Origin of the sequence: Paenibacillus macquariensis, from assembly GCF_900156375.1 — a bacterium.
GTDB lineage: Bacteria > Bacillota > Bacilli > Paenibacillales > Paenibacillaceae > Paenibacillus_AQ > Paenibacillus_AQ macquariensis.
In genome coordinates this window covers 57,672-115,342 of sequence record NZ_FTNK01000001.1, presented here as the reverse complement: position 1 = coordinate 115,342, position 57,671 = coordinate 57,672, and the positions used below count along the sequence as shown (strand labels likewise).

Annotated in this window: 23 protein-coding genes and 1 pseudogene (2 of these 24 cut by a window edge); 22 read left to right on the top strand and 2 right to left on the bottom strand. The window is 43.5% G+C overall.

Annotation, left to right across the window (positions count from 1 at the left end; translation table 11 throughout):
* The 14 genes and pseudogenes from BW961_RS00345 to BW961_RS00285 all read left to right on the top strand — a co-directional run.
* Positions 1–1,719, top strand: the end of a protein-coding gene (locus BW961_RS00345; protein ID WP_169810341.1) for a glycosyl hydrolase family 95 catalytic domain-containing protein. The gene continues 2,253 nt to the left of window position 1, outside the view; 1,719 of the gene's 3,972 nt are visible here — the last part of the coding sequence; the start codon falls outside the window, past its left edge; its stop codon occupies positions 1,717–1,719.
* 60 nt (positions 1,720–1,779) lie between these two features.
* Positions 1,780–6,948: an endo-alpha-N-acetylgalactosaminidase family protein gene (locus tag BW961_RS00340; RefSeq protein ID WP_068590312.1), complete on the top strand. Its 5,169-nt coding sequence runs from the start codon at positions 1,780–1,782 to the stop codon at positions 6,946–6,948.
* A 98-nt stretch (positions 6,949–7,046) separates the two neighbouring features.
* Positions 7,047–11,006 carry a family 20 glycosylhydrolase gene (locus BW961_RS00335; protein ID WP_068590314.1) on the top strand — a complete coding sequence of 1,320 codons (3,960 nt, stop codon included), beginning with the start codon at positions 7,047–7,049 and terminating at the stop codon, positions 11,004–11,006.
* 101 nt (positions 11,007–11,107) lie between these two features.
* Positions 11,108–11,299, top strand: coding sequence for a hypothetical protein (locus BW961_RS00330; protein ID WP_068590316.1), 192 nt, complete (start codon positions 11,108–11,110; stop codon positions 11,297–11,299).
* Positions 11,287–11,544 (top strand): annotated as a pseudogene (locus BW961_RS31010) (cohesin domain-containing protein); the annotation flags it as partial. The gene BW961_RS00330 and the pseudogene BW961_RS31010, both read left to right, overlap by 13 nt.
* A 78-nt stretch (positions 11,545–11,622) precedes the next feature.
* The gene (locus BW961_RS31005; protein ID WP_244555845.1) at positions 11,623–11,811 is read left to right on the top strand and encodes a dockerin type I domain-containing protein; all 189 of its coding nucleotides are present in this window, start codon (positions 11,623–11,625) and stop codon (positions 11,809–11,811) included.
* 100 nt (positions 11,812–11,911) lie between these two features.
* The gene (locus BW961_RS00320) at positions 11,912–16,795 is read left to right on the top strand and encodes a discoidin domain-containing protein (protein ID WP_076576632.1); all 4,884 of its coding nucleotides are present in this window, start codon (positions 11,912–11,914) and stop codon (positions 16,793–16,795) included.
* 84 nt (positions 16,796–16,879) lie between these two features.
* Positions 16,880–18,286: a sialidase domain-containing protein gene (locus tag BW961_RS00315; protein ID WP_068590322.1), complete on the top strand. Its 1,407-nt coding sequence runs from the start codon at positions 16,880–16,882 to the stop codon at positions 18,284–18,286.
* Positions 18,271–20,082, top strand: a complete 1,812-nt coding sequence (locus BW961_RS00310; protein ID WP_068590324.1) for a GDSL-type esterase/lipase family protein — start codon at positions 18,271–18,273, stop codon at positions 20,080–20,082. Before BW961_RS00315 ends, BW961_RS00310 begins: the two co-directional genes overlap by 16 nt.
* Before the next feature lie 57 nt (positions 20,083–20,139).
* A complete protein-coding gene (locus tag BW961_RS00305; protein WP_068590327.1) occupies positions 20,140–22,845 on the top strand; it encodes a cohesin domain-containing protein in 2,706 nt (901 codons plus the stop codon).
* Positions 22,846–22,861: 16 nt separating this feature from the next.
* On the top strand, positions 22,862–25,885 hold the full coding sequence (locus BW961_RS00300) for a sialidase domain-containing protein (RefSeq protein WP_068590329.1): 3,024 nt from the start codon (positions 22,862–22,864) through the stop codon (positions 25,883–25,885).
* Between the two features lie 154 nt (positions 25,886–26,039).
* Positions 26,040–31,052, top strand: a complete 5,013-nt coding sequence (locus tag BW961_RS00295) for a discoidin domain-containing protein (protein ID WP_068590331.1) — start codon at positions 26,040–26,042, stop codon at positions 31,050–31,052.
* An 87-nt stretch (positions 31,053–31,139) separates the two neighbouring features.
* Entirely contained in the window at positions 31,140–36,725 is a 5,586-nt protein-coding gene (locus BW961_RS00290) for an Ig-like domain-containing protein (protein ID WP_068590333.1), read from the top strand.
* Between the two features lie 110 nt (positions 36,726–36,835).
* Positions 36,836–40,942, top strand: a complete 4,107-nt coding sequence (locus BW961_RS00285; protein WP_068590335.1) for a beta-N-acetylglucosaminidase domain-containing protein — start codon at positions 36,836–36,838, stop codon at positions 40,940–40,942.
* 614 nt (positions 40,943–41,556) lie between these two features.
* On the opposite strand, the gene BW961_RS00280 is transcribed toward BW961_RS00285, so the two are convergent.
* Positions 41,557–43,299, bottom strand: a complete 1,743-nt coding sequence (locus BW961_RS00280) for an ABC transporter ATP-binding protein (protein WP_068590337.1) — start codon at positions 43,297–43,299, stop codon at positions 41,557–41,559.
* A 36-nt stretch (positions 43,300–43,335) separates the two neighbouring features.
* On the bottom strand, positions 43,336–45,108 hold the full coding sequence (locus BW961_RS00275; RefSeq protein ID WP_068590597.1) for an ABC transporter ATP-binding protein: 1,773 nt from the start codon (positions 45,106–45,108) through the stop codon (positions 43,336–43,338).
* Positions 45,109–45,430: 322 nt separating this feature from the next.
* Between BW961_RS00275 and BW961_RS00270 the strand changes: the two genes are divergently transcribed.
* The 8 genes from BW961_RS00270 to BW961_RS00235 all read left to right on the top strand — a co-directional run.
* Positions 45,431–47,695 carry a glycosyl hydrolase family 95 catalytic domain-containing protein gene (locus BW961_RS00270; RefSeq protein WP_068590339.1) on the top strand — a complete coding sequence of 755 codons (2,265 nt, stop codon included), beginning with the start codon at positions 45,431–45,433 and terminating at the stop codon, positions 47,693–47,695.
* Positions 47,696–47,715: 20 nt separating this feature from the next.
* Complete coding sequence (locus tag BW961_RS00265) at positions 47,716–50,046, top strand: helix-turn-helix domain-containing protein (RefSeq protein ID WP_068590341.1); 2,331 nt, start codon at positions 47,716–47,718, stop codon at positions 50,044–50,046.
* 157 nt (positions 50,047–50,203) lie between these two features.
* Complete coding sequence (locus BW961_RS00260) at positions 50,204–51,862, top strand: extracellular solute-binding protein (RefSeq protein WP_068590343.1); 1,659 nt, start codon at positions 50,204–50,206, stop codon at positions 51,860–51,862.
* A 78-nt stretch (positions 51,863–51,940) separates the two neighbouring features.
* Positions 51,941–52,912, top strand: a complete 972-nt coding sequence (locus tag BW961_RS00255) for an ABC transporter permease (protein WP_082867634.1) — start codon at positions 51,941–51,943, stop codon at positions 52,910–52,912.
* 12 nt (positions 52,913–52,924) lie between these two features.
* Positions 52,925–53,815 (top strand): carbohydrate ABC transporter permease, encoded by an 891-nt coding sequence (locus tag BW961_RS00250; protein ID WP_068590344.1) that lies wholly within the window; start codon positions 52,925–52,927, stop codon positions 53,813–53,815.
* A gap of 107 nt (positions 53,816–53,922) precedes the next feature.
* Positions 53,923–54,969, top strand: a complete 1,047-nt coding sequence (locus BW961_RS00245) for a glycoside hydrolase family 88 protein (protein WP_082867647.1) — start codon at positions 53,923–53,925, stop codon at positions 54,967–54,969.
* Between the two features lie 40 nt (positions 54,970–55,009).
* Positions 55,010–57,385, top strand: coding sequence for a chondroitinase-B domain-containing protein (locus BW961_RS00240; protein WP_082867635.1), 2,376 nt, complete (start codon positions 55,010–55,012; stop codon positions 57,383–57,385).
* A gap of 20 nt (positions 57,386–57,405) precedes the next feature.
* Positions 57,406–57,671 carry the beginning of a glycoside hydrolase family protein gene (locus BW961_RS00235; protein WP_068590351.1) on the top strand. 748 nt of this gene lie beyond the right edge of the window, so only the first 266 of its 1,014 coding nucleotides appear in the window; the start codon lies at positions 57,406–57,408; the stop codon falls past the right edge of the window.

Here is a 57,671-nt window from a genome sequence, read left to right as displayed (position 1 = left end):
CGAAGCCAACTCTCGCCTCCCAAAGTAGGAAGTTGGGGCCAACTTCAGGAATGGAAAGAGGATATTGACGATCCGAACAATACCCATCGCCATGTTTCTCAATTAGTAGGGCTGTACCCAGGTAAACAAATTAATACGACTACAGAAGATTTATTCGAAGCGGCGAAAGTTACCTTAGAGCATCGCGGCGATGATGGAACAGGCTGGAGTAAGGCTAACAAAATCAATCTATGGGCGCGTTTGTTAGATGGGGATCATGCTCATACGATTTTGGCAGGTCAACTGAAAGGCAGTACACTCAGCAATCTATTCGATACGCACCCTCCATTCCAAATCGATGGGAACTTTGGTGCAACGTCAGGAATGGCGGAGATGCTGCTACAAAGTCATATGGATAATATTAATATGCTTCCTGCACTTCCTACTGCATGGAAGGATGGCAAGGTAGAAGGATTGAAGGCAAGAGGCGCTTTCGAAGTCGATATGGAGTGGCAATCAATGAATCTGAAAGAAGCGAAGATTACATCTCTTAAGGGTAATCTAGCAGTGGTCGAAAACCATGTATTTAGTCAAACGAAATCCATTAAAGTCGTAAATGCAGATAATCAAAATCTGGTCAAATTTACACGGAATGGTAATGTAATTACTTTTCCAACCGTAGCGGGTAAAGCTTATACAATTAGTGTGGAAAAGGTGAAAGCCCCTGCGATTCCGATCAAGGTAGATGACCGTGATCCAGCTGTTATTTATAGCGGTGCATGGTCGAATTATAACGATGCCGGTGATTATAAGGGCACAGAGAAGTACAGCAATTCAGCGGGCGCTGCTGCAGAATTTAGTTTTACAGGCACCTCCATCAAGCTGATCAGCATGAAGCAAAAAAACATGGGCTTTATCGACGTTTACTTAGATGGGGTACTCGTTCAAGCAGATATTGACAGCTATGCTCCAAGCACGATAAAGCAGCAGGTGTTGTATAGCAAAGAGGGGCTCATCAGCGGACCACACACGATTAAAGTGGTCGTTAAAGGCACGAAGAATCCAGCGGCGATCGATACAATCGGAGCAATTGATGCCTTTGAATATGTGGATGATCCATCGATTGATCCTCCTGTGGAAGAATCGCCTGCAGCGACTCTAAGCGTTCCGGATTCTGCTCTTGCAGGTACTGAATTCACCGTGCAATACAAATTGAGTGGTTTGACTAAGGGGATCTATGCGCAGGATATTCAGCTTAACTACGACTCTGCAGTGCTGGAATACAAATCTGCTGATTCACTTAGAGAAGGTGTAAAGATTATCGAGACTTCTCTAGATGAGATAGGGAAGCTTCGGTTTATCGTGGCGAGCCAGGGTTCAGACATGGAGATCATCGGTGATGCTGATGTGCTTGAACTCACCTTTGCAGCGAAAGACCTAAAGCAGGAGGCTGAGGGTACGATTGCGATATCCAGTGTAAGTCTCGGTGATAGCGAAGGAATTGAACAGCAGTTGAAGCCTTCTTCTGAAAGTATTCAAGTTACACCACCGACAGGAACTAACGGTGATATTAATGGTGATGGAAAAGTTAGTGTCGGGGATTTAGCGATGATCGCAGTGCACTATGGTAAGACGTTATCAAGTCCGGATTGGCAACAAGCTAAGAAATCGGATGTTGACGGTAATGGGGTCATAGATCTGATGGATCTGGTTGCAGTTGCTAAAAAAATTATAGAGTAGAACCATTATATATCCAATTGTTGAACTAATATTCTAATTGAAAGTAAGGTGCATACAAGCATGAAGAAAAGCTTTAAGTCGCTTAGCATTCTATTAACGATGATACTAGGATTGCAATTGTGCATACCACCGGCAGATATATTCGCTGCTGAGCAAGGTGGTGTTTACTTCAAGGATTACAATGATGGCATCGTTAGTGGTTGGACTACAGGCAAAGGAACAGCAGCTACTTTCACTGCGGATAACGGCGCCGTCAAGGCAGTTACTACAGGTGCTGTTATTCTTTTCGATCAAGAATCTCCACAATTTGCGAATGGTGACTATGAAGTAAAGTTGAAGTTTAATGAAGCACCAACACGGTTTGGACTCGTATATCGTTATGTCGATAGCAATAATTACAATGTTATCCAATATGACCTGAATAGCTGGGGCTGGGACTCATTGAAGAATGGAGCTGAGACATACGGTAATATTGCTTCGACAGGCAGTCCAACATTTGTAGCGGGTCAACAGTACACTTTCAAGCTTCATTATGAGAAAGATACCGTACAGCTGTCGATTGACGGTAACAGTATCCTTACAGCAAGTTTACCAAGCGTGCCGACTAATGCTGGTAAGATAGGACTTCGCAGTTGGTTCGCTAATAAAAATTTCACGATCGATGATCTTAAAGTAACGGAAGTAAAAACGACTACAGTTACGCCTAAGCCAATTACAATCACGGATACACTGGTTTCGGATCAATTGATCGTTGAAATTGACAAGGAATTCCCACGCGTGAAGAAATATAGCTGGAACAGCACGGGTGCAGAAATAAACGGTCAGTTAAACGGCATTAATGAATTGAAAATCAATGGCAAATCATATTACCCATCTGCAACTACTTTTGTGAAAACCGCAGCAACCGCATCTAAAGGAGCAACTGCGGCTTATACACTGCAGCTTCCAGAGATTAATGTAAATCTAGGTGTAGAGTTGCAATTAAAGGCAAACATCCTTCATTTCAACATCGTAAGTATTCAAGAAAATGGAACAGAGAAAGTGAAAACGATTGAGTTCCCGAATCATGACCTAGTATCGGTTCTTGCCAATGAGCCTAAGGCCCAAGAGACTGCCGCTATGGTAACGGGTGCTTGGAACACCATTAGCGAGGAATATACCGATATCAAAGCAGCTGCAACAGCAGATCTTAGTGGTGGTAGAACGTATGCATTTCTTAATAATGATAAATTAGCAGCGACTATGATCACTAACGTTGTGAATGCGAGCGATAAGGTACGTGTGAAAGTATCCACAGATACGTCAATTAATGCGAAGAAGGCTACGCTCTCAAGCGGAAGTTGGACGTATCGTGGTAGCACTGTGCTAGATCCTGAACCATTGCCGTCGGCGGAAGTTATTATAACGCCAGATGCTAATAATGACAGCGTCGTAGATTGGCAAGATGGTGCAATCATGTATCGCCAAAACGCTGAGGCACCTTATGGAAGCGAAATGATTCGCGACAATATATCGTATATCAGCATGAATATTGGATCAACGACATCATCACCTTTCCTTCGTGCGTTTGATAATGCGAAGAAAATATCGAATCTAACCGATGGTTTCGGACAGATTGTATTGTACAAAGGGTATCAAGCCGAAGGTCATGATGATTCACATCCGGATTACGGTGGTCATATCGGGATTCGTCAGGGAGGAATTGAAGATTTCAACTACGTTCTAAGTGAAGGTAAAAAGTATAACATTCGCGGTGGTGTTCATATTAATGCCACGGAATATATGCTGGACGCTTATGAAACCAAAATGGAAAACATGAATCAACCGTTGTCCAAAGGATGGGGTTGGCTCGATCAAGCCTTCTATGTAAATCAGACAAAAGATGTAGAATCAGGAGAGCTCAAACGTCGTCTTGATATGCTGAAGGCTGATACGGGAGATAATTTATCTTTTGTATACGTAGATGTTTACAGTGGTGCTGACTACAATGCGAAGAAACTTGCAGATTATGTTAATGGAAATGGGTGGATGTTAGGTACGGAATTTGCAGGTCCATTACATGAGCAAGCAGCTTGGGTGCATTGGGGAACAGATCCAGGCTATCCTAACCAAGGTAACAGTAGTCAAATCATACGATTCCTTCGTAACGATGTGGTTGACGGATTCCTAAGTACACCGCTGTTGAAAGGAAATAAACAAGTCGGAGTTGGCTATTGGCAAAGTAGTTCACTTTTCTCAAGTTACAAAGAAACGACAGCGGCATTCTTTAATCAGAACTTGCCAACGAAATATATGCAGCATTTCCCTATTATTAAAATGACAAATGATCGCGTCGATTTCGAGAATAACGTGGTCGTACAACGTGGTAAAGACGGTAAAATTCATCTGAGCAAAGATAATAAAGAAATTGCGATCATGACAGACAGCAGTGAAATCAGCAATAGTACTGTCTTTATTCCATGGATTCCTGAGACAGAAGATAAAATTTATCATTGGAATCCTACCGGTGGTTCAACAACTTGGTCACTTCCAAATTCTTGGTCCGCTGTACAAACAGCGCAGCTTTATAAGTTAACGGATCTTGGGCGCGTGTATGTAGGTAGCGTCCCAATATCTAACGGTCAAGTAACGATTACAGCGGAAAAAGGCATCGGTTATGCCCTCTACAAAACAACAGCACCAGATGCAGAGGCAATGGTATGGGGCGATGGTAGCCCAGTTAAAGATAACGGCTTTGATAGCAAAAGCTTTGATGTGTGGAAGAAATCGTCGACTGAGAATTCTACCAACCATATTGAAATTGTGAAAAATAACAACGCGGATGATGTGCTTCAAGTTAAAGGACCAAGTGATGCAACGATTCAACAGGTTGTTACTGGACTTGAGCCTGGTAAGACATATTCTGCTTCCGTATGGGTGAACGTGGAAGGAGAACGTAAAGTTGAGATTGGCGTGAAGCAAGGTAGTGATGAGGTTGTTAACTACTTAGAAGATACAAAGCTTCCTTACTTATCACAGCAACACAAATATTTCAATACGAGCTACCAGCGGGTCAAAGTATCTTTCGATGCTGTTAGCAGTACAGCTACCCTGTATTTGAAAGTAGCTGAAGGTACTTCAACGGTAAGGCTTGATGATGTAAGAGTATGGGAGAATCCGACAAAGACAGATGCTGGAGATTCTGTATTCTATGAAGACTTTGAGAATGTAGATGAGGGATGGGGACCGTTTGTTTATTCGAAAACAGGCCCAGTTCGAACTCACCTCGTTGAAAAAGGCGGCAATCAGATTCAAACCTATGTATTAGATGGCAAGTGGTCCCTTAAAACGAATGAGGAGGGTACTGGCGAATGGTTAAGAACATTGCCGCAAACGCTTCGGTTGAAGCAGGATAACCTCTATCATCTGACCATGAAGTACAATTCTGATGAACAGGATATGTACACTGCAGCTATACGTGTTAATGAGAACGGCGTTGTGCGTGAATTGGCTTCTCAGAAACTAAGCAACGGAGTAAACACCTTGGATCTACCATTCTCAACAGAAGGGGCGAAGGATGCCTATCTGGCGATTATTAAGAATTCAGTCAATAATGCAAAAGAATTAACTGGTACGCTAGTAATCGACGATATTCGTGTAGATGATGAAGGTCCGATTGTTCCTACCGAAGGAGTTCTCGTAAAGAGTGTGACATTCACACAGCAATCACTAGATTTGAATATGGGTCAATCCACGCAGATCAAAGCTCTAGTTGGACCTGCGAATGCATTTGATCGTTCATTAGAATGGCGTTCTGACCATCCTGAGATCGTATCCGTGGATCAGACGGGTAAAGTAACCGTGCACAAGACGGGTTCAGCTATCATTACGGCTACGACGAAAGATGGAAGTAAATTAAGCGCTACAGTTACGATAAATGTTTATGGACAGAATACACTCATTCCACAATCCCAAATGACAGTCACAGCATCAACCTATCAGCCGGGTGATGATCCTTCAAATGCGATTGATGGTGATCCAACTACGATATGGCATACGAAATGGAGCCCTGCTCATTTACCTGAGTCCATTACACTGAAACTTGGAGGTAATTATTCGGTAAATCAATTGGATTATAAGCCAAGAGCAGGCGCTACGAATGGCACAATTACCAAGTACAACTTGTATGCGAGCACAGATGGCGTAAATTTCTCATTGGTAACGAGCGGTTCCTGGGCTCAAGATGATAAGGTCAAAACGACCCGATTTGCAGCAACAACAGCTTCGTATATCAGATTGGAAGCGACAGCGGGTGTAGGTAATTTTGCGTCAGCAGCGGAGATCAATGTGTTTGAAGAGGTAGTTGATGCAGAAACAACGGCAGTAACGGGCGTTGAGCTAGATAAAGCGATCGTTACGCTTAAGGAAGGCGAAACAACGGAGCTTACTGCGACAATTCTACCTGGGAATGCTACCAACAAAAATGTAACATGGTCCAGCAGCAATGAAGCGATTGCTTCGGTAGTCACGGAGAATGGGCGTGTTATCGTGATGGGATTGACGGCCGGTACAACGGATATCACTGTAACGACAGTGGATGGTGGCTTCGTTGCGACTAGCAGAATTTCCGTAGAAAAGGCAGATAGTGAATTGCATCCAACTACGAAATTATTTGCTCCTAGCAGTGTGGCAAGTGAAGCTGAATTCGAAGTGAAGCTAGGATTACACAATATTACGCAGAAAATCTATGCGCAAGATATTGAACTCGAATATAGCTCGGATGTTATGGAGTTCATTGGTGCTAACTCTTTGATTCCAGGAGTGAAAATCGTCGAGACGGTGAGCAGTCCAGTAGGTAAGCTTCGTTTCCTCGTAGTCAGTGAAGGTGAAGCAAACGCGGTAACAGGCAATGCGGATGTCCTTGCTCTGACCTTCAAGGCGAAGAAAGTCACGGGTTCGGTTGTAGGTACGATATCGGTAACTAAAGCGGACATTGCTAATGGTCAAGGGGAAGAATCAAAAGCGGCTGTTTCCACCATTGAGATGGAGATCGCTACTACACCGGTCATCTCTGGTGATATTAACAACGATGGTAAAGTAAGTATCGGCGATCTTGCGATTATCGCAGCGCATTATGGTAAAACGGCATCAAGTCCGGATTGGCAACAAGTTAAGAAAGCGGATGTTAATGGCGATGGCGAGATTGGTCTAGATGATCTAGTCATTGTGGCTAAGAAAATAGTTGAATAAGAATCCCTAACAAGACTAGGCATCTCATGTACTTCAATCACATGAGGTGCCTAGTTTTTCATTTAATCGCTGTTCATAAAAATCGAGGGGATGGAATTATGAAAAAATTGATTAGACTCATCAGTATTTTCGTTATTTTACTGTACGCAATTCCAATGCATTCAGCAGGGGCGGCGGAAGCAACTGTAAATGCCAAACCAAAGGTTATTCCGAGTCTGCAAGAGTGGACAGGTAGCAATGGTTCATTCGGGTTGACTTCTAGCTCTAGGATTGTTATTGCTGCGGATAATACGCTAGCATCGACTGCATCCGTTTTTCAAGCGGATCTGAAAGAGATGACAGGACGAGATATTCCGATCGTAAATGGAAGTTCTGCAGCCCAAGGAGATTTCCTACTTACGAAGAATCCAACAACTGAGGGCACGATTGGTGATGAAGGCTACTTTTTCGAAGTAGGGGATTATGTGAAGATACGCGCTAACACGTCTACTGGTGTGTTTTATGGCACAAGAACCGCTCTTCAAATTTTAGAGCAGGACCCTCTGAAGTCAAACATCGTTAAAGGGATCGCAAAGGATTCCCCTAAATATCAGGAGCGCGGATTTATGCTGGATGTAGCACGTAAGTTTATTCCTATGAGTGATCTCAAGGAATACGTAAAATTTATGTCTTACTATAAAATGAACGATTTCCAGATACATCTGTCTGACAATGAAATTTTCTCGGATAATAGCAGGGACAATTGGAGTAAATACGCTGCGTTTCGTCTGGAAAGCACAAAGTATCCAGAATTGACCGCAAAGGACGGACACTATACGAAACAAGAGTTTCGTGAACTTCAAGATATTGCAGGAGATCGAGGGTTGAACATTACGCCAGAATTCGAATCTCCAGCACATGCATTGCCTTTTACGAAAGTGAGACCGGATCTGGTGAAGGCTAATTTACCTGTAGATCACCTCGATATTTCGCGCCAAGAAACGAACGACTTTGTGAAGGATGTATGGAGCGAATATTTGGATGGTAATTGGTTCGATTCAGAAACGATTCATTTCGGTGCCGACGAATTTGATCGAAATGACAAAGCGAATTTCGATATTTATAGGCAATATCTGAATAAGATGAATGCGTTTTTTAAGAGTAAAGGTAAAAAGGCTCAAATGTGGGGCAGCTTAACGAATTTCCCTGGACCGACGGCAGTAGATACGGATATTGTCATCAACGCTTGGAATAATGGCTGGCAGAATCCAAAGGATGCAATCGCACAGGGTTATAAAATCATTAATACGGTTGATGGTTACCTCTACATCGTGCCTAAAGCTGGCTATTACTACGATTACTTGAATAAGAAATTTCTGTATGAGAACTGGACACCGGCTTATTTCGGTGGAAACAATAATTTGCAAGAAGGGGAACCGAACCTGCTAGGCGGAATGTTTGCAGTGTGGAACGATAAACTTGGCAAAAAAGTAAGTGCTGCTGATATCCATGACCGAGTTAAGGAGGCGATGCCAGTTCTAGCAGAAAAAATGTGGAGAGGACAATCAAGCGACTCTAAATTTGCTGAATTCGATAAACTTAGTAGTCTGCTTGGTGTAGGGCCTGGCGTCAACCTTTTCCATAAAGTCGACTCTGTAGGTGAGATTGTTGCTGACTTTCCTTTCGAAGAGGGGGTCTCTAATACGACAGCAGATCGATCTGGCAATGCCTATGATGGTACCTTGAATGGCGTGTCATGGACAGAAGCAGGAGTAGCTGGTAAAGCGGTCGTGTTCGACGGAAGTGCAGACCATATTACGACAGGCTTAAACACGAAGGGCTTCCCATGGACAGCCGCTGCTTGGGTGAAGTTAGATGAAGGCTCGAATTCAGATGAAGCTGTTCTTATGGAATCACAGTATGGTGCGCTTAAGCTGAAGCAAAAAGGTAGCAACAACGCAGGGTTCTCGCGGGAAGGCTTTGATTTCAACTTTAGTGCGGCTATTCCGACAGGACGCTGGGTACATGTTGCGTTCCAAGGGGATCTAACGGGTACCTCCTTATATGTAGATGGGGAACTGAAAAGTAAGTTAACCGAAACGACGCTACTTCCTTCTGCAATGATCGGAAGTGAGACGAAATCCTTCATAGGGACGTTGGATGAATTCAAGATCTATGATCGCATATTGACAGGTAAGGAGATTGCTATAGCCGCAGGTTCTCCGACTTGGACGGTCAATATTGCGGCTCATAAAGCTGCAACAGCTTCCTCTTTGGAAGTAAGTCAATTCTCAGCTAACTTAGCCTTTGATGAGGATGAATCTAAAACATCTCGTTGGTCTTCAGGTACTACGGACAATGAGTGGATCTATGTTGATCTGGGAAAAAGCTATGACATAAAAAAAGTCATTCTGAAGTGGGAAGCATCCTTTGCAACGGGTTATAAAATTCAAGTCTCGGACGATGCGCAAACTTGGCGTGATGTGTACTCGACGAGCTCAGGCATAGGTGGCGTAGAGGTCATAAGCTTCAAGGCTGTTGAAAATGCACAATACGTGCGTATGTTGGGAGTCAAACGCAGTGGAACTTACGGGTATTCCTTATATGAATTCGAGGTATATCCAGCTAATCCGAATGATGTAACCCCTGTGGAGCCTCCCGTAAGATTTTCGCGAAACTTCGAAGATAACTCGCTGAGTGGATGGGAACAAATTACAGGCGGAACTATTGGAAGTATGTCCATTGTGGATGGACCGGGGAATACAAGCCAGCATGCGATGCAATTGACAGCGAATGGCGTAGGCAACGTATTTGTAGATCAAAGTTCCCCGAGTATTAAAGATGGTGCAATTGAATTTAAATTAACACCGCAAAGCACGGGCATACGTGAAGGTATTATTTTTCGATATGCAGATAAGAATTCATGGGCCTCTGTTGGGTTCGATAATGGCTCTTGGTATTGGGTGAATGCGCAAGATACCTACGGCTTGCTGACGAATAACGCGGCAGCGGCGCTGCACAAAGATGTAACCTCGACGGTTAAAGTCATGTTTGAAGGCAGCAAAATTACGCTCATTGTGAATGGAACGACCTATTTTGAGGGTGCTTTATCAAATTTACCTACTGAAGCAGGCAAAATGGGAGCTAGAGTATTTGGTGCATCAGTGGCGGTCTTTGATGATATCCTGTACGCCAATAATGTTGATGAAATCAAAGTAACAGGCGTGAAGGTAGATAAGGGCACCATCAGTTTGCAAGAAGGAGAAACGACAGAGTTGGTTGCAACCGTATTGCCAGGAGCTGCAACGAACAAAGGAGTTTCATGGGCAAGCAGCGATGAATCGGTGGCTAAGGTTGAGCTAGTGAAGGGTAAGGCAGTTGTTACGGCTATTAAAGAAGGAAATGCCGACATTAAGGTCACTACCCAAGTTGGAGGTTTCACTGCAGTCAGTAAAATAACAGTTGTGCAAGCGACACCGAAATCGGTATCCACAACTTTAACTGCCCCAAGCACCGTTTCTTATGGGGAGGAATTTACGATTAACTATGGTCTTCAGAGTGTAGTTGGTTCTGTGTATGCACAGGACATTACCATTCAGTATAATGCAACCCTTATGGAGTTCGTATCAGCTGAGTCGTTGGTTGATGGTGTTGGTATTATCGAAACAAAGGAGAGCCCAGGATCACTCCGGTTAATCTTGGCTAGTCAAGGTGGAGAATACGGGATTAAAGATCAGGCAGTCATCGCGGCACTTACCTTTAAGGCGAAGCAATCAGAAATACCGGCGGTCGGCACAGTCACGGTTTCAAAAGCCTCCATTGGTGATGAAAACGGAAAAGAAGCGGATGTAGCTTCCTCCTCCGTTCAGATTGCATTCGAAACTGCACCTGTAGAAATGTCACCAGATATTAACGGCGATGGAAAGGTAAGCGTTGGCGATCTTGCCATAGTGGCTGCGAATTATGGTAAAACTTCTGCTGATTCGGATTGGAAGCAAGCGAAGCGTGCAGACGTGAACGGCGATGGCAAGATTGATATAACTGATCTAGCACTCATTGCTCACAAAATACTGGAGTAGTTAATAAGGCGTAAACGGTTGAAAAGACAAGATACATGATGTGTTGTGTTATTCATTATGTATTTTGTCTTTCAATAAACAACAAATTTGGAGGGATTATATTGAGAATAAACAAATTTTTAGCAGGTGTTACGCTAGCTTGTACGCTGATGCTAGGTACGATCGGTTTTCTTGGTTCAGACACAGTGCAGGCTGCTAATGTCGCTAGTGCGACACAACGACCACATTATCTGCACCAAGCAAGGTTGATTATGGGAAGAACTTTACAGTTGATGTCGGTCTTCAAAGTGTAACTAATGCTGTGTATGCGCAGGATTTCAAGATTCAATATGATGCAAATCTTATGGAGTTCGTGTCTGCTGCTTCGTTGATTGATGGTATAGCTATTTTAGAAGAAAAAGGAAGTCCTGGTTCGGTCCGTATAATAATGGCTAGTAAAGGTGCTGCGTATGGGATTACAAAAGAGGCTGTGATCGCAGCACTTACCTTTAAGGCGAAGCCATTAACAGTACCTGCTATCGGCACAATTAGTGTAGACGGCCTAATTGGCGATGGATATGGGATTGAAGCGAAAGCAACGTCATCTTCCGTTCAGATAGGATTCGAAATTGTACCTGTGGAATTGTCCCCAGATATCAATGGAGATGGCAAGGTAAGTATTGGCGATCTTGCCATTGTGGCAGCGAACTATGGTAAAACCTCTGCTGATTCAGATTGGGAGCAAGCGAAGCGAGCAGACGTGAACGGCGATGGCAAGATTGATGTAAAAGATCTAGCATTCATTGCTCAAAAAATACTGAAGTAGTTAAACCGGCGTTAAAAGTTGATAGAACAAGATACATGATGCGTTGTGCAATTCATTATGTATCTTGTTTTTCAATACACAACGAATTGGGGGAGTTTAATTGAAGACTTGTAAATTGTTTATAGGTGGCACTTTAGCTTTTATGCTGATGATATGCACGATTTATTTTATCAATACTGAGACAGCCGAGGCTGCTGCCGTTGGCACAATCTCTGATTTTAAAAAATCCGATGACCACACCTTTACGATTACCACGGGTAGCGATAAGGTGAAAGTCATTTTTAATAGGGATGATATGGTCCGTATTTGGCTAGGTGTCGGAGGTCAATTTACTAACTTAGCAGGAAAGACTTCGGCGCAACCTGCTGAGCCGATTGTGGTGAGTGATAACTTCGGACCCGTAGATGTATCCTGGTCGGATGAAGGTACTTATTACAAGATGGAGACCGGTAAATTTATATTGCGTGCTTACAAAAGCCCTATGAAGTTTGCCATGTACAAGAAGGATAATAAGACGGTTGTATGGGAAGAAGCAGCTAGCTTATCTTACAATGGCACAACAGCAACTCAGAAGCTTGTACGGGGTGAGGATGAATATTTTTATGGTGGTGGGATGCAGAATGGTTTCTTTAATCATCGTGATCGCAAACTTACGATCGGCACCAATTATGGCGACTGGGGTAGCGGTACGGTATCGAATCCTTCTCCTTTCTATATAAGTACTGCTGGCTATGGGGTACTTCGTAATACATTTCAGAATGGAACTTATGATTTCGACAGTACTGTCAATTTAACTCACAATGAGAATCGATTTGATGCGTATTATTTCTATGGTGAAACGATGAAGGACATTCTGAACGGATACACGGATCTTACAGGGAAACCAACATTAATCCCTAGATGGGGTATGGGACTTGGCGATGCGAACTGCTATAACAAAGCGCCTAGTACAACAACGGACGTGATCGATCTCATTGGTAAAGCGTATCGTGATCATGATATGCCGGGATCATGGATTTTACCGAATGACGGTTATGGATGTGGCTATACAAATTTAGGTAAAACAGTTGATGGTCTAGGGAAATTAGGGTTTAAGACGGGGTTATGGACTCAGAATGGTGTTGAACATATTGCCCAAGAGGTTGGCGTTGATGGTACTAGGCTTGCCAAGCTAGATGTAGCCTGGGTAGGACCAGGATATGATTTCGCTTTAAATGGTAGCAAGCAAGCCTATCAAGGTATTGAGAATAACTCGGATAGTAGAGGTTATGTCTGGTCAGTTGGAGGTTGGGCAGGTACGCAGCGGTATTCCGCCGTATGGTCAGGGGATCAGTCGGGAAATTGGGAGTATATACGATTCCATATTCCTTCGATGATCGGTGCGGGGCTTTCAGGAATGCCTTATTCGACAGGTGATATTGACGGAATATTTGGTGGAAGCGCCAAAACATATGTACGTGATCTACAGTGGAAGGCATTTACCCCAATCCTGATGAGTATCTCCGGTTGGGCTGCAAAGGATAAACAGCCTTGGGTATGGGGGGATCCATATACTAGCTATAATCGGGATATTTTGAAATTAAGACAACAATTGACCCCATATTTCTACACATATTTGAATGAAACCAACAAAACAGGGGCGCCTCTAGTTAGAGGCATGATTTATGAATATCCGAATGATCCGAATTCCAAAGGGACATTAACACAATATCAATTTATGTCTGGTGAATCTTTCCTAGTAGCACCTGTATATATCGATAGCACAACAAGAAACGGGATATATCTGCCTAAAGGAAAATGGACCGATTACTGGACAGGTAAAGAACATTACGGCTCAAAAATGCTAGATGAATATGATGCTCCGCTAGGTCGTCTTCCACTGCTTGTCAAAGCAGGTGCGATCATACCGATGTATCCAGAATCGCTATATGACGGAGAAGTACCACCTAATCCGATAACGTATGATATTTATCCTTATAAGACATCAAGCTTCACGATGTATGAAGATGATGGGGTGACGAAGGAACACCGAGATGGCAAGTATGCCGAGACCTTGATTAAGGCGATCGCACCGGAACAAGGAACAGGTGATCTGATTGTTCAAGTAGGCGCAAGCGTAGGTAATTACAAAGGCAAGCTGGAATCGCGCACGAATCAGTTTATGATTCACATGCCAAATAAGCCTTCATCCGTTTCCGTGGATGCGTCTGCTTATCCAGAACTTGCAACGAAGGCAGCATGGGACAAAGCAGTTAGCGGATGGTACTACGATGCGGCAGATAAGGGAGGCATTGTATATGTGAAGACACCAGATCTGTCGGCTAATAAAGGGTTTGAATTAACAGTATCTGGATTTACCGCAGATACGACACCTCTTCTTGATGCAACACAGATTGAATTACCTGAGCAGGATACGGATCCAAGCCGGATTCCGCAAGAAGATATGGTTGCAACAGTTACGAATGCGGATTCGACAACGCCAATAGCTAATGTACTGGATCGCAACTTTGAAACCATTTGGAGTACTTCATTAAATGGAAGTGCTGCTCTTCCTCAATCAGTTACATTAAATCTGGGGATCAAACAATATGTGAATAAACTTAAATACTTACCGCGACAGTACGGTGGCACGAATGGGAACATCACCGGATATAACGTTTATGTCAGCTTGGACGGCATCAAGTACACTTTAGTGACTAATGGGCAGTGGAATGCAGATAAGTCGGAGAAAACGGCCTCATTCGACACCGTTGAAGCAGCATTTATAAGATTGGAAGCGACGGAAGGTGAAGGTGGATTTGCTTCTGCAGCAGAGGTGAACATCTATCGTGATCTATCGAGACCAGCACCAATGCCAATTCCAAAAAGCGAGATGAAAGCAACTGCTGTTAGTGCTCAGCAGGGTAGTGAGGCCTCTAAAGCGATTGACGGAGATCTAAATTCCGTGTGGCATACCAAATGGGATGGATCTGATAAATTGCCGCAATCGATAATCGTTAATCTCGGAAGTGTTCATAAGATTAATCAATTCAGATATGCTCCGCGCACGGATGCGGGCAATGGGACAATTACCTCTTACAACCTATATGTAAGTACAGACGGTAAAACCTATACGAACGTATCCAGTGGAACGTGGATTAGAAACAACATGAAGAAGTACATCGTATTTGATGCCGTTTCGGCCCAATACGTCAAGCTGGAAGCAGTGGTTGGACTTGGCGGCTTCGCGTCAGCTTCGGAGCTGGATGTGTATGATGCTCCAAAGGCACTTCCAGAAATGCAGCTAATAACAGAGGGTAAACCTGCTACTTCAGATAGTGAAGAACCGGCGCACCCGGCCACTGCAGGGAATGACGGAAATCTGGATACACGTTGGTCAGCAGCTGATGCGAATCCAAATCATGTCTGGACCGTTGATTTAGGCAGCATGTATTCGATTCAGTCTTCCGAAATTTCATTTGAACACATTGATAAATTGTACAAATATAAAATCGAAGTTCAGGAAGCGGGCAGTTCGAATTGGATTACAGTTGTAGACCGCACAAACAATTCGGAAATCGGAGCTGTTCTAAAGAATAACTTCGGTAGCCGTGGTAAATACGCAAGAATTACGGTAACTGGACTTCCGAATACGGATACTAAAGCCAGCATACGTGAAGTTAAATTATTCGGTATTCCCTTAAATGAGGTTGTGAAGCCAACTGGCGTCACATTGAATCACCCGACTCTTACACTCAAAGTGTTGGATCAGCCGACTGCCCTGATTGCAACGGTGGTGCCTGAGAATGCAACGGACAAATCTCTAACTTGGAAGAGTAGCAATCCTGCCGTTGCTTCCGTGGATAACAAAGGTTTGGTTACACCGAAGGGACAGGGAACGGCAACCATTACGGTGACGACAGTAATTGGTGAATTTACGGCAATTAGTGAAGTAACTGTATCGGAACAAACAAATATCGTGGAAATTCCGCAAAGCCAGATGAGTGCTTCGGCAACAAGCTCGCAAACGGGAAGTAACGATCCAGGGTTTGCACTTGACGGCGATCCAGAGACGCATTGGCATACGAAATGGTTCAACGTCGACCCACTTCCGCAGTCAATCACTGTCAATCTGGGTGGGACGTACGAAATTAGTAAGCTTGGTTATTTACCACGACCAGATGCGGGCAACGGAACGATCGCCCAATACAACGTGTACACAAGCGTCGATGGCTTGACTTTTACAAAGGTGACGAGCGGTTCATGGGCCCAGAATAAACTGCTGAAAGAAGCTAATTTTGCACCGATTAATGCGGCCTATATCAAGCTAGAAGCGACCGTGGGTTTAGGTGATTTTGCTTCTGCAGCCGAGATTACTGTATTTCATGTAAAGCAAGCAGTCTCCTCACCTCAGGTTCAATTGACAGCCAAGAGTAGTGTGATGACAGGAGAAGATTTCGTTGTAGGTTTTGGTATTACCAATATGTCACACAATGTATTCGCTCAAGACATCATCATTAACTTTGATTCAACTATTATGGACTTTGTGTCTGCTCGATCGTTGATCGATGGGGTAAATCTGATTGATACTAAAATAGTATCACCTGGCAAATTGCGGTTGATCTTGGCAAGCGAAGGTGCAGGTAAAGCTGTGACAGGCGACGCGCAAATTGTAGAGCTTAGTTTTAAGGCGAAGGTACTTTCTGCGCCAGCTACAGGAAAGATTGAAGCTCCAACTGTGACGATTGCCGATGAGAATGGCGTGGAATCAGAAGCTACACCATTATCAATCAACATTGAAGTGACAGCTGAAGAACAAGGAATTCAAGGTGATATCAATGGTGACGGTAAAGTCAGCATCGGTGACCTGGCTATGATTGCTGTTAATTATGGCAAAGATTCGACTAGTTCAGATTGGGCGAAAATCAAACGTATGGATCTCGATGGTAACGGCACAATCGATATTGCAGACTTATCCCGTGTGGCTAAAAAAATCATCGAGTAAGTTAGATAAGGGAACAGTTGAGAGAATCGACATACCTTCTGTGAAGGAAGGTATGTCCTCTCTATAATAAAGGAGATGAGCAGGTTGAGAAGAATATGGTGTGGATTTATTGCTCTTGTATTACTTCTTGTTATGTTTCCCACTACAATTTTGGCAAATGAAACAGTATTACAGGAATCCGATCCAAACTTGGTATTCAGGGTTGAAAATCAAACGATCAATACGAATTACTACACGAATCTTAATGCTAATATAGATGCGCTCAAAGTATTGGATGAGGGCACAATCATTGTGAAATTCAGGTACACAGGTACCTCAATCATGTCCCTTTTTTCATTGAGTAATAACACCTTGGCAAATGGACATTTTCATCTTTATATTACTCCATCGGTCATTGGAAGTGAGAATCGTTATGAAGAGCCCGGAAAGAGTAGTTCAAATATAAATGTTAAATCAGGCGCAATTGTTTTAACACCGAATGATGTTCATACCGTGGCTATGGTTATGGATAAAGCAAAAGGCTACAAATATTTTCTGGATGGGGCTTTGATTAAAGAGGATACAACGTCCGCAAGGAAATTTCTAAACAATATTTATGCCCCGAACACTGCTGAATTGGGACGCACGGATAGGCTGGTCGGATCTAACGAATACCCATTTACTGGTGTAATCGACTTTGCTGAAGAGTATCGCACACCATTAACGGATAAAGTCTTAATTGAACGCACAGCGGTCCCGCAGGCGAATGCTGATTTGAATAACGTGAAGAAGTCTCTTTTAAGTACAACTGAATCATCAAATTTCATATTTACCGGTGATGATATTACATTTGCAGCAGGACAGGCGAAAGGCTACAGAAATTTCATGCAGCATTTCGAAGAAAGAATCAGATGGGAAATGGCGAGTGGAGTCGTACAACGTAATAATTTTGTATTTAATACGGGAATGAAAGGGATGACTTCGTCGGAACTTCTTGTTGATTTCAATAGGCTTGTGAAGGATCTACATCCGAAGACAGTATTTGTCATGCTGGGTACGGCGGATGCTAAGAAAGGTACTCCTATCATTGATTTCAAAGCGAATGTAAAGGCAATTGCGGATCAGATTAGAGCGGACGGAGCGATACCTGTATTCCAAACACCGGTATTTCCGACAGATACAGCCTATGCGACAGAATTAACGCCTTATGTCGAGGCTTTGAAAGCGGTTACTAATCAGGAGAGTCTCCTCCTTGTGAATCATTTTGACACATGGAAAGCTTACTCTGACTTAGTGTCATTAATCGGTAATGATGGCAAACTGCCCAATGAGCTTGGACACCTAAGGATTGCGAAAGAACTGATGACGTACTTTGGTATAGGTGGAAGCGGAAGTACATGGAATATTAACGGCTTTACAGATATAAAGGAGTCTGCTCAAGAACATATCAATCAAGACATCGATTTACGCGAACAGGTAACGCTATTTCAGTCCATTTGGCTAATACATTAATCGGTGTGCCGAATATTGAAAAGGCAGTTATTACATTAAAGTCCGAAGACGGGGAATACACCACAGAGACCGCAAATCTAACAGGTACGGTGAATATGGGGAGTGTCATCAGTAGCAAACCATATACATTAACTGTTAAAGCAAAGGTATCCAATCAAGATAAATATGTAAATGTGGATCCGGATTATATCAACTCGAAGCAGCCTGAGCAACCTGCTATTCCAGCGGAACTTGCAGCATTAATAGCTGGTAATAAACCTGTAACATGGCTATTTAACGGGGACAGTATTACGCATGGAGCGCTACATACAAAAGGATATAAGTCATTTCCAGAACTATTTGGAGAGCGGTTGAGGGGCGAGATGTCTGCAACCAATCCTACGAGAGCGAAGAATTTGGTACTAAATACAGGTGTCTCAAGTATGACCACTCGAGACTTAATGGCCAACTTTGACAAATGGATTACGGCGAATAACCCAGATGTCGTGTTCCTTGCTTTTGGTATGAATGATAGTAGTAACAAAATGGTACCGCTAAGTGAATATGAATCGAATCTTAGGACAGCAATAGATCGGGTAAGAGGTATTGGCGCGATCCCTATTCTAGAAACAATCAATACGATAAAACCAGCAGATGCTGGGCGAGCAGCAAACCTGCCTGAGTATGTGGGTGTGATTAGGAAAATTGCTCAGGAGAAGCAATTACTTTTAGTGGATCACTATAAGTATTGGACGGAAGCTGAGAAAGAACAAAGTCATATTAAGAGTATTTGGTTGAGTGACAATATCCATCCCAACTATATTGGCTCCACTCAAATGGTAGCTGCGATATTTGAGACACTCGGAATCTATGATTCCAATAGCTATATCGCAAATCTTAGATATGTTGTACCGCCGACAATCGGGACATTAAATATGTCACCGGTTATAGGAATTGATAAAACAACACTATCAATAGAGTTAGCACCGATAGTAGCCGCTGCAGGCGGGATGACCGCGGTGGAATATGTTGAATCCTCCATAACGTTAGGTGATCATGAGCAAATGATCTCGAATTCACGCGATCCAGTTGGAGCTATCCAGTTCGAAGGGCTTGGAATGGATTCGACGTATACGGTTAAGACGAAAGTCAAGGTGAAGGGCGAGAACAAGTTACTAACTTTGAATGATGTGGTTGTTAGCACGGCTGTTCTGGATATTCCTATGACAACATTGACAGGCAATCCGGATACTGTTTCGCCAGGTCAGTCCTTAAATGTTAAATACGGAGTTGCTGGTGTAAAGAGTGTGTATGCACAAGACATAACGATTAACTATGATCACAGTGTGATGGAATATGTGCCTAATTCGATTAAGTCGATTAAAGAAGGCATCATCATCTTGAATGAGCCGAAATTAGATGCCAATGGAAAACTGAGGGTGATTATTGCTAGTACAGGTGCCCAATATCCAATAACCGGTGAGGCGGAAATTTTGGAGCTTACTTTTAAAGCAAAGAACGGTAGTCTTGCTAATACAACGATCCTCCAAGTTTCGGAAGCAGTCCTAAGTAACGATCAGGGGGAAGAAGTGAGCACGGATCCAACTTCCCTGACTATAGCAATTAAGGCTGTAGCAACAAGCGATATCAATGGTGACGGTAAAGTCAGCATTGGTGACCTAGCTATGATTGCTGCTAATTACGGCAAAGATTCCACAAGTCCAGATTGGAATAAAATCAAACATATGGATCTCGATGGTAGTGGTTCAATCGATATAGCGGACTTGTCTATTGTGGCTAAAAAAGTAATTGAATAAGTGAATAAGGTGATGGCGTGAGTTAAGTGAAAAAAATATTGATGGAGGTAATCGAATATGACTTTTATGTGGAAAAATAAGATATTTGCAATGTTCTTAATTACTGTATTATTTATAACCCTATGCTTTACGGGTATTGGTTCGCAAAAGGCTTATGCATCGCATCAAGCAGATGATACCTTGGGGGCAACACCACCAATGGGTTACAGTACATGGAATGCCGTTCGATTTAATGTTAGTGATGCGTTAATTCGTAAAGTGGCGGATAGCATGGTTAGTACCGGATTGCGTGACTTGGGATATCTCTATGTCAATATCGACGATGGTTGGCAAGGTGGTCGAGATGCAAAGGGGAAGATGTACGCCGATTCAACTAGATTCCCTAATGGGATGAAGGCTCTTGCTGATTATGTGCACAGCAAAGGGTTGAAGATCGGTATTTATACAGATATCGGAAGAGTAGGTTGTGGAGGAAGAGTGGGTAGCTATGGCTATTATCAGCAAGATGTGAATCAATTTGCCGAATGGGGATTTGATTACATCAAAGTGGATGCATGCGGAGCTGATTCAATGGGTCTAGATTTCAAGACTCAATATAAGGAATTTAGTGATGCACTAAAGAATGCAAATCCTGCTAGGGATATTCTATTTAACATTTGTGAGTGGGGAAAACAACAGCCATGGAAATGGGCTCCAGAGATCGGTAATACATGGCGTACTGGCTATGATATCGATAATCAGGGGGATTACTGGAAGGGTGTACTCTATGAAGTTGATCAGACCGTTCCTCATGCTGATGTAGCGGGACCAGGACATTTTAATGATCCAGATAGCTTAGAAGTAGGCGTAGTCTCTGATAAAAATGGAATAAAAGGCTTGAATTACGACGAATCGGTTGCCAATTTCAGTATGTGGGCTGTGTTAGCTGCTCCCTTAATGCTTGGGCTCGATGTAACACAACTAGATACTCCGAACTCATATAGCAGCGGGTTCGCTGATATTGTCAAGAATGCTGAGGTCATAGCTGTAGACCAAGATCCTGCCGGCATCCAAGGTAAGAAAGTAGATGAATCGACGAGTGGTCTACAGGTATACTCCAAACCTTTAGGAAGCAGTACAAGTGGAGAACGTGCTGTTGTTCTACTTAATCGTTCGAATGCTCCAGCGCGAATGACTGTGACTTCTGAACAGATTGGGTTGCTGAACACAATTAAGGTGCGTGATTTATGGAGACACGAGGATATGGGAACACACGCTTATAGCTATTCCGCAACCGTACCTGCACACGGAAGCGTAATGTTGAAAATAAAGGGAACCTACAATCCTGAAATACCAGCAGAAATACCGACTGTTGCATATGAAGCTGAAGCAAGCACAAATACACTAAGCGGAACGGCTAAACTGCGTTCTGTGCCAGAAGCATCAGGTGGTTCTGTCGTTGGTTACGTAGGTAATGGAATCGCTAATGCACTCCAATTCAACAATATTTCAGCACCATCAACAGGCTCTTATCAGTTATCTATTAACTATATTAGCGGAGATGCTAGAAATACAGAATTAGATGTGAATGGCATCCATTTCACTAACTTAAGCTTATCCTCCTCGGGAGGATGGAGCAGTGTTCGTACAAGTATGATTAACGTGGACCTCAATAAGGGAATGAATACGTTGAAGTTCAGCAATAGTGGAGTGAACGCTTTCTCACCTGATTTTGACAAGATTGAAATCTCTGCAATACCAATTGCGAAGGAGATTGCACAGGGGAAGCCAGCAGTAGCAGATAATGAGGATGCAGCCTTCCCTGCCTCGAATGGCAATGACGGGAATATCTCTACTAAATGGTCTGCCTCAGATACAGGCATTGGTCACACTTGGACTGTTGATTTGGGGAACAAACATCTAATGAAATCTTCATCAGTTTCTTTCGAGAATAGCAATAAGGTGTACCAATACAAAATTGAAGTGAAAGATACAGGTAGCGAGAACTGGACGACTGCCGTAGATCGCACGAATAATACGGAAGCTGGAGCGGTATTGAAGGATAGCCTCAATAGCGTTGGCCGCTATGCAAGAATTACTGTAACCGGACTTCCTAACGCAACCAAAGCTAGTATCTGGGACTTCAAATTATTTGGAGAATCGTTAGATGAGGATATGGAAGAGGATAATGCGACGCAGTTAATTGGAGCAGATAAGGTGTCGGCAGGAGAAGAATTCGATGTTCGTCTTGCATTAAGCCATCTGACTAAGGATGCATATGCGCAAGATATAACATTAAGCTATGACGCCAACGTGATGGATTTTATTACAGCAGGGTCGTTGGTTAATGGAGTGGAAATCATAGACTCCACAACTCAAACACTAGGGAAGGTTCGTTTGATTCTGGCTAGTACGGGTACCGATCACGCAGTCACTGGTGATGTACAACTTCTGAAGCTTAACTTTAAGGCGAAGATGCTTACAGATACGGCTACAGGAAAGATTGAAGTTACAAGTGGTGTGCTTGCCGATGAGAATGGCGTGGAAATAGAAGCAACACCTTCATCAATAAGTATTGAAGTGACAGCTAAAGACCAAGGAATTCAAGTTGATATCAATGGTGACGGTAAGATCAGCATTGGCGATCTTGCAATTGTGGCAGCAAACTATGGCAAAGATTCCACAAGTCCAGATTGGAATAAAATCAAGCATATGGATCTCGATGGTAGTGGCACAATTGATATTGCAGACTTATCCCGTGTGGCTAAGAAAATCATTGAATAAAAAAGGAGAGATTTCGTTGAGGAAAATAACGTCATTATTTCTAGCTATTATTATGTTCATTATCATGTTTCCAACGACAACGAATGCAAATCAGAACGTGCAGACTGCATCTGACCCGAGCTTGGTGTTTAGAGTTGATAATCAACAAATTCACAACAATAACTATACGAATCTTAACGATAAACTGGATGCGTTAAAAGCATTAAATGAAGGGACGATTATCGCTAGATTCCGGTATACCGGAACTTCAATCATGTCTTTATTCTCTCTTAGCAATAATACTGTGGCTAATGGACATTTCCACCTTTACATTAGCCCATCAGCTATCGGCAGCGAGAACCGTTATGAGAAGGCTGGGGAGACAAATGTCAATACACATGTTAAAACCGACATCACGGTAAAGGAGAATGAAGTTCATACTCTTGCGATGGTTGTAGACCAATCTCAAGGCTATAAATATTTCCTTGATGGAAAATTGATTAAAACAGATACAACATCTGCAAGAAAATTTCTAAGTAGTATTTATTCTCCTAACACTGCTGAGCTAGGACGTACCGATAGATCGTCCGGAAATGAATACTTATTTAATGGTGATATCGACTTTGCTGAAGTATATGGTCGTCCACTAGCAGATCAGGATCTCATCTCCATTACTGGAGTTACTCAAAAGCAGCCGATTCAAAATCCATTACCGGAAGGTGCCAAGATTACTGAGCCTACTTCGGTCTTCTATCCTGGTCTATATGGATCCAATGCTTACCGTATTCCTGCGTTGTTGTACACAGAAGCAGGGACGTTAATAGCAGGTATAGATAAGCGTATTAATCATGGCGGAGATTCCCCAGCCAATATCGATATGATGGTAAGAAGAAGCTTGGATCAGGGAAAGACGTGGGAGACGAATGGTGTTCTCATTAATAACTATCCAGGTAACGCATCGAATATTGACCAATCATTATTGGAAGATCGGGAGACAAATAGAATTTTCTCTTTAGTACTAGGGTTTCCAGATGGAGGAGGGTTCCCAACTTCGGTTAAAGGCAGCGGGTTCAAAACAGTCAATGGGCAGAGATATATGGTTCTTCTGGATGCAAATAAAAAAGAGTACACGATCAGAGAGAATGGCGAAGTGTATGACGATTTAAACGTAAAAACAACGTACAAGGTGGATAAATTAAGAAACCTGTTTAACAGCAACGTACAGATCAGTAATGTTTTCCTTAGTAATTCACCTTTGAAGCCACGTATGACTTCTTATCTTGAGCTGTGGCACAGCGATGATGAAGGGTTAACTTGGGAGGGGCCAACAGATTTGAATGGACTTCTCAAAGAAGAGTGGATGGCCTTTCTAGGTGCAGGTCCGGGTACGGGGATACAGATGACTCAGGGGTCTCATGCTGGAAGACTTGTGTATCCTGTATATTTCACTAATGAGAATGGCTCACAGAATAGTGCTGTCATCTATAGTGATGACCATGGCGCTACCTGGCATCGTGGCGAATCACCAAATGAAGGACGTATTGTGAACGGTGTGACCATGAATGAAAGAACATCTACAGGCAATGAGCTTACGGAATCACAGGTATTGGAAATGCCGGATGGTCAGCTCAAGCTATTCATGAGAAATTATTCGGGCTATGCCCAAATCGCTACAAGCTTCGATGGTGGGGAAACGTGGGATTCGGAAGTAGTAACCGAGAAAGGATTGATTGCGGCATACTGTCAGATGACGGCGATTCGGTACAACGGACAGATCGATGGTAAAGAAGCAGTCATATTCGCAAGCCCTGGAAACTCTTCAAGCAGAATAAACGGAACGGTTAAAGTAGGTCTGATCCAAGAAAATGGAACTTACTCGAATGGTAGAACGAAATACACATTTGATTGGAAATACTCGCAATTGGTCAAAGAAGGTACTTATGCATACTCAAGTCTATCTAATCTATCCAATGGAGACGTAGGTCTATTCTATGAAGGCACCGGAAGTGCTGAGATGAGCTTCATTAAATTTAATACTGAGTATCTCAAATGGCAGCGTCAAACTGACAGTTCTGTACCACACCTAGTCTCGATCGCGTTGACTGATTCAAAGCCGGATGGATATAAAGTGAATGATAAGTTACGGATCAAAACGGTATTCGACAGCTACATGATGTTAACCGGTGATAGAAGTTTGAAAGGTACAATTGGCACTAAAGAAGTTGACTTCCAATTGGTTAGCCAAAATGCTTCTGGTACGGAGTTCATCTTTGAGACGGTATTCCCGGAGATAGCTTCAGGCTCATACCCTTTAGATGTAGCATTTAGCGCAAACCTTAAAGCTTATGGAGTCTCTGGGAACGAGTTCACAACACAAGCGGAAGCAAACAAGCTTCATACAAAAGTAGTATCGGGAACGACGGCAGTGCAAGGTGCTGCAACAAGCTTAAAAGGAGCAAGCCAAGTTGCTTCTGGGCAAGCATTTGATATCCAATTAGGATTACGTAATGTGACACAGAGTGTATATGCACAGGATATCACTGTCACTTACGATCAGGCTGTCGCTGATTTTGTCACAGCTAATTCATTAATCGATGGAGTCAACCTGATTGAAACGGTGACGAAAGTGCCGGGCACCCTTCGTTTCCTTATTGCAAGCGAAGGAAGCGGTCATGCTGTAACGGGAGATGTGGATGTACTTGGGCTTAGTTTTAAGGCGAAGGAAGTAACCGAACCACTTACGGGAACAATCAAAGTTTCGATTGCCAAATTCGGCGATGAGAATGGAATAGAAACAGAAGCAGCTCCGTCGTCCCTTAGTGTTGAAGTAACACCGGGTACAGTGGGCATTCCAGGTGACATCAACAATGACGGTAAAGTTAGTATCGGAGATCTAGCTATTGTAGCAGCGAATTATGGGAAAGATTCGACAAGTTCAGATTGGATGAAGATCAAGCATATGGATATTGATGCAAATGGCATCATTGATATTGTTGACTTGTCCTTTGTCGCCAAAAAAATAATGGAACCCGCTACAACTGGGTCTAACGCGAAGGAATAGCGATAATCACCAAAGGAGCAGGTGTCATACCTGCTCTTCTCTTTAAATAAGGGCATTCATAGCCATCTATTCTCTTTCAGGAGGAGTTTAACGAGATGATGACTCAACGATCTTTCCGTTTCATCTGTCACCTAATTGGGGGAGGTTTATACGAGTGCGAATTAATCGAACATCTAAAAGGTTAATAGTAACGCTTTGTCTACTTATCATCATGGGGTTCTCTAACGGCTTGCTTTTAAAGGGAGAAATAGTCACAGCAGCCGAAGTTATTCAAGATACTTCCCTGCTGGATCAGAGTAAATGGCTATTAAAGAGTGTAGATAGCGAAGAATTACAATCAGAGAACGGAAAAGCCATTAATACTTTTGATGGTAATCCGGCTACGTTCTGGCATTCCAAATATTATGGAGCTATTGCACCTCTTCCTCATTCCATTGATATAAACCTTGGTGGAACGCATGAGATGCGCGGCTTTCGATATTTGCCTCGTCAAGTTGCGAATGCTAACGGCGCTGTTAAAAACTATGAGCTATACGTCAGTATGGACGGAGAGAATTGGGGAGTTACGCCGGTAGCTTCAGGGACATTTGCCAACAGTATAACGGAGAAGGAAGTGCTATTCGCAAATCCTGTCATTGGTAACCATATTCGCTTCGTCGCACTTAGCGAGATGAAGGGTCAGCAATTCACAACGGTAGCTGAATTGAATCTACTACAGACAACTGAAAATACGTTGAAACACAAGGTGCTTCAGGTAGATCAATCAGCTGTCACACTCGAGGTTGGCCAGACGCAAAAGTTGAATGTGACTTGGAAGTATGGGGCTGATGTCACTAAAGAAGTGACGAATGTCGTGAAATATACGTCTTTGGATTCTGATGTGGCAACGGTGAGCAGCAAGGGTCTCATCACCGCAAGAAATAAGGGGAAAACAACGATCCAAATCAAGCATGGTGATGCGGAACCTGTGAATGTATCTGTCACTATTGACACTGGCGTAGCCAATAGTGGATTAACCGTTACACAGAATGGGGATTCCATTATCATTGGCAACTGGTATATGGATAGAGTATTTAATATTACAGGTAACAAGGTAATAACGAAACAAATTGTTAACAAGAGTTCCGGTGAGACAGCTAATGTGAAAGCAGGAGAAGAATTTATTATTCACCTGGATAATAGCACTCGCCTTCAAGCTTCTGATCTAACTCTGAGCACGTGGGAAGTGTTGGACGGGGAGGGTGGCAGTAAAACATTAGTATTCAGGTTTGCACCAAAGAATCAGATCACAGTGAGCCTCTTTGTGGCGATGAATCCGGATGATCATTTTATGCGAAAGCATTTGGAAATTCAGAGTGAGAATCCGAACTTCACAGTAAGTAGAATTGAACTGGAGTCCCTTGATATTCCGGGTCCATTTTGGTCAACACCGGTCTCGGGAAGAATGGGCTTCGGCCAGCCAGTCTATGCGAATGATCTTTTCTTCGGTGTAGAATTTCCGGGAGCCGACAACAAGTTGGTCAGTCAAAAGGTGGTTTCTGCCTATTCGATGGGAAATCCTCAAGTTGGTGCGACTACACTGACGTCGAAAACATCGGTATCCGGTGTCTCTGCAAGGCAGGAGGAAGTTAGGGCGAGATGCCTGGCTTATGTGGATACCATTGCTTTGCCAGCGCGATTCCAATTGCAATATAACGGTTGGTTTGAGCTTTATCATGATGCGAATTCAGCAAATTTAATTAAGACTTACAAAGAAATTGAAAAGGGTATGAGTTCCTACGGTGTGCGCCCGCTTGATGTTTATGCCGCGGATGATGGTTGGGCTGATTATAATAAAGGATTTTGGGATTTCAATACAGCTACCTTCCCTAATGGCTTCAGCGATCAAGCTAAGTTGCTCAAAAATTACGGATCTAAATTTGGCGTATGGCTTGGGCCAGCAGGCGGATACAAGTCGCCAGGAACCTTCTCGGCGCGTCTTAAAAAGGAATACGGTTACGAAACCGTTGGTAGTTATATGGACGTGACTGGTCCCAAATATACGCAGGCGCTTAAACAAAGAATGATGGATCTAACAGAGGAATACGACATTAATTACTGGAAGCTTGATGGTTTTGTCCTTGTAGATAATGAGGTTACGAGCCAACCGGCTTATTTCACTCGTTTCTGGGATACTTGGATCGATATCTTCCAAGATCTAAGGGAAGATGAGAAGGATATTTTTCTCAATATTACGACAGGAAGCAATAACAGTCCTTGGTTGTTGCCGTATGTCAATTCGGTCTGGCTCAATATCGGAACTGATGCGGGATATAGAGGAACAGGAAGCGACCGAGATCAAATGTTGACCTATGTGGATTACAAATATTATACGCGTTTTAAAGTAGAGCAGAGTCAGATGCCGCTTCGTTATATTTACAATCATGAACCGATTCACGGCATTTATGTGAAAAACCCAGCAGGGCGTGACTATACGCAGACGCTTGAGGAATTCCGGAAATATCTCTTTATGTGTCTCGTACGCGGAACAGGGTTTGTTGAAGTCTATTATTCACCAAGTCTCTTCGACGATGCACAGTGGAAGGTGAATGCGGAAGTTCTGACATGGGCAGAAGAGAATTTCGATGCCTTATCTAATGCAGATATGATTGGCGGAAACCCGCTTGCAGGCGATGTGTATGGCTATTCAGGTTGGACCAAAGATAAAGGGATCGTGAGTCTACGGAATCCTTCTTCAACGGCAAAGACTTATCAATTAACACTGGATACGCTACTCGGTCTGAAGGATAAGACCAAATCGTACTACCGGACAACGGTATATCCATATGGCGCTTCGGAAGAGGGACCATTCGAGTACGGTGAAACATTCACAATTACATTACAGCCATATGAAGCGTTTGTATATCAATTCGAGTCTAGTGACGATGAAGAACAGCCGACCATTGCACAAGTCAGTGCATTAAGCAGTAATCAAATCGAAGTGCTGTTCAGTGAAAGAATGAAGAAAAGCACGGTCGAGAATATTGCAAATTATAGCTTGAACAACGGTGTTAGTGTAGTAAGTGCAGTCCTTGGTGAGGATTATAAGTCAGTGATACTAACAGTGGCAGGGCTAAGTCGAGGTACTCCATATAAGCTAACCGTGAACAATATGTTAGATATGGCTGATAATGCGATCGCATCGAATGCATCACAGTCTTTTTACCGGGCAGATGGTGGTCTGGTTGCACATTGGGAGTTCACGGAACAAGATGGCATTGCGGCGGCGGATTCCTCAGGAAACGGTAATGAAGCAACCATTCATCAAGCTACACATGTAGATGGTGAGCTGTTTAACGCTCTGCAATTTAATGGTACATCTTCCTCTGTTGAGGCAGGAGCAGCATCTTCTATAAGTTCTACAGGGGATATGGCACTGTCCGTCAGAGTGAAAACATCAGCAACGACGGAACAGGTTATTATCCAACAAGGAAGTGCTAGTGCAGCGGAAGGTCAGTATCAATTGAAGTTGAAAGCTGACGGGCATGTACAATGGCAGATGAAAGATAAGGGAACAGAAGCAGGCTTCCTAGCCGTATCTGATACTGCAGTTAATGATGGAGAATGGCATCATATTATCGTCGTAAGAGAAAATAACGGACTAGGTAAAATTTATGTGGATCGAGTGTTGGATGGATCAGATTATTCTCCACTAAAGGTAGATTTGCAACCAGCAAGCGTATATATAGGGACGGCGGGTATCGAACACGCACAATATTTCAATGGACTAATTGGTGATGTTCAACTCTTTAATCGCAGTGTGCCATATAACGAGGTAGAGTTAATGGAATCGGAAGAGCCAGGCTTCCTTGCGCAAAGTTCATGGAAATTGCATTACGCTGATAGCCAGCAGACAGCAGGAGAAGATGGTAAAGCCACAAATGCTTTTGACGGTAATCCAAATACGTATTGGCATACAAAGCATTCTCCAGCAGACCCAATGCCGCATGATCTACAGATTGACCTCGGTCAAACCAATGAAATGAGCGGATTTGTCTATTCACCGCGGAAGCAAATGAATGGCAGTAATTATGCGAACGGAATTATTAAAGATTATAAATTCTATGTCAGCATGGATGGAGTGAACTGGGGTGATCCAGTAGCAACGGGTACCTTCGCTTCAGACAATACGGATAAGGAAGTCAAATTTAACGGAAGTGTAATCGGAAGATATATTCGTTTAGTTGCGTTAAGCGAAATTAACGGTCAGGCCTACACTAGTGTAGCAGAGCTAAATATACTTCAGACGAAGCACAACCTTTCCAAAAAATCACTAAAGGTAATTAAGCCTGCTATTGTACTGACAACTGGGGGGACGGAACAACTGGAGGTCAACTGGCAGTTAGGAACTCTCTTGAAAAAGGATTTGACGGCGAATGTTACCTACACGTCTGATAATTTAGAGATCGCCACGGTTAATACACAAGGACTAGTTACAGCTAAAGGTGATGGTACAACTACCATTCGTATCACTTATGAAGGATTAGAACCGATTGTTGTAACCGTTACGGTTGGCATCCAACAGAAAGTAACGACGGTATTGCTTACCGGTCCGAAATCAGTTGTTGCAGGCGAAAAATTAGAGGTTCAATATGGTCTAAACAACGTGACCCAGAACGTATACGCTCAAGATATCACGATTAACTACGATCCATCAGCTATGGATTTCATCTCTGCGAAATCGTTAATCGAAGGCGTTAGCCTAGTAGAGACGCAGTCGAGCACGCCAGGAAAAATAAGGATGATTATTGCAAGTACGGGTGAGGGGCACGCGGTAACAGGTAATGCGCAAATCGTTGAGTTAAGCTTTGTTGCCAAGGAAGTTGCGGTACCGATTAGTGGGAAGCTGTCATCTTCTGATGTTACGCTCGCTGATAACAATGGTGTAGAAGAAGTCGTAGCAGCTACTGAGATAACGATTGAAGTGACACCGGGTACAGTGGACATCCCAGGTGATATCAACAAAGACGGTAAAGTTAGTATCGGAGATCTCGCTATTGTAGCAGCGAATTACGGTAAAGATTCGACAAGTCCGGACTGGGCGAAGATCAAGCAGGCCGACGTTAACAAAGATGGCATCATCGACCTTACTGATCTTGCGGCAGTTGCGAGTAAGATTGTGGAGTAGATTCTTAAGAGGGAAGAGGGCTGATCTGGGGTTCCTCTTCCCTCTAATCATTACGAATAGACAAAATATTTGTAGATGGAGGTCCAAATGAGACAAAAACAATGGTTACGTAAGAGTGTAGGAATGTGTTTAGCAACAGGACTGCTTTTATCAAATTTTATATCTCCGGCGTCTGCGAAACAAGTAGTAAACCCAGAGCCTACGATTGTATCCTCTACTGACAATGCCATTACCTACAACGAAGAGAGAAGAATTAATTTCAATGATAACTGGCGTTTTCAAAGAGAAACGAGTGGTAGCATTTCAGGAGCGCAAGCTCCAAGCTTTGATGATCACGCATGGCGCCAATTGACTCTGCCCCATGACTGGAGTATTGAACTTGATTTCAACGCTAATTCTCCAGCAACCCATGAGGGAGGATATCTGGATGGTGGAATTGGCTGGTACCGCAAAGCCTTTACGGTTCCTGCAACCATGGCAGGAAAGAGTATTTCGATTGACTTTGACGGCGTGTATATGAATAGCTCGACCTATCTAAATGGTCAATTGCTAGGGACATATCCTTATGGCTATAATGCCTTTTCCTATGATATTTCTGACAAAGTGTACACAGACGGCAGAGAAAATATGCTTGCTGTCAAAGTGAATAATACGCAGCCTAGTAGTCGCTGGTATTCAGGCAGCGGAATCTACAGGAATGTATATTTAACGGTGACTAACCCTATTCACGTGGCTAGATACGGTACATATGTGACGACACCTAATTTGGAGAGCGCTTATACAGCGGGTAGAGCGGATGTGAATTTGAAGACAAAGATTAATAATGAATCGGGGAAACCAGCGGAAGTAAAGGTGAAATCCACGATATATAATGCCGATGGGACAGCCGTTTCGACAGTAGAATCGGAGACTAGAACGGCAATTGCCGGCACGGTTACCACGTTTGAAGACAACACAGTCATCAATAACCCGATGTTGTGGAGCACTGATAACCCCTACAGGTACAAGGTTGTCACAGAAGTTATTGTTGGTGGGCAAACGGTGGATACGTATGAGACCCGCTTTGGTGTAAGATATTTCAATTTTGATAGTAACGATGGATTCTCTTTAAACGGACAATATATGAAACTGCATGGAGTATCTATGCATCATGATTTGGGTTCGCTCGGAGCTGCAGTAAATGCTAGGGCTGTGGAACGGCAATTGCAAATTATGAAGGACATGGGTGTAAATGCCATCAGGGTAACTCATAATCCTGCCTCGCCTGAGCTATTGGAAGCTGCCAATAATTTGGGATTACTGGTTGTTGAGGAAGCCTTTGATGCCTGGAATCAGGGGAAAAAAACATATGACTATAGCAGGTTCTTCTCCACATGGGCGGAGCACGATATTAAGGAAATGGTAGATAGAGGCAAGAATGAACCATCTATTATTATGTGGTCAATAGGTAACGAAATTTATGATACGACGAGCGCCAGCGGAGTGACGACTGCTCGTAATCTTGTTCGCTGGATTAAAGAAGTAGATCCTACCCGACCAACGACAATCGGAGAGGATAAAACAAGAGGTGATAAGGTCAATGTTACGCCGATTAATAGTTATGTGAAGGAAATCTTTAATGCGGTTGATGTTGTAGGGCTCAACTACAGCGAGAATAATTATGCTGGATACCACACACAGAATCCTGACTGGAAGATCTATGGTGCAGAAACCTCATCTGCAACACGTTCAAGAGGCGTATATACACATCCTTACACTTATAATGAAAGTACGAAATATGCGGATATGCAGCAATCCTCTTACGACAACGATTATGTAGGCTGGGGAAGAACGGCGGAGGACGCATGGAAACGGGACAGAGACTTAAAGAATGTAGCAGGACAATTTATATGGACCGGCTTCGACTATATTGGAGAGCCTACGCCTTACTACAACGCATTTCCGTCCAAGAGTTCTTATTTCGGTGCTGTGGATACGGCTGGTTTTCCAAAAGATATCTTCTATTACTATCAGAGTCAATGGAAGAAAGAACCGATGGTTCATCTTCTGCCCCATTGGAATTGGAAAGATGGAGAAACGGTTAGAGTCTTAGCATATACGAATGCTCACACCGTTGAATTAGTGCTGAATGGTAAGTCGCTTGGAGAGCGAAGTTATGTGAACAAAACCACTTCATGGGGCGCTCCATATAAAGAAACAACAGAAGGCAAGACTTATTTAGAGTGGGCTGTGCCTTTCAAATCCGGTACGTTAGAAGCCATTGCCAAGGATGAAGCAGGCAAAGTTATTGCAAGAGATAAAGTGGTTACCGCAGGAGCGCCGGCCTCTGTGCGATTAACCGCAGATAGACAGGTGATCACTGCTGATGGCAAGGATACTTCCTTCATAACGGTTGATGTTGTAGATAGTGAAGGAAACATCGTACCTAATGCTAACAATCTTGTTAATTTCACACTATCAGGTAATGGTGAGTTGGTGGGTGTTGATAATGGTGATGGGGCAAGTGTTGAAAGATACAAGGATAATAAGCGGAAGGCGTTCAACGGCAAAGCGCTAGTTATTATCCAATCGGATAAACAGGCTGGGGAGATGACACTCAATGCATCCTCCAGTGGGCTTGCAGGCGACGGGGTTAAGGTGTTCACTATTCCGAATGGTGAAGGTAATTCACAAACGGTTGTTGGATTTGAACCGGTTAATGTTATTACCCAGGTGAATAAAGCGCCGATATTGCCTGAATTAGTCAAAGTCTATTACAGAGATTCATCGGTTGCAACAAAGGGCGTGACATGGTCACCGGTCAATTCTTCACTTTATGCTCACATCGGTAAGTTTGCCGTGGAAGGTACAGTGGAAGGCATTACTAAGAAGGTTTCAGCAAATGTAACAGTTAAAGGTGTTGTGGCGGTGAAGCCGATTGCAGTAGTGACAAAAGTCGGTGTTCTTCCTAATCTGCCATCTCAGGTAAGCTTGATATACAGTGATAATACAGAGAAGGATGCTAAAGTCACATGGGAAGCCATCCCGGAAGGTAAAGTAAATGAAACAGGAAGCTTTGTCATCAATGGCAGCGTAGCTGAGACGGATATTAAAGCACAAGCTAACATTAGAGTTACGAACGAAAGCCAGTCGGTTAATATTATGCTGCGTAATGAGGGTTCTTCTTTCCCGCAACTTGAGGCCAGTTTCACGAATCCGGCAGATAATCTAAATCATATTAACGATGGGAAAAAGAGTTACAACGATAACCCTGTCAATCGCTGGTCCAATTGGACTAGAACTCCACGTGACGAGGGTGACTCCATTACAGTCGACTTTGGCAAAACGTATTCGATTAACAACTTAGATTTGTTCGTGTTTACAGATTCAGGTACCGTTGTGCCAAGTGCGGTGAAGGTGCAATATTGGAATGGCACTGTATGGGCAGATGTACAGAATCAAACGCAACCATCTCCTTTTGTAGTCCAGAAAAATGAAATCAGATTTGACACGGTGACAACGGAGAAGCTGAAATTCCACATGACTCCATCACAAAAGAGCAAGTATGTTGCCTTGACGGAGGTTGAAGTTCATACCGATCAGATCATCATGGGTGCGACAGCTAATCTCAGTGGAATTACTGTCAATGGAAAAGCGTTAGCGGATTTCGATGTTGCGAAGCGGAGTTATGAGCTTACACTCCCAATTGGAAGCGATCTTCCTAAGGTCGAGGCAATAGGAGCCGATCATTCTACGGTTGCGATATTGCCAGCACTTTCGTTGCCGGGTACATCCAGAATTATTGTGACATCGGAGAGCGGGCTGGTTAGCACTGAATATAGCATTCATATACAAATGGAAGCTGAAGCAAAGGCAATTGAGAGATTGGAGCCTATTACCGTTGTGGTTGATAAGGGCGTAGCACCTGTGCTCCCTGAAACGGTAGTTGCCCATTATAACGATGCAAGCTCTGCGGCCGTAAAGGTGACATGGGAAGCTATTGATCCTTCTCTTTATGGAAAATACGGAAAATTTACGGTATTAGGTAGCGTAGCGGGAACGGATATCAAGGCCAATGCAAAGATCATCGTGAAGGGCGCACTAGCAGTGGAGAATATAACTAGGGCTGTATTACGTAAACAAATGCCAGACTTGCCGCAAAAGTTGACGGTTTATTTCAACGACGGTACGGAAGAACAGAAGGTAGTATCTTGGGCGAACATCCCATCTGAACGTTTAGATACTGTCGGCATGTTTGACCTAATAGGTACAGTTGAGGGTGTTGAATTGAAAGCAAAGGCAACGATTAGAGTGACTGATGAAGCAGGTAAGGAGAAAAATATAAGCATAGCCAAAAATGGTTACGAGTACCCAAAAGCCGAGGCATCCTTCACGAACAACGAAGCTACATCTAAAGACAAAATAGAAGCGATTAATGATGGCGTGATTTCTTATGGGGATGCACCGCAAAACCGCTGGAGCAACTGGAAAAGAACGCCACGAAAGAGCGATTGGGTATCGATCACCTTTGGTGATTTCGAACCTGTTGAATATGATGTGGACAACATGGAAATCCATTGGTTCGGAGATAGCGGAACCTCGTACCCAGCATCTTTCAAGATTCAATATAAATCCGGTGATAACTGGATGGATGTAACGAATCTACAAAGTAATCCGACGATACCGACAATAGGGAAAGCCAATCTCTATACTTTTGATAGAGTCAGGACTTCCGCTTTACGTGTAGATATGACCGCACGGACAGGTCTGAGTTTAGCCATCACGGAGATTAACATTTTGAGTAAATCAGCTGTGACGAACAGCGAGCCTGCCGTTAATGATATTCAGTTAGACGGCAGCAGTATATTGAATCAATTTACACAAGTAAACGGAAGTTATGAAGCTAGCGTTCGGATAAAGAGTCTTAATACAATACCCCAAATTACGGCAACGGGCGGTGATAACACGAGTATTACCATCGTACCGGTTGTAACGGTCCCATCTACGGCTAAAGTGATTGCGAAATCGGAAGATGGTAAGAAGACGATCGTGTATAACATTCATTATAGTCTCGAAGACGAAGGCACGCCGAATCAAGTGAGTATGTCATTAAATGGACCGGTTGGAGTGCAACCGGAGGAACAATTCACCGTGGATGTAGGTCTGAAACATGTAACAACACCGATACAAGCGCAAGACATCATCGTACGTTATGATGCAGATAAATTCGAATTCATTCATGCTAAATCCAAGCTGGAACACGTAGAAATCATAGAGACAGTAACTGGAGTATCTGGACAGGTACATTTGCTCGTAGTGAGCACGGGGGCAGAGCATGCAATCAGCACAGATGGAGCGGTCATCGAGATGACATGGCGTGCGAAGGCAACGGAGCAGATGGCTTCAGGAAAAGTTGAAACGAAACAGGCGATTATCAGTGATGCGGAGGGCAATGAAACGAATGCTTCTCTTGCTTCCATCATGATCGATATATCAGCGATCATTATGCCAGGCACACCTGATGTCAACGGAGACGGTAAAGTGAGCATCGGTGACTTGAGCATCGTGGCCGCCCATTACGGTAAGACGAAGGAAAGTCCGGATTGGGCTCAGGTCAAGCATGCAGATGTCAATGGTGACGGTAAAATTGATATCACAGACCTCGCATTAGTTGCTAAGAAAATTTTGGAATGACTTACGAGGGAAGAGGACTGATTAGGTTGCTCTTCCCTCAAATTAATGCTGAGTGGAACATGATAGAGTAACGCCTTTGAATCGAATATGAACTGAGGAGCGAAGTTCCAATGGGGAAAAGATTAATAAGCTTGTTAACGGTCATTTTTATCTTAGTAAGTATGTATACCCATCCTGTAAGTGTCGATGCATCAAGTCTAGATACTCAATCTAAAGTTGCAGCAGCGCTTAGTCCTTATGAAATTTATCCACTACCGCAAGGTCAAATCTATCGCGGAACTAATTTTTCCATTACAGATGATGTGAATCTTGTTATAGAAGGAGCTATCGATGAGTCCACACGAAATTTCCTTAATAGCATACTGTCATCCAAATCCATCCGTGCTACGAAATCCGATGCAGTCGTACCAGGTAAGACGAATGTACTTGTCGGTATTAAAAATTCAAAAGGCTATGTGGACACGTACTTTAATGGAAACATCAACTATGATGCCGATGCGTTTAACCACCAAGATGCCTACGTGTTGGATGTAGACAATAAGTCAGCACAAGCAGGTAATATCGCTATTTTAGGGGCGGATACGGATGCAGCTTACTACGCGCTAGCGACATTAAAGATGATTATGGATCAGATTCCTGGGAAGAACATTCAGTCTGTGAAGTATGAAGATTATTCCGATGCGAAGTGGAGAGGATTCATCGAAGGCTTCTATGGTTTTCCTTGGTCTCATGAGGACCGTATGAGCTTGATGCGATTTGGCGGAACCATGAAAATGAATTCCTATATATTCGCACCTAAGGATGATAAGTACCATAATTCTGCTTGGCGTACACCATACCCAGCAAATGAATTAGCGAAAATCAAAGAACTTGTCGATGTGGGACATGAATCCAAAACACAGTTTGTATGGGCGATTCATCCGGGCTTTAATATGATTAATTGGAATAACTATGACGCTGAACTGCAAACTTTGTTAGCAAAGCTGGAACAGCTGTATAGCATAGGCGTACGTCAATTCGGCTTATTCATGGATGATATTAGCTTAGATCAATCGTTGACCGATAAGGAGAAGCACGTGAAGCTAATTACGGATGTCGCCCAGTGGGTTACTTCCAAAGGAGATGTTAAATCGTTAGTGTATTGTCCTCCTTATTACAACCAATCTTGGACTGGAGAGACAGGGAAGCCTTACCTACAGGCATTAAGAAATGTTCCGAACAATGTAGAATTTATGTGGACCGGCAGTAGTGTTGTTGGGACAGTAAACACGACAGATATGCAATGGGTAAAGAAAGAGACGGGAAGAGATCCCTATGTGTGGTTAAACTGGCCGGTTAATGATTACAAGGATTCAAGACTGATGTTAGGTAAGGGAGAAGTATTAAAGCCGGGTACGCACAATATTTCAGGTGTTGTATCCAATCCGATGGGTCAATCAGAGTTATCCAAAATTGCTTTATTCGCCGTTGCAGATTACTCGTGGAACGTGGATGATTTCAATAGTGATGAGAGCTGGAAGAACTCATTTGATTACATTGCACCTGAGGTTGCTTCCGAACTTAACACTATTGCATATCATCTGAGTGATCCATCACCAAGCGGGCATGGCCTTGTGGTTGGAGAATCAGAGAATGTGAAGGCTGAACTTGAACGGTTTATGAGTCAATTTTCCAATAAACAACCTGTTGCAGAGACTGGAAATACATTGATATCCGATTTTGATGAGATACTGCAAGCCATTAAATCGTTTAAAGAAAAGAGTAACAACGCGAGTATGCTTGAGGAAATCACACCTTGGTTAGACAGCTTGAAATATGTCGTAGAATCAAGTAAATATGCAACCATATCAGCTATGGCACTTCACAACGGTGAACTATCTTCAGCTTGGGAGGCGCTTGCTAAAGCGACAAATGCGTTGTCAGAATCGAAGAAAATTAAGATCAAGAAATTAAACTATCCGGATGTAACAGTAGAAGCAGGCGCGAAGCGCTTAGTTCCTTTTGTAGAGCAGTTGATTAACAAATTAGATGCGCAAATTCTCACATCGATCGACTCTGAGTTTGTAACTATGCTACCTATGAGTTCTTACGGATCACCTTCTGGATTAGATAAAATGGTTGATGGAGATATCAGCACGAACATCTATTTCCAGGTACTTCAAAAGAATGGCGACTGGTATGGTGTTGATCTAGGTAAATCAACGAAGGTTCAAGATGTATCTATCACACAGGGTAGAAATGACGGGGACCATGATATTTTCCAAAGAGGAATTCTTGAATACTCTTTAGACGGGCAAACATGGACGGCTATTGGGGAAGAAAGATCGGGTATTAAAATCACTGCAAAAGGACTTGACCTAGAAGCAAGATATGTCAGATATCGATTGACACATGCTGGGATCCCTGGAGGGAAGCCAGATTTATGGACTGCAGTTAGAGAGTTTACGGTTAACGAGAGTGGTAAAGCGGGGATATATACAAACGTAGCAGACATGGCGGAAAAGATTGTGAATGTTACGGAAGTATCCGTTGAATTATCAGATATCAACAATATTACGTTAAAGCCTTCACAATATGTAGGGATGAAACTACCAACGATTGAGAAGATAGCAGAGATTTCACTTGATAGTACAAAGACAGAGTTGTCGTTAGAGTCATCAGAAAACGGTGTTGAATGGGAGAAGGTAACTCTTGGTGGGCCATATCGTAATGCTGCATATATCAGAATAATGAACAATCAGGACGGTGACATCTCGTTCGATTTAAATCGATTAATGATGAAGTTGAATAAGTTCTCCGAGCCTGTTATTACTCATAATTATGGTGGGATTTATGAAGGCGAACTTGCAAATGTTTATAACGGAAAATTAGATGGTAAAGTATGGTTCAACGGAATGCAAGATGCTGGGAAGTACGTTCAGGTCGATATGGGCGGCATCGTTGATGTGAAGAATGTCGCTGTTGTCATCGGTGATGGTGAAAAGGACTATTTCAGAAAAGGGAATCTTCAGCTGTCACTAGATGGCCAAAACTGGGAAACGATTCATAGCTTCAATAATCCAAATGATAGTAGTCTGAATTTCCCTGAACACGAAGTTCCATATCGATTTAAGCGGGTTCAGGTGGATGGAATACAAGCCAGATACGTGAGATTGATCTCAACCGAGAACATGAATAGCTGGCTTGCACTTAATGAAATCATTGTGAATGAAGGCATAGCAAGACCAGGAACAGATAATCCATCTCTTCAAGCAGTGCCGCAGGGTAGTTTGGGAAGTGAAGCAATATTTGCAATTGATCATAAACTAGCAACTTTTTATACGCCATCGGGGGAGGCGAGATCGGGACAGCTTAATTATAAATTCTCGAATGAAACGAAACTGCGTGAAGTGATTATTATGCAGAGCCCGCTTCGAATATCAAATGCAGATGTTTCAATAAGAGATAAGAATGGATGGCATCAGACGGGTACCTTATCACAATCCTACAACACGATTGATACTTCTAAGTTCGAGAATGTGTTGGGGGTTAAGATTCAATGGGATAGCGGTGTACAACCGATGATCCATGAAATCATACCCGTTAAAGGAGATGGCGATGGAGGTGTGATCACTCCAGAGAAGCCTACAACGGATTTATCGGGTCCGGTTAATGTAGTCGGAGGGCAGGAGTTCGAGATTCAGTTGGGATTGAAAAGCGTAACAGATAGTGTATATGCGCTAGACATTACGATGGAATACGATTCGAGTGTAATGAGTCTCGCGTCCGCTGTATCTATGCAGGATGGGATCTCCTTGCTGTCGACGAAGGATACACCCGGTCAAGTTCGGATGATTGTCGTTAGTGAGGGGGCCGCTCACGCAATCACTGGCGATATGAAATTATTGAAGTTGACTTTTGAATCTAAGGCCGTGTTACAGACGACGAATGGTATGATCACGGTTTCCAAAGCTATAATGGGAGATAATCAGGGAGTAGAGTCTGAAGCCGACACATCTTCCTTCCGAATTCAGGTAACCGCTCTTGCCGCTGGCATTCCGGGAGATGTGAATCATAACGGTAAAGTAACGATCGGCGATCTCGCTCTCGTAGCAGCCAATTACGGCAAAGATTCCACAAGTTCAGACTGGCAACAAATCAAGCATATGGATATTGATGCAAATGGCACAATCGATATTGCTGACTTATCTTTTGTGGCTAAGAAAATAGTTGAATAATCAGATTGACGAAAAGGCGGCTGCTTCTGCAGCTACCTTTTTTGTTCATCCGCTAATGATGATCGTCCATATCCAACGATAAATTATGAAATATTTGTCTCCTAAGTGAGAGTTTTTCTAATATTTCTCGTCTATATAGTATAGAACTCCTAGGAGGCTTGTCAGTGGAAGAATATGTACATGAGAATGATGATGAAAAACGCTGGAGCCGGAATCATTCCGACATCGGGTTAGAAACGAACTGAAAAAAGCGTTAAAACGCTACTGACATAAGAACCGAAATTGGGGGTATTCCTTCCCCTACGGTCATTTTGAGATCGGTCGGGAGGACTTTTTGACGATTGCCAGTGCGATGCTAAGCAATGAGCAGATAGAATGTTTTTAAAACCTGCCGTTATAGATAGCGCCGAGAACCGTACCATAAGAAACGGAACTGTAGTTGAACTAGCAGGACACTATAATAGTTCAATAGTGTAACAGTCTTAACTGTAAAAATAATAAAAATGGATGGAGTATCAGATTTTTTCTGATGACTCTATCCATTCTGTTTACACTGATACCCTTATGGTTTGTCTACAACTAATTCTGCCTTCCGCATCTCTCAATGGTGATCATTAAGATGCCTTTTCTCCTCTTTGCAACTGATACATCTTATAGTATCGACCCTCTATTGCCATCAACTGATCATGATTACCCCGTTCCACAATCTCACCCCGATGTAACACGAGAATCTGATTAGCCTCACGAATGGTAGATAATCGATGTGCGATAACAAGAGTTGTACGTCCTTCACTGACAACCTTGAGCGCCTGTTGAATCAACCCCTCTGTCTCACTATCGATGCTCGCCGTCGCTTCATCTAAGATCAGAATGGATGGATCAAATGCTAAGGCTCTAGCAAAGGAAATCAGTTGTCTTTGTCCCGAAGATAAGGTGCTTCCACGCTCCACGACTTGCTCATCATAGCCATTAGGTAACTGTTCGACAAATGACGCTGCACCCACATCTTTTAATGCCGCCTGCACTCGTTCCAAGGAAATATCTTGATTATATAGACTTACATTAAATTTAATATCTCCAGCAAATAAATAAGGGTCTTGCAGTACGATGCCCATATGCTTACGAAGAGCTTGCTTCGAGTGCGTTGTAATGTCCGTGCCATCAATCGAGATGGTCCCTTGATCAGGCTCATAGAAACCAAGCAGCAAATTCATAATGGAACTTTTGCCTGAGCCTGTGTGGCCCACAAGCGCTATCGTCTCCCCTTTTCGAGCTTCAAAAGAAATGTGCTTCAGCACATTCTCACCGGATTTATACGCAAATGTTACATTATCGAATTTCACGATACCTTCAGGACGACTTACCTCGTGACTCTTCTCAACCTCCATGCCTTCCAAATCCATAACCGCGAATACTTTCTCAGAAGATACAAACGCTCTCTGTGCATTCGTCAATTGATCAAAAATACCAATAATCGGTACAAAGATCCGGCTTAAGTAGTCAATAAAGGCGTAGAATACCCCGAAGGAAATCACAGTTTGTAACGACTCACGACCGAAATACCAGACAACAAGCGCTGTCACTAAGCTACCTATCACACCCACAATATTACGAGAGGATAAGGAAAATACTCTGAACTGCTTGACCTGATTCACATATCGGTCTTCATTCAACACTTCAAATTCTTCGAGCGTGACCTTCTCCCGACGATAGGCTTGGATAATCGGCATCACCGCAATCGATTCATTGATAGTCGCGTTCATGTCGCTAAGTCTAGCACGCATAATCGTGATAAATCTCTTCGAATATTTCAAATGAATCTTCATAATTACAATGAATATGAGCGGTAATGGGAGACAAAATAAAGCCAGGCGCACATCTAAGATGAACAAAGCGATATAAATCCCTGTAAGCTGAACCAAGCTCACGACGAAAGTCGCCATGAAGCTCATGAACAAGTCCCTCACCGCCTCGGTGTCATTGGCGATTCTCGATACCACTTGCCCGATCGGCGTATTGTCGAAATATTTCAACGGAATCCGTTGAATATGCTTCATCAAATCCATACGCATGTTTTTAATAATCCTAAGCGCCGTGGACTGTAGAATATACGACTGCGTAAAGTTACAAACGCTAGCGATAAAGATAAGCCCGATATACAATGCAATTAACCATAGTACAGATGAAAGGTCACCTCCACCTGTAGATAGATATTTATCAATGATTGTTTTGGTAATAAAGGGTCCGCACAGCTCAGCACCTACCGCACAGCAAAGAATGAGGAGAGCGCCGATAATTCTAAATTTATAGACGAGCGCATATGCGAAAAGCCTGCTCGCCGTGGATTGCTTGGGCATATAAGCGCCTCCTAGAAATTGTGGTGACTACGCTCACTACGCGTCTGAATCCTTCAGAATAACTTCTTCATCTTCCAAGCTCGCTTCCATCTGCTGACGATCCCACTGCTCTTTATACCAACCACCAAACAGCATCAGCTCTTCATGCGTACCTTCCTCAATGATACGTCCATCATTCAGCACTAGAATCCAGTTCGCATGACTAACCGCAGATAGACGATGTGAAGTAATTAATGTTGTCTTACCTGCACGTTCAAGGCGAATATGATGAAGAATTCGACTCTCTGTCCGTGCATCTACCGCTGATAATGCATCATCAAGAAGTAGGATCTCGGAATCGATTAGCAGAGCTCTAGCAATAGCTAAGCGTTGCTTCTGCCCTCCCGATAGCATAACCCCGTTCTCACCGACAACTGTGTTTAGTCCTTCTGGCATTTGAGCAATATCTTGCGTGAAGGAAGCCATTTCAACTGCTTTTGCAATCTCTTCAAGGGATGCTCCCGGCTTGCCAAGCGCAATATTGTCAGCAATAGACTTAGATAATAACAAATGCTCCTGTGGTACATAAGCGACCCATCGCTTCATTTGATCAAGGGCTATTTGTTCCACAGGGTAGTCTGCGATAAATAACTTCTGCTCTTCAATGGGATACTGCCGTAGCAACTGCTTAAGTAATGTACTTTTCCCACTGCCTGTTCTCCCGATAATGCCCAAGGTCTGCCCACGTTCCAAGCGAAAGGAAATGTTATCTAGGCTAGGATGGTTAGCCGATGGGTATGTAAAGGTTAACTGCCTCATCTCGATCCGAGTAGGGTTGTTAATATCCACTAAAGCTTCCCCATCCTGTAGATCAGGTTCTTGAGACAATGCCACATCTAAGCGATCCGCTGAGGCACTTCCACGTTGTAATACATTGATAAATTCACCGAAGGAAATCATAGGCCAGATTAACATGCCGAGATAAATGTTAAAGGTAATCAGTTGACCCAGTGTAATTTGATTCTCCAAAACAAGATAAGAGCCATAACCAATACCGATGGAATAACTCACACCCACGATCAGTGAAATCAGGGGTTGAAAGAGTGCATTGAGTATCGAGACCCGTTTGTTCTTGTCCATCACCTCAGAGGTGACTGTGTCAAAAGCCTCTGTATCGTAATCTTCCTGCACATAAGAGCGAATAACTCGAATTCCTGAGATGGACTCTAGCGCATGATCATTCATTTTTCCGAAAGAAGCCTGAGCATCTAAGAAACGTGTTCTTACTTTTTTGCCCAATAGACTAATCACGACAACCAGAAAAGGCAACGGGATCAGCGCCGCAATCATAAGCTTAAAGCTAACTAACGTAATCATAGTAATAATAACGACCGAGGCACCCACTAGCGTATTCACAAGGGTCATGACCCCGTAACCGGCTGTTTGTCCAATCGCCAAAATATCATTTGTTGCTAATGCCATCAGTTGCCCCGTACTATTACGCTGGAAAAAGGCGGGCGTCATCTTCGTCAAATGTGCCAGCAATCTTCCTCTTAATACCTTCTCAACGAGGGCCGAGTTACCAAATAAAGTGGTAATCCATATGTAAGTCATAATGTACAACAATAACGCAAGTCCTACGAGCAATAGAACCGTCTGGCTTAGCCCTGAACTTGTCAAGGTTCCTTTCTGAATATGATCGATCGTATTTCCGATCAGCTTGGGAGGTATCGTGCTGAGGATACTCACACCTGCCATTAAAGTGATAGCAAGCGTATACTGGCCCCATCTCCATTTAAAAAACCACTGTAACCGAGTCACGAAAGACAAGGCATTCACCTCTTCCACATTTCCAATACACACAACCTTGATTTTACCTTCTCATCCATAACAAGTCTATTGAAATTATAGTTTGATGAGGACTCCTCTATTTGTGAAGGATAATGCACCTCCATTTACAGATTTCCCACCTCATTCTCTATTACCCAATTCAGGGGTATGCTACGATATAGAAGCGCAGGAAGAAGAAACCAATGACAAGTGAGATTCAGTTCTGCAGCCAGTTTATTGATCTCTGCTATGATCCGCCGCTTAATTGTGAAAGCGGATACAATGATAGAGAGATAATATTCCTATACAAGGGGGAAATATAGTGAGCAGTTATATACAGACAAATATTAATTGGCCTTCGTTTCTATCACGTCATGATATGTTGTGGAAGGCTAGACCGATGAGTTGGGATGAAGGAGTTTTCATAGGTAATGGACTACTTGGAGCTATGATATACAGCGAGGAACATAAAGCTAAACGTCATGTACTGCGATTCGTGCTTGGGCGGACAGATGTGACAGCAACGCGTAAAGGCGGCGTTAAAGATTTTCCTGTGCGTGTCCCCATTGGCGAATTGACTTTGGAGATGGAGGGGTGGATCTATCAGCCCTGTGAGATTCGCCTCGATCTGTGGAACGCAGAAATGCGAGCTGTTGTCCCTACAACAAAGGGCGAGATAAGAATACGAGCCTTCGTCCATGCCTTATCACCCGTATTAGCCGTTGAGTTCGACACAGATGATGGTGAAAGCAGAGCGCAGGTGAAATGGCACGCCTATCCTGAGGTAGATCCTATTCTGAAAAATGCCGATGGGATCAATCTGAATCAACATATTCCAGTGACCACTGTGCAGCGCACCACTGAAGAACAAGGAATTACGTTCGGTGTACAGTCTTATGACCATGGTGAAGGCTGCACAACAGCATGGAAGGTACATGACCTAGGCCAGACAGATGAACATAAGAGTGATTCTGAAGATAAAAAGTGGAATCGCCGTCTGTGCCTGCTGACCGTGATGAACGGTGTCACAGTTGAAGATAAAGAAACCGTTCGTAATGAACTCGAAGGAATTTCCGTTTCGGGGCCAGCGTGGACTTCATGGATATCCAATCATCGTCAGTGGTGGCATGATTACTATCCTGCAAGCTTCATATCCATACCCGACATGCAGCTCGAAAGTTTTTATTGGATTCAGATGTATAAGCTGGCTTCTGCAACACGGAAAAACTTACTGCCCATTGATAATCAAGGTCCATGGATGACCTCAACCCCATGGCCGGGATTATGGTTTAATATGAACGTCCAAATGACCTACTCTCCCGTGTATACGGCCAATCGGCTAGAGCTGGGACAATCTCTTATTTCTTCACTCCAGCAACACCAAGAACAATTGATTCACAATGTTCCTGAATCCTTCCGTAGCGATTCAGCAGGTCTAGGCCGAAGCAGCAGCTATGATCTGAACAGTCCGATTGAGGATGAAGTCGGAAATCTGACGTGGCTCATGCATAACTGCTGGCGCCAATACCGATATTCGATGGACGAGGATATGCTTCGTGATCTCGTTTATCCTCTTCTGCGACGCAGCATCTGCTTATATATGCATCTTCTGGAGGAAGGAGAAGACGGAAGGCTTCACTTGCCTGCGATGGTATCACCTGAATACGGCTCCTTCAAGCAATTAACGACTCCTGATACTCATTATGATCTATCATTATTGCGCTGGGGATGCCAAACATTACTATATGCATCTGAGAGATTAGGCATCCAAGATCCGCTACAGGATCGCTGGAATGACATTCTCACTAGGCTTACTCCGCTTCCAGTTGATCATACAGGATACCAAATTGGAAGTGAGCTAAGCCTTGAGTTCGGTCATCGACATTTCAGTCATCTGCTGGCTGCATTTCCGCTGCACATTGTTGGTAACTCGGATGAGGATCGAGAAGTTATCACGCGCTCACTTCGACATTGGATCGGCATGGAAGGCGATCTGCGCGGTTTCAGTTTTACGGGGGCTGCCTCCATTGCAGCAACTCTAGGGCTAGGGGATGAAGCGCTGGCTTATTTACGGAGCTTAATGCATCTTATTAAACCTAATACAATGTATAAAGAGGCGGGGCCGGTCATCGAAACGCCGCTTGCAGGAGCAGAGGCAATACAGGATATGTTGCTGCAAAGCTGGGGAGACCTAATCCGGGTATTTCCAGCCGTTCCAGAAGAGTGGCAAGAGGGCGTCTTTCATAATCTACGCACTGAGGGTGGATTTCTTGTAAGCGCTGTCCGTGAAGCGGGTCGGACGGTGCTCATCCGCATTCATAGCCAGGCCGGAGAACCTTGCCGAATTATAACGGACCTCACTTCTACAGATCAAGGATTTACAGTCGAGGTTGGAGGTAAGACATCCGGATCTGGATACCATTTGCAGGAGGATGGGTCCATCGATATCATGCTCAAACCAGGTGAGGAAGCCATCTTGTATACTGCCGGTAGCAAGCCAATAATTGCGCCGATCCCTACTCATCCTGTAACGTTCAATACTTTTGGCGGACGCAAACCATGGCGATTGTACGGAATCCCGAAATAACATCTAGGAGGTAAGTGAGTATGTTTAAACAACTGCGCAAGTACAACCGAAGTGTTATCGTGACCTGGCTGATATCGTATATTGCCGTATTGATGGTCCCCATTCTTATCAGTTTTGTACTATATTCAATTTCTTTCAATCAAGTTAAGGTGGAAACGAACCGAGCGAATGAATTATTACTGGAGCAGATGGAGATGTCGATTGACAGTAAGCTTAAGGGTCTGGAACAATTGAGTCTTGAAATTGCATTAAATAAAAGTATTTCCGTCTTCTCAAGTGTCGATCTTCCGCTGAGCGACGCTCATTATTACGATTTGTTTCAGATATCGGAAAGCTTGCGGACTTATAAAAATGCAAACGATTACATCGAGCAAATATATGTGATGTACACGAACAGCGATACCGTTATATCAACTTATGATCATACGAATCGCCAGGGCTTATTTCAAAAGCTACGTCGGCAGCAAGATACCACTTATGAGCAATGGAGTGCCCTGTTTGATCAAAAATATGTGAACGGCTATACACCGATGCATTATTGGGATGAGGGTACATCCACACCAGTCGTTGTATTTGCACGTTCCCTTGTTTTTAACACACCTGGTCAGCCGCCTGCGATCGTCTTATTTTTGATGAAAGACTCTAAATTAATAGAAAGTGTACCCCAACATCCGGATGCAACGATGTTCGTACTGGATACAGAAAGTCGTTATATTGCTGCCCCCAAAGATACTAGCCGTTTACCTCAACAATTAACTTACGATCAGCTACAAGGACAACAAGGAGTGGTTTATAAGGATATTCAGGATAATCAAGCGGCAGTATCTTATATTACTTCAAAAGTAACAGGATGGAAGTATGTATCCGTTCTACCGGCATCTTTATTTAACGAGAAGATGGAATACATGCGTAAGCTTACTTGGATTAGTATAGGACTGTGTCTGTTTGTTGGCGGGATTATCAGTATTCTTTTTCTGCGTAGAAATTATATGCCTATTCAAGTGATGCTACAGAGTCTGTCACATAAATTCGGACTGCGATTCGACGGTGGCTTGAATGAATATTCCTTCTTGCAGGATGCGATTCATGATCATTTCGCTGAAAAGGAAGATATACTTATCCGCTTTGACAAGCATCGCAATACTATTCGGGCGCATTTCCTGCGCCGACTTCTTAAAGGATATACAGAGAAAGACGTTCCCCTCCACGAATCCCTTGCTGCACATAACATCCTGTTTCCATCCAACCGATTCGTAGTCATGCTTGTATATGTAGATTATTACGGTAAATTTCAACAATACGGATCAGATGAACTACCCGACCAGAAGCAGCAAATGCTTCATTTCATATTAACGAATGTTATTGAAGATACAGCTGCAAGCGAGGCTGCTGTATATACCACAGAAATGAATGATGTTCTTGCTTGTGTCGTGAATTTTCAGGAAGTTATCTCTGAAGAACAAGAGCAGCTTGTCTTGAAGCGTATAACCGCTGAGGTTCGTGGATTTATGCAGGAACAGATACAAGTAGAGCTTACAATAGCGGTTGGTGGGGTTCATTCAGACATTTATGGAATAACACAATCCTATCACGAGGCATTAGACGCATTAGAATATCGAGTTGTGCTAGGAAGTGGGCATTTCATTCGCTATGAGGATACTCATGCCGGGAAGAATGCTCCATCGCATCATTATTATTATCCGATAAGTGTCGAGCAGCAACTCGTCTATGCGGTGAAGAGCGGAAATTATCCTAAAGTTGAGGCTTTGCTCGAGGATATTTTTAAAGAAAATTTCTCGGTTCATCCCGTATCCGTTCCGCTCGCGAAATGCTTAATGTACAACCTAGCCAGCACGATGCTAAACACGCTTGATGAAATGAATCTGACCAACAAACATACATTGGAGTCGCATCTAATGGATGTAGAAAAATTGTTAGCTTGCGAACATGTTCTGCAGATGAAGGCTCAGATGAAGCACAAACTTAAGCAGGTATGCGAATGGATTCAAGCCGAGAAGCGGGACCATCATCGCTATTTAATTGAAGATGTCCAGAACTACATAGAGAAATATCTCCATGATCCAAGTTTGAATATTTCCATGATCGGAGATACATTCCAGATGACACCTTCTTATATATCGCGCCTGTATAAAGATTACACGGGAGAAGCACTGCTGGATACGATCAATCGTTCACGTCTGGCTGAGGCAAAGGGCTTATTGATGCATCGCAAACTGACGGTAAATGAAGTTGCCAGCCGCGTCGGATATGCGGATGTCAGTACGTTTGTACGGACCTTCAAAAAATTTGAAGGAATGACCCCAGGAATGTATCAAAAAACAGCACATTGAAAGCCACGAGACAAAAAATACCGATCTTCTTTACGATTTGCCTGCGATTTTAGATTTTGTCTATGTTCACTTTTACTTATTTGTTTAACAATAGACCTCGTATACTTCATTTTGTAAGGGATTCATTACACTATCCTTAATTTGGGAGGGAATTATTATGGAACGACGTTTGCTGGCAAACGAATGCTTTCTGAGGCGTTTGAAAGTGGGAGTATCTGCAGTCTTGTTAACAAGCTTGATTCTGTCAGGATGTTCTCAAGGAAACGGTAACAAGTTGGAAGGGAAGCAAGGAGACAATGGAAAAGGTGCATCTGAGGAAATCGGTTCTACATATCCGCTCAATACGACCGAGACGATCTCGTCCTGGGAAGTCTTAGACAGTAACGCCGTGACATTCCATGCTGATCTCGCCGATACGCCATTCGGCAAAGCTCTTGCTAAGGCAACCGGGGTTAACGTAAAGTACATCCATCCCAATGAACAGCAGTCGAAAGAACAATTCAATCTCATGATTGCCTCTGATGAGCTTCTTGATACTGTCGAGTACGACTGGACGGGGCACAGCGCAGGGTCTTATCCTGGAGGACCAGAGAAAGCGATTAGTGATGGAGTCATATTGGAGCTGAACGATATCATTGATCAATATGCGCCGAACCTCAAGAAGAAGCTGGCTGCTAACAAAGAACTCGACAAGATGGTTAAAACGGATAGCGGCAAGTATTACGTTTTCCCGATGATCCGCAATTCGTCTGGACTCGTATTCCGCGGCCCAATGATACGTAAAGACTGGTTAGACGACTTGAAATTACCTGTACCCACCACGATTGCTGAGTGGGAAACGACTCTGAAAGCGTTTAAAGATCAAAAAGGGGCAAAAGCACCGCTTAGTGTAACTTACACCGGAGGAAATTTCGAGATCCGCGATGCTTTTATCGGAGCCTATCATACGTCGAACTCTTTCTATATTGATGATGAGGGAAAAGTGAAATATGGCCCCATTGATCCGCAGTACAAGGATTTCCTGACCTTGTTCCGTAAATGGTTTGCGGAGGGATTATTTGACAAGGACTTCGCGCTCACGGATACCAAAGCATTAGACAATAAGATTCTGACTGGACAGACCGGTGCAACTGTACATCAGCTTAGCGGCGGTATAGGTAGGTGGATGGATGCTATGAAGGAGCAGGATCCGAAGTTTAATCTCGTTGGCACTCCTTATCCTACGCTGAATAACGGTGAGGTTCCGTTTACAGGTCAACTTAGTTTCATATACAATCCAGGACCTAGTAAAGCCATAACGACTTCCGCTAAAAATCCAGAATTGGTCGCTCGTTGGCTAGATTATGCATACAGCGATGAAGGCGCGATGCTATTAAACTTCGGTATTGAAGGTGAGAGCTATGTGATGGAGAACGGCGCCCCAGTATATACAGATCTGATTAAGAACAATGAAAAATACAGCCTGCAACAGATGGTATCGATATATTCTAAACCGAATGGTCCTTATGAAGCGGATGGACGCCGTAATTGGAATACTCTCCCTCAGCAAGATGAGGCCGTTAAGGTGTGGTCACAGACGGATGCGAAGAAACATACACTGCCAGCCTTTCTGACTCCAACCGCTGAAGAGAGCAAAGAGCTCGGCAAGATTGTTATGGAAGTGAGCAACTATAAAGAGGAGATGTTCGTTAAGTTCATCGTCGGTAAAGAGCCGATGGAGAGCTACGATCAATATGTAGCACAGATTAAGAAGATGGGTATTGATCGAGCAATCGAAATCTATCAGAGTGCTTTAGAACGATATAACAAGAGATAACAGATTAGAGCCCAGGGGGTAGAACTCGATAAATCCCTCCCTTGGGCTAACAGATAGATAATGAGGAGTGAGATCGGCATGGCGAAACATCCACCTCAATTGCGCAAATCAACATTGTTGACCGCTTCTGGAACAAATACTTCCACCAGGTGGGGTTTCCTGAAAGATATAAGAAAGAACCCTTGGCTATATGTCATGTTAATCCCGGTACTTCTATACTTCACCATATTTCATTACTATCCAATGTACGGTGCTTTGATTGCTTTCAAGGAATTTTCTCCTCGCTTAGGGATCATGGGCAGTCCGTGGGTCGGATGGGAACACTTTGAGTCGTTCTTCAACGGCATTTATTTCTGGCGTGTAATTAAGAATACACTGATGATCAGTTTCTATGAGCTTCTTTTCGGCTTTCCAGCACCAATTATACTGGCATTACTGTTAAACGAAGTGCGAAAAACTGCCTTTAAGCGCACTGTACAGACCCTTACGTACATGCCCCACTTTATTTCGCTTGTTGTCGTATGTGGGATTATTAAGGAATTTACAATGAGCGATGGTTTAATTAACGACTTGCTAGCTTTCTTCGGCTGGGAACGGGTATCCTTACTGCTCGAATCTGAATACTTCCGTACTATATTCGTATCCTCGGGGATATGGCAAAATATCGGCTGGGGTACGATTATCTATTTGGCAGCGTTAGCGGGTATTGATCAAGAGCAATATGAAGCAGCCAAAATCGACGGCGCAAATCGCTGGAAGCAAATGCTTCATGTAACATTGCCCGGCATCATATCCACGATTATTATTCTGTTCATCCTGGAGATCGGTAAGCTCATGAATGTTGGGGGCGAGAAGATTATTCTCCTCTACAATCCATCCACCTATGAAACCGCAGATGTGATCAGTTCCTACGTGTATCGTCTCGGACTGCAGGAATTCAATTATAGCTTCAGTTCGGCCGTGGGACTATTCAACTCCGCCATCAACTTCACACTGGTAATCTCTGCAAACTGGCTGAGCAGGAAGATGAACAACACGAGCTTATGGTAGGGGGATGAATAAATGAAACGGAAACTAAGTAGCAATTCATTCGGCGAGAATGCGTTTGATGTCTTCAACTATATATTGTTAACGGTATTTACTATATGTGCATTGTATCCATTAATTTATGTTCTATTTGCTTCATTAAGCGATCCGACCTTATTTATGCAACATTCTGGAATTCTGTGGAAACCACTAAAATTCAGTCTAAACGCGTATCGACTCGTATTTGATAATCCAATGATTACTAAAGGCTATTTAAATACATTTATTATTGTCGTAAGCGGACTCGTGCTCAATATTTTCCTGACTTGTTTCGGAGCATATGCCTTATCACGAAAAGGACTGCGATACCGCAAACAGCTCATGCTGTTCATCGTATTTACTATGTTTTTTAATGGTGGACTCATTCCATTATATTTCACAGTAAAGGGACTTGGGCTTACAAATACGTTAGCATCCTTGATCATCCCACAGGCGATATCCGCTTTTAATCTCATCATTATGAAAACAGCGTTTGATGCTGTACCCGATAGCCTAGAGGAATCAGCCAAAATCGATGGGGCCAATGAGTTCGTAATCCTGTTCCGCATTATGATCCCGCTGTGCATGCCGGTGATGGCTGTGATGTTGCTGTACTACGGTGTAAGTCACTGGAACTCATGGTTTAATGCGATGATCTTCCTACAGGATCGATCCTTGTATCCACTTCAGTTAGTCCTACGTGAGCTGTTATTACTCAACGACGCCAGCTCGATGGCAACCGGTGCTAGTGGTGGAGAGGTTGCCATTATTGGTGAAACATTAAAGCACGCGACCATTATCGTGGCGACGGTTCCGATCCTACTCGTATATCCATTTCTTCAGAAATACTTCGTAAAGGGAGCTTTAATCGGCGCCATCAAAGGATAAATATTGTATCACACTAGGGAGGAAGAAACTTGAATAAATTAACGATCGATAATAATCCAAACTTAGAGGTCTGGTGGAAGCAAGCTCAGCAAAAGGTAGATCGGTTGATGACGAGAGAACTTGAGCTTGCACCGCATGCTACACGGGATGGAGAATATGATGGTCTTACATTAGACAATTGGATTTCAGGCTTTTGGCCGGGGATGCTCTGGATCTATTACGATATGACGGGTGATATAAAGTATCATGATGCCGCTTGGGACTGGGATATCCGTATGGAACGGTTAATGCTCGAGGAGAGTCGCTTTCATCATGATGTCGGATTTCAGTATTTGCCGACCTCCATCCTGAAATATAAGTTAACTGGCGATGCCGATGGTAAAAGACGCGGGTTAGCTGCCGCAAACTTTCTGGCAGGTCGCTTTAATCTAGCTGGACAGTATCTGCGGGCTTGGAATCGAGATCTGCCAGGTTGGGCTATCATTGACTGCCTCATGAATCTATCCCTTCTATATTGGGCAGCAGAAGAGAGTAAAGATCCACGATTCAGTCATATCGCGACTGCTCATGCGGACATGGCCTTACAGCATATGATTCGCACCGATGGCTCTACTTGTCATGTTGCTGTGTTTGATCCAGCAAGCGGTGAGCTACTTGAATATAAAGGCGGGCAGGGCTACTCACCTGAATCATGTTGGTCGCGGGGAAATGCCTGGGCATTATACGGTATGGCTAACACCTATCGTTACACAGGTGATACCAAATACTTGCAAGCCTCTCAACGGGTGGCTAATCATTTTATCGCATCCCTGCCGGATGATATGGTTCCGCCATGGGACTTCCATGTTCCCAATAGCGATACTGAACCGCGTGACACTTCAGCTGCTGCTATTGCCGCTTCTGGTCTGCTCGAACTTGCTAAACTATCCTCTCCAGAAATGGGTGCTGTATATCATAAGACCGCTGAACATATCATTGCTTCTTTATCCAAGGGATATTCAGCATTCAGCGAACCTGAACACGAAGGAATCCTGCATGGTGCAACAGGTCATAAGCCCGAGAATACAAATGTCGATGTGTCCTTAATCTATGGTGATTACTTTTATGTGGAAGCGCTCGCTAAACTTCGTGGCTGGAAACATCGTATCTTTTAGCACATCAGAACATTAATCTACGAAAAGAGGCGGAGCAACTTTGAATACGTTAATGAAGAAAACGAGAAGACAACAGTTTCTAGTTATAGCTATCCTCGGGCTGGCACTAACCCTTCTATTGGGATCACTAACGATACTACCTTCACAAGTGATTAGCGCTTCAAGCGAGACAGGAGGTTTCAGCATGAAACAAGTCACGAGTACCGCAACGGCCAGCTCATATCAGCCTGATACGAATTATGTACCTGCCAAAGTATTGGATGGAATATGGGGCGAGGATACGGAAAGTCAACAAAGCCGATGGTCCTCTTCTGGACAAGGGCAATGGTTACAGTTCGATCTGGGGCAGCGCCAAACGGTCACTTTTGTGAAAATTGCCTTTTTAAATGCAAGAGAACGTCTTTCGAGCTTTGAAATTCTAGCTTCTGATACGGCTGAATTTAATCCCGGCACAGTCGTTCTGCAGAAGCAAACCAGCCGTCAGCTTCAACCAGAAGACAGCATCCTGCAGACCTATGTCTTCGATCATCCGACAGATGCCCGATATTTACGTATTGTCGGATATGGAAATAACGCAAGTGGAAGTTCAGGGAATTGGAACAGCATTATGGAGGTGGAGCTTTATACCGGAACCGTACCGGGTGAAGGATCGGGTGAACCAAATCTTCCTCCTCCAGATGCGGGAAGTATCAAGGAAGGCGATGTGCTGCCTCCTGTATTAAAGCAAATCAAAGTTAATACAGCAACGCAGCTACAGCAGGCGCTTGATCAGGCGGTAAGCGGTACATGGATTGAACTTAAGGATGGCACTTATGAACAGAATGGTCCATTTGTGCTAAAAGAAAAGCATGGCACTGCGGCCTATCCAATCCGCATCACGGCAGCTAATCCGGGCATGGCAATCATAACTGGTAACAGCTATATGCACATCGAAGATTCGAGTTACATTGAGGTGACAGGTCTCAAATTTCAAAATAGTATCGGCGATGAAGCAGGGAATCAGACCTTGATCGAACGTGGATTATCGAACCATACCCGTACAGGTGTTCATCCAGGTGTTCAGTTGCAAAGCTCTAGTCGAATTTCGATTCTGGGTAACACGTTCGCGCTGGATGAGACAGGCCAGCCTTATCGATTTAAGGCTGAGAATCGTTCTGTATGGTGTCTAATTGACGTAAAGGGTAGCTGCCGATACGGAGAAAGCAGCTACGATCCGAATGGGGAAGTATACGATGGCTTAACATCGTATGAGGACGACAAACTGCTGACTGACAATGGAACGAATCGGCATTATATCCGTGTAGAAGGAACGAGCAGCCACAACCGGATTGCTTATAACGATATCGGACCGAAAAAAGGCTTTGGCGCAGTCCTTATCTACGATGGTGAAGGCCATAGTGGGCAAGGCATTTCACAATATGATGTGATCGAATACAACTATTTTCATGCCATTGGTCCACGTGTCAGTAACGGCCTGGAAGCGATTCGCCTTGGATTATCCAGTCTGTCGCTCTCATCAGGCTTTGTCACCATTCAATATAATTTATTTGATGGCTTACAAGGGGAAGACGAAGTTATTTCGGTGAAAACTAGTGATAATATTATCCGTTATAATACGATTCGCAATTCGTATGGCGGGATCGTATCACGTCATGGGAATCGCAACGAATTCTATGGCAATTATATTATCGGCGATGGTAAACAAGCTGGGCTCAGTGGTTTCCGTATCTACGGTAATGATCACAAAATATTTAACAATTATATGGAAGGGCTTACAGATAAGGTGATCCGACTCGATGGTGGTACACATGATGGCGGTCCTGAAGGGGGAACCAATCCAACCGTTCGCTGGGGAGGTAACAATGAACAATCAGCTGTGCTAAATAGTCTCCCTGCAGAGGAGCGGACAGAATTACTGCGCGGGCACTGGAGACAGTATAACGTCCAGATTTACCATAATACGATTGTTAATGTAGGTAACAACACCCCTACTTTTACCCTCGGCGGAAAAACTTATCAGCCTGTGGGTACGAAGATATATAACAATCTGATCTTCAGCCATGCAGGCACGGTATTTAATGAAACGGATGCTGTCGTGAAAGCTCCGCTCAATGAGCGGCCAGTGTACAAAGGTAATATGGTCGAAGGAATAGCTCCCATTTCCAACAACCCAATTATTAACGGGGCGATCCCTAAACAGGAGCTTCGTTTAGTTCGTAGTACAGATGGATTAATACGATTGTCAATTTACAGTCCTGCTATTGACGCGGCCGTTAGTCCGTACTTTGCCCTAGAAGACATAGATGGACAAATGCGATACGCGCCGGATGTTGGTGCAGATGAATATATGTTTAACGGACCGAAGATGAATCAGCCACTTACGCCTGCTGATGTCGGTCCTCAAGCATTATTTTAGAAAGTTAGGAGATGCTCAATATGTTTGGAAAGCTATTACCGGCACCCATGGATGGCGGGTTTCGGATGGAGAATTATTGGGTCTGGTGCGGTTCAGTCATCCGCGATGAAGATGGGCGCTTTCATATGTTCGCTTCTCGTTGGCCCAAGTGGCTTCCAATGCACCCGGGCTGGCTTGTAGCATCCGAAATTGTCCGTGCAGTATCTGATACGCCGGAAGGCCCCTATGAATATCAAGAAATCGTGCTACCTACACGCGGGGCGGAGTATTGGGACGGACGCAGCAC

Bases quoted from the DNA above. Each gene is read 5' to 3' on its own strand.
- BW961_RS00340 (WP_068590312.1), top strand. From the start codon at position 1,780: ATGAAGAAAAGCTTTAAGTCGCTTAGCATTCTATTAACGATGATACTA.
- BW961_RS00335 (WP_068590314.1), top strand. From the start codon at position 7,047: ATGAAAAAATTGATTAGACTCATCAGTATTTTCGTTATTTTACTGTAC.
- BW961_RS00305 (WP_068590327.1), top strand. From the start codon at position 20,140: ATGACTTTTATGTGGAAAAATAAGATATTTGCAATGTTCTTAATTACT.
- BW961_RS00290 (WP_068590333.1), top strand. From the start codon at position 31,140: ATGAGACAAAAACAATGGTTACGTAAGAGTGTAGGAATGTGTTTAGCA.
- BW961_RS00285 (WP_068590335.1), top strand. From the start codon at position 36,836: ATGGGGAAAAGATTAATAAGCTTGTTAACGGTCATTTTTATCTTAGTA.
- BW961_RS00280 (WP_068590337.1), bottom strand. From the start codon at position 43,299: ATGCCCAAGCAATCCACGGCGAGCAGGCTTTTCGCATATGCGCTCGTC.
- BW961_RS00265 (WP_068590341.1), top strand. From the start codon at position 47,716: ATGTTTAAACAACTGCGCAAGTACAACCGAAGTGTTATCGTGACCTGG.
- BW961_RS00260 (WP_068590343.1), top strand. From the start codon at position 50,204: ATGGAACGACGTTTGCTGGCAAACGAATGCTTTCTGAGGCGTTTGAAA.
- BW961_RS00255 (WP_082867634.1), top strand. From the start codon at position 51,941: ATGGCGAAACATCCACCTCAATTGCGCAAATCAACATTGTTGACCGCT.
- BW961_RS00250 (WP_068590344.1), top strand. From the start codon at position 52,925: ATGAAACGGAAACTAAGTAGCAATTCATTCGGCGAGAATGCGTTTGAT.
- BW961_RS00245 (WP_082867647.1), top strand. From the start codon at position 53,923: ATGACGAGAGAACTTGAGCTTGCACCGCATGCTACACGGGATGGAGAA.